54 protein-coding genes and 1 other RNA gene (2 of these 55 only partly in view) are annotated in these 57,671 nt (G+C 47.0%); 35 read left to right on the top strand and 20 right to left on the bottom strand.

All coding sequences use genetic code 11. The features are described from left to right. The 14 genes from murF to mutT all read left to right on the top strand — a co-directional run. Positions 1 to 673, top strand: the 3' end of a protein-coding gene (murF, locus tag QTP81_RS02760; RefSeq protein WP_289363563.1) for a UDP-N-acetylmuramoyl-tripeptide--D-alanyl-D-alanine ligase. It extends 731 nt beyond the left edge of the window; the window shows 673 of its 1,404 coding nt (coding positions 732-1,404); its start codon lies beyond the left edge, outside the window; it ends in the stop codon at positions 671 to 673. Beyond that, positions 667 to 1,749, top strand: coding sequence for a phospho-N-acetylmuramoyl-pentapeptide-transferase (mraY, locus tag QTP81_RS02765; RefSeq protein ID WP_289363564.1), 1,083 nt, complete (start codon positions 667 to 669; stop codon positions 1,747 to 1,749). Before murF ends, mraY begins: the two co-directional genes overlap by 7 nt. Before the next feature lie 12 nt (positions 1,750 to 1,761). Next, positions 1,762 to 3,072 (top strand): UDP-N-acetylmuramoyl-L-alanine--D-glutamate ligase, encoded by a 1,311-nt coding sequence (gene murD / locus QTP81_RS02770; protein WP_289363565.1) that lies wholly within the window; start codon positions 1,762 to 1,764, stop codon positions 3,070 to 3,072. Then, complete coding sequence (ftsW, locus tag QTP81_RS02775; protein ID WP_289363566.1) at positions 3,069 to 4,313, top strand: cell division protein FtsW; 1,245 nt, start codon at positions 3,069 to 3,071, stop codon at positions 4,311 to 4,313. Before murD ends, ftsW begins: the two co-directional genes overlap by 4 nt. Beyond that, the gene (murG, locus tag QTP81_RS02780) at positions 4,306 to 5,439 is read left to right on the top strand and encodes an undecaprenyldiphospho-muramoylpentapeptide beta-N-acetylglucosaminyltransferase (RefSeq protein ID WP_289363567.1); all 1,134 of its coding nucleotides are present in this window, start codon (positions 4,306 to 4,308) and stop codon (positions 5,437 to 5,439) included. Before ftsW ends, murG begins: the two co-directional genes overlap by 8 nt. After that, on the top strand, positions 5,436 to 6,881 hold the full coding sequence (gene murC / locus QTP81_RS02785; RefSeq protein ID WP_289363569.1) for a UDP-N-acetylmuramate--L-alanine ligase: 1,446 nt from the start codon (positions 5,436 to 5,438) through the stop codon (positions 6,879 to 6,881). Before murG ends, murC begins: the two co-directional genes overlap by 4 nt. A gap of 14 nt (positions 6,882 to 6,895) precedes the next feature. Then, positions 6,896 to 7,837, top strand: a complete 942-nt coding sequence (locus tag QTP81_RS02790; RefSeq protein WP_289363919.1) for a D-alanine--D-alanine ligase — start codon at positions 6,896 to 6,898, stop codon at positions 7,835 to 7,837. Further along, complete coding sequence (locus QTP81_RS02795; RefSeq protein ID WP_289363571.1) at positions 7,834 to 8,571, top strand: cell division protein FtsQ/DivIB; 738 nt, start codon at positions 7,834 to 7,836, stop codon at positions 8,569 to 8,571. Before QTP81_RS02790 ends, QTP81_RS02795 begins: the two co-directional genes overlap by 4 nt. Positions 8,572 to 8,573: 2 nt before the next feature. Continuing rightward, a complete protein-coding gene (gene ftsA / locus QTP81_RS02800; RefSeq protein ID WP_289363573.1) occupies positions 8,574 to 9,803 on the top strand; it encodes a cell division protein FtsA in 1,230 nt (409 codons plus the stop codon). Between the two features lie 89 nt (positions 9,804 to 9,892). Then, on the top strand, positions 9,893 to 11,053 hold the full coding sequence (gene ftsZ / locus QTP81_RS02805) for a cell division protein FtsZ (RefSeq protein WP_289363574.1): 1,161 nt from the start codon (positions 9,893 to 9,895) through the stop codon (positions 11,051 to 11,053). A gap of 136 nt (positions 11,054 to 11,189) precedes the next feature. Next, the gene (gene lpxC / locus QTP81_RS02810; RefSeq protein WP_289363575.1) at positions 11,190 to 12,101 is read left to right on the top strand and encodes a UDP-3-O-acyl-N-acetylglucosamine deacetylase; all 912 of its coding nucleotides are present in this window, start codon (positions 11,190 to 11,192) and stop codon (positions 12,099 to 12,101) included. A gap of 174 nt (positions 12,102 to 12,275) precedes the next feature. Then, positions 12,276 to 13,160, top strand: a complete 885-nt coding sequence (locus QTP81_RS02815; RefSeq protein ID WP_289363576.1) for a M23 family metallopeptidase — start codon at positions 12,276 to 12,278, stop codon at positions 13,158 to 13,160. Positions 13,161 to 13,277: 117 nt separating this feature from the next. Then, a complete protein-coding gene (gene secA / locus QTP81_RS02820; RefSeq protein ID WP_289363578.1) occupies positions 13,278 to 15,977 on the top strand; it encodes a preprotein translocase subunit SecA in 2,700 nt (899 codons plus the stop codon). A gap of 8 nt (positions 15,978 to 15,985) precedes the next feature. Beyond that, positions 15,986 to 16,381 (top strand): 8-oxo-dGTP diphosphatase MutT, encoded by a 396-nt coding sequence (gene mutT, locus QTP81_RS02825; RefSeq protein WP_289363581.1) that lies wholly within the window; start codon positions 15,986 to 15,988, stop codon positions 16,379 to 16,381. Here mutT and QTP81_RS02830 read toward each other — a convergent pair. The 10 genes from QTP81_RS02830 to QTP81_RS02875 form a co-directional block, all read right to left on the bottom strand. Beyond that, a complete protein-coding gene (locus QTP81_RS02830; RefSeq protein ID WP_289363583.1) occupies positions 16,378 to 16,887 on the bottom strand; it encodes a pilus assembly FimT family protein in 510 nt (169 codons plus the stop codon). The genes mutT and QTP81_RS02830 overlap by 4 nt on opposite strands. Positions 16,888 to 16,952: 65 nt before the next feature. Beyond that, the gene (locus QTP81_RS02835) at positions 16,953 to 17,828 is read right to left on the bottom strand and encodes an aspartoacylase (RefSeq protein ID WP_289363584.1); all 876 of its coding nucleotides are present in this window, start codon (positions 17,826 to 17,828) and stop codon (positions 16,953 to 16,955) included. Then, entirely contained in the window at positions 17,829 to 18,059 is a 231-nt protein-coding gene (gene yacG, locus QTP81_RS02840) for a DNA gyrase inhibitor YacG (protein WP_289363585.1), read from the bottom strand. It abuts the gene before it with no gap. Then, positions 18,059 to 18,811, bottom strand: coding sequence for a cell division protein ZapD (gene zapD, locus QTP81_RS02845; RefSeq protein WP_289363586.1), 753 nt, complete (start codon positions 18,809 to 18,811; stop codon positions 18,059 to 18,061). The genes yacG and zapD overlap by 1 nt, the downstream gene beginning before the upstream one ends. 52 nt (positions 18,812 to 18,863) lie before the next feature. Further along, positions 18,864 to 19,478: a dephospho-CoA kinase gene (gene coaE, locus QTP81_RS02850; protein WP_289363587.1), complete on the bottom strand. Its 615-nt coding sequence runs from the start codon at positions 19,476 to 19,478 to the stop codon at positions 18,864 to 18,866. After that, positions 19,475 to 20,359, bottom strand: coding sequence for a prepilin peptidase (locus QTP81_RS02855; RefSeq protein ID WP_289363588.1), 885 nt, complete (start codon positions 20,357 to 20,359; stop codon positions 19,475 to 19,477). Before QTP81_RS02855 ends, coaE begins: the two co-directional genes overlap by 4 nt. Positions 20,360 to 20,406: 47 nt before the next feature. Then, on the bottom strand, positions 20,407 to 21,615 hold the full coding sequence (locus QTP81_RS02860) for a type II secretion system F family protein (protein WP_289363589.1): 1,209 nt from the start codon (positions 21,613 to 21,615) through the stop codon (positions 20,407 to 20,409). 127 nt (positions 21,616 to 21,742) lie between these two features. Then, positions 21,743 to 22,111, bottom strand: a complete 369-nt coding sequence (locus QTP81_RS02865; protein WP_289363590.1) for a pilin — start codon at positions 22,109 to 22,111, stop codon at positions 21,743 to 21,745. Positions 22,112 to 22,298: 187 nt separating this feature from the next. Next, a complete protein-coding gene (gene nadC / locus QTP81_RS02870; protein ID WP_289363591.1) occupies positions 22,299 to 23,165 on the bottom strand; it encodes a carboxylating nicotinate-nucleotide diphosphorylase in 867 nt (288 codons plus the stop codon). A 33-nt stretch (positions 23,166 to 23,198) separates the two neighbouring features. Further along, entirely contained in the window at positions 23,199 to 23,711 is a 513-nt protein-coding gene (locus QTP81_RS02875; RefSeq protein ID WP_289363592.1) for a retropepsin-like aspartic protease family protein, read from the bottom strand. Between the two features lie 55 nt (positions 23,712 to 23,766). Between QTP81_RS02875 and ampD the strand changes: the two genes are divergently transcribed. The 11 genes from ampD to QTP81_RS02930 all read left to right on the top strand — a co-directional run bounded on the left by ampD (position 23,767) and on the right by QTP81_RS02930 (position 36,155). After that, positions 23,767 to 24,315: a 1,6-anhydro-N-acetylmuramyl-L-alanine amidase AmpD gene (gene ampD / locus QTP81_RS02880; protein WP_289363594.1), complete on the top strand. Its 549-nt coding sequence runs from the start codon at positions 23,767 to 23,769 to the stop codon at positions 24,313 to 24,315. Continuing rightward, positions 24,312 to 25,184 carry a beta-lactamase regulator AmpE gene (ampE, locus tag QTP81_RS02885; protein ID WP_289363595.1) on the top strand — a complete coding sequence of 291 codons (873 nt, stop codon included), beginning with the start codon at positions 24,312 to 24,314 and terminating at the stop codon, positions 25,182 to 25,184. Before ampD ends, ampE begins: the two co-directional genes overlap by 4 nt. Positions 25,185 to 25,430: 246 nt before the next feature. Further along, positions 25,431 to 26,177, top strand: a complete 747-nt coding sequence (locus QTP81_RS02890) for a GntR family transcriptional regulator (protein WP_289363596.1) — start codon at positions 25,431 to 25,433, stop codon at positions 26,175 to 26,177. An 87-nt stretch (positions 26,178 to 26,264) separates the two neighbouring features. Beyond that, the gene (aceE, locus tag QTP81_RS02895; RefSeq protein ID WP_289363598.1) at positions 26,265 to 28,937 is read left to right on the top strand and encodes a pyruvate dehydrogenase (acetyl-transferring), homodimeric type; all 2,673 of its coding nucleotides are present in this window, start codon (positions 26,265 to 26,267) and stop codon (positions 28,935 to 28,937) included. A gap of 19 nt (positions 28,938 to 28,956) precedes the next feature. Beyond that, positions 28,957 to 30,924, top strand: a complete 1,968-nt coding sequence (aceF, locus tag QTP81_RS02900) for a dihydrolipoyllysine-residue acetyltransferase (RefSeq protein WP_289363599.1) — start codon at positions 28,957 to 28,959, stop codon at positions 30,922 to 30,924. 136 nt (positions 30,925 to 31,060) lie between these two features. Continuing rightward, a complete protein-coding gene (lpdA, locus tag QTP81_RS02905) occupies positions 31,061 to 32,482 on the top strand; it encodes a dihydrolipoyl dehydrogenase (protein ID WP_289363600.1) in 1,422 nt (473 codons plus the stop codon). A 126-nt stretch (positions 32,483 to 32,608) separates the two neighbouring features. Then, complete coding sequence (locus QTP81_RS02910) at positions 32,609 to 33,325, top strand: PepSY domain-containing protein (protein WP_289363601.1); 717 nt, start codon at positions 32,609 to 32,611, stop codon at positions 33,323 to 33,325. Further along, positions 33,306 to 33,590 (top strand): DUF1289 domain-containing protein, encoded by a 285-nt coding sequence (locus QTP81_RS02915; protein WP_289363602.1) that lies wholly within the window; start codon positions 33,306 to 33,308, stop codon positions 33,588 to 33,590. Before QTP81_RS02910 ends, QTP81_RS02915 begins: the two co-directional genes overlap by 20 nt. A gap of 99 nt (positions 33,591 to 33,689) precedes the next feature. After that, positions 33,690 to 34,517, top strand: coding sequence for an HDOD domain-containing protein (locus QTP81_RS02920; RefSeq protein ID WP_289363603.1), 828 nt, complete (start codon positions 33,690 to 33,692; stop codon positions 34,515 to 34,517). A 16-nt stretch (positions 34,518 to 34,533) separates the two neighbouring features. Further along, a complete protein-coding gene (locus QTP81_RS02925; RefSeq protein WP_289363604.1) occupies positions 34,534 to 35,340 on the top strand; it encodes a DUF481 domain-containing protein in 807 nt (268 codons plus the stop codon). A gap of 80 nt (positions 35,341 to 35,420) precedes the next feature. Then, on the top strand, positions 35,421 to 36,155 hold the full coding sequence (locus QTP81_RS02930) for a DUF481 domain-containing protein (RefSeq protein ID WP_289363605.1): 735 nt from the start codon (positions 35,421 to 35,423) through the stop codon (positions 36,153 to 36,155). A gap of 69 nt (positions 36,156 to 36,224) precedes the next feature. On the opposite strand, the gene serA is transcribed toward QTP81_RS02930, so the two are convergent. The 6 genes from serA to ssrS form a co-directional block, all read right to left on the bottom strand. Continuing rightward, positions 36,225 to 37,454 carry a phosphoglycerate dehydrogenase gene (gene serA / locus QTP81_RS02935; protein WP_289363607.1) on the bottom strand — a complete coding sequence of 410 codons (1,230 nt, stop codon included), beginning with the start codon at positions 37,452 to 37,454 and terminating at the stop codon, positions 36,225 to 36,227. A gap of 100 nt (positions 37,455 to 37,554) precedes the next feature. Next, entirely contained in the window at positions 37,555 to 38,211 is a 657-nt protein-coding gene (rpiA, locus tag QTP81_RS02940; RefSeq protein WP_289363608.1) for a ribose-5-phosphate isomerase RpiA, read from the bottom strand. Between the two features lie 390 nt (positions 38,212 to 38,601). Next, complete coding sequence (locus tag QTP81_RS02945) at positions 38,602 to 39,186, bottom strand: 5-formyltetrahydrofolate cyclo-ligase (protein ID WP_289363609.1); 585 nt, start codon at positions 39,184 to 39,186, stop codon at positions 38,602 to 38,604. 49 nt (positions 39,187 to 39,235) lie between these two features. After that, positions 39,236 to 40,177, bottom strand: coding sequence for a nucleoside hydrolase (locus QTP81_RS02950; protein ID WP_289363610.1), 942 nt, complete (start codon positions 40,175 to 40,177; stop codon positions 39,236 to 39,238). Positions 40,178 to 40,200: 23 nt separating this feature from the next. Beyond that, on the bottom strand, positions 40,201 to 41,094 hold the full coding sequence (locus QTP81_RS02955) for a ribokinase (RefSeq protein WP_289363611.1): 894 nt from the start codon (positions 41,092 to 41,094) through the stop codon (positions 40,201 to 40,203). Between the two features lie 20 nt (positions 41,095 to 41,114). Beyond that, positions 41,115 to 41,296, bottom strand: a non-coding RNA gene (gene ssrS, locus QTP81_RS02960) — 6S RNA. Positions 41,297 to 41,394: 98 nt separating this feature from the next. On the opposite strand from ssrS, the gene QTP81_RS02965 reads away from it, so the two are divergent. From QTP81_RS02965 to QTP81_RS02980, 4 genes are read left to right on the top strand one after another with little or no spacing between them, the layout of a single operon-like run. After that, the gene (locus QTP81_RS02965; protein ID WP_434532965.1) at positions 41,395 to 41,994 is read left to right on the top strand and encodes a UPF0149 family protein; all 600 of its coding nucleotides are present in this window, start codon (positions 41,395 to 41,397) and stop codon (positions 41,992 to 41,994) included. Between the two features lie 5 nt (positions 41,995 to 41,999). After that, positions 42,000 to 43,334 carry a Xaa-Pro aminopeptidase gene (gene pepP / locus QTP81_RS02970; RefSeq protein WP_289363613.1) on the top strand — a complete coding sequence of 445 codons (1,335 nt, stop codon included), beginning with the start codon at positions 42,000 to 42,002 and terminating at the stop codon, positions 43,332 to 43,334. A 14-nt stretch (positions 43,335 to 43,348) separates the two neighbouring features. Continuing rightward, positions 43,349 to 44,599, top strand: coding sequence for an FAD-dependent monooxygenase (locus QTP81_RS02975; RefSeq protein WP_289363614.1), 1,251 nt, complete (start codon positions 43,349 to 43,351; stop codon positions 44,597 to 44,599). Then, on the top strand, positions 44,599 to 45,768 hold the full coding sequence (locus QTP81_RS02980; protein WP_289363615.1) for an FAD-dependent monooxygenase: 1,170 nt from the start codon (positions 44,599 to 44,601) through the stop codon (positions 45,766 to 45,768). Before QTP81_RS02975 ends, QTP81_RS02980 begins: the two co-directional genes overlap by 1 nt. A 15-nt stretch (positions 45,769 to 45,783) precedes the next feature. On the opposite strand, the gene QTP81_RS02985 is transcribed toward QTP81_RS02980, so the two are convergent. Further along, positions 45,784 to 47,343: an amidohydrolase family protein gene (locus QTP81_RS02985; RefSeq protein WP_289363617.1), complete on the bottom strand. Its 1,560-nt coding sequence runs from the start codon at positions 47,341 to 47,343 to the stop codon at positions 45,784 to 45,786. Between the two features lie 68 nt (positions 47,344 to 47,411). Continuing rightward, positions 47,412 to 47,936: a rhodanese-like domain-containing protein gene (locus QTP81_RS02990; protein ID WP_289363619.1), complete on the bottom strand. Its 525-nt coding sequence runs from the start codon at positions 47,934 to 47,936 to the stop codon at positions 47,412 to 47,414. Between the two features lie 70 nt (positions 47,937 to 48,006). On the opposite strand from QTP81_RS02990, the gene QTP81_RS02995 reads away from it, so the two are divergent. Next, a complete protein-coding gene (locus tag QTP81_RS02995; protein WP_289363621.1) occupies positions 48,007 to 48,348 on the top strand; it encodes a carboxymuconolactone decarboxylase family protein in 342 nt (113 codons plus the stop codon). 58 nt (positions 48,349 to 48,406) lie between these two features. Next, entirely contained in the window at positions 48,407 to 49,525 is a 1,119-nt protein-coding gene (locus QTP81_RS03000) for an alkaline phosphatase D family protein (protein ID WP_289363622.1), read from the top strand. Positions 49,526 to 49,589: 64 nt separating this feature from the next. Here the strand turns inward: QTP81_RS03000 and QTP81_RS03005 are convergent, their stop codons facing one another. Together QTP81_RS03005 and QTP81_RS03010 are read right to left on the bottom strand one after the other, a co-directional pair. Next, complete coding sequence (locus tag QTP81_RS03005; RefSeq protein WP_289363624.1) at positions 49,590 to 49,943, bottom strand: hypothetical protein; 354 nt, start codon at positions 49,941 to 49,943, stop codon at positions 49,590 to 49,592. An 87-nt stretch (positions 49,944 to 50,030) separates the two neighbouring features. Beyond that, complete coding sequence (locus QTP81_RS03010) at positions 50,031 to 50,897, bottom strand: LysR substrate-binding domain-containing protein (RefSeq protein WP_289363626.1); 867 nt, start codon at positions 50,895 to 50,897, stop codon at positions 50,031 to 50,033. Positions 50,898 to 51,030: 133 nt separating this feature from the next. Between QTP81_RS03010 and gcvT the strand changes: the two genes are divergently transcribed. The 4 genes from gcvT to QTP81_RS03030 all read left to right on the top strand — a co-directional run. After that, complete coding sequence (gcvT, locus tag QTP81_RS03015) at positions 51,031 to 52,110, top strand: glycine cleavage system aminomethyltransferase GcvT (RefSeq protein ID WP_289363628.1); 1,080 nt, start codon at positions 51,031 to 51,033, stop codon at positions 52,108 to 52,110. 28 nt (positions 52,111 to 52,138) lie between these two features. Then, on the top strand, positions 52,139 to 52,528 hold the full coding sequence (gcvH, locus tag QTP81_RS03020; protein ID WP_289363630.1) for a glycine cleavage system protein GcvH: 390 nt from the start codon (positions 52,139 to 52,141) through the stop codon (positions 52,526 to 52,528). A gap of 87 nt (positions 52,529 to 52,615) precedes the next feature. Beyond that, complete coding sequence (gene gcvP, locus QTP81_RS03025) at positions 52,616 to 55,519, top strand: aminomethyl-transferring glycine dehydrogenase (protein ID WP_289363632.1); 2,904 nt, start codon at positions 52,616 to 52,618, stop codon at positions 55,517 to 55,519. 206 nt (positions 55,520 to 55,725) lie between these two features. Continuing rightward, a protein-coding gene (locus QTP81_RS03030) for a ligand-binding sensor domain-containing diguanylate cyclase (RefSeq protein ID WP_289363633.1) crosses the window boundary here: on the top strand, positions 55,726 to 57,671 show its 5' portion. It continues 1,135 nt past the right edge of the window; the window shows 1,946 of its 3,081 coding nt (coding positions 1-1,946); its start codon is at positions 55,726 to 55,728; the stop codon falls past the right edge of the window.

Here is a 57,671-nt window from a genome sequence, read left to right on the forward strand (position 1 = left end):
TACCGATGCTGATTATTATGCCAATGACATTACCTTAGGTTTGGATGGTTGCGCTTCATTTCAGCTACATTCTCCGGTGGGAGCAACGGGGATTACTTTGAATATCCCAGGGGTACACAACGTTGGCAATGCATTGGTTGCCGCTGCACTTGCGATGAACGTTGGCGCGAGTATTGAGGATGTGCGTGAGGGCTTAGCCGCGATGCAACAAGTTAGTGGCCGCTTAAATGTAAAACAGCTTTCCAATCAGCTCCGTATTTTAGATGACACCTACAATGCCAATGTTGCTTCGGTAAAAGCTGGAATTGATTTATTAGCGAGTTTTTCAGGTCGTCGCATTTTGGTGTTAGGTGATATGGCTGAATTGGGTGAAAAAGCGCGCCATTACCACCAAGAGGTAGGCGAGTACGCGCAAGAACAAGGAATTGAACACGTCGTTAGTTTGGGTGTCTTAAGTCAACACGCAAGCGAAGTCTATGGGCCGAAGGGCGCTCATTTTGATGACATTGACGCTTTAGTGTCGCACTTGCATCAACTGTTATCGCCAGAGCAGCGCGATATTACCATTCTAGTAAAAGGGTCTCGAAGCTCCAAAATGGAGCGTGTGACCGCAGCGATTGAGGCATCCCCTGTGGGAAAGTTTGAACGGCGTAGGGAGAAAATTGCATGTTGATTTGGCTCTCTGAGTGGTTAACTCAATTTGATACGGGGTTTAATGTATTCTCGTACTTAACCATGCGCGCCATTCTCAGTACTCTCACAGCGCTACTCATCGCTATTTTTATTGGACCTGCGATGATTCGTTGGTTGCAACAATTACAAATTGGCCAAACTGTGCGTGATGATGGCCCACAAACCCACTTGTCTAAAGCAGGCACGCCAACAATGGGTGGCTTACTTATCCTGGCAGCCATATTAGTTAGCAGTTTGTTGTGGGCAGATCTGACTAACCACTATGTGTTAGCGACACTGGCGATAGTTGTAACCTACGGCATTATTGGCTTTGTGGATGACTACCGCAAAGTCATTCGCAAAGATCCTAAAGGTTTAATCGCCAGATGGAAGTATTTTTGGCAGTCAGTAGTAGCCATTTTGGTAGCCTTTTACCTCTATAGTACCGCAAGTATTGAGGCTGAAACTGCACTACTTGTCCCCTTTTTCAAAGAAATCATGCCTCAGTTAGGCTTGATGTATATGGTGATCGCTTACTTCGCTATCGTCGGCACCAGCAATGCGGTAAACCTCACTGACGGTCTCGATGGATTGGCTATTGTACCAACCATATTGGTCGCTGGGGCGTTGGCTATTTTTGCTTATGTAACAGGTAATGTGAACTTCTCAGCGTATCTCAATATTCCTTTTATCCCTTACACCAGTGAACTGATGATCGTATGCACGGCGATTGTTGGCGCAGGGCTTGGTTTTCTGTGGTTTAACACTTACCCAGCGCAAGTGTTTATGGGAGATGTCGGTTCTTTAGCCCTTGGCGGTACTCTGGGTATTTTGGCTGTCTTGGTGCGTCAGGAAATTGTATTGATCATCATGGGAGGCGTCTTCGTCATAGAAACGCTATCAGTTATTTTACAAGTGGGATCGTTTAAATTGCGCGGGCAGCGAATTTTTCGCATGGCACCCATTCATCACCATTACGAACTCAAAGGCTGGCCGGAACCGCGCGTGATTGTGCGCTTTTGGATTGTGTCTTTAATCCTAGTATTGATTGGCCTAGCCACGTTGAAATTAAGGTAAGGAATAAATAGTTTGGCATCATTAATCGCTCAAAAAATCGCTGTAATTGGCGCCGGTTTAACCGGTCAGTCGGTTGTGCGTTTTGCTGTGGCTCAAGGTGCCAAGGTTTGTGTATTCGATACACGCGACTCGGTCAGCCGTGAGCTCGATTTTGATGTGCAATGCGGTGCAATCGAGTCTGAGGCTTTACTGGGTTTTGACATTGTTGTTGTCAGTCCAGGTGTGGGGCTCGAAATGCCAGCACTTGCAGCCGCTCGGCAACACGGCATTGATGTTATTGGTGATGTTGAGCTTTTTGCGCGTTTCAATCCTGTGCGTGTCATTGCCGTAACCGGTTCCAACGGCAAGTCTACAGTCGTGTCACTATTGGGAGAGATGTTTGCCGCGGCCGGTGTAAACGCGCGTGTCCTTGGCAACATTGGAACCCCGGTACTAGATGCCTTGAGCGACATGCAGGACTTACCGGAATGGTTTATTTTGGAGTTGTCGAGCTTTCAATTGGAAACTGTTTACTCGTTAAAACCGCAGATAGCCGCAATCCTCAATATCAGCGAAGACCATCTGGATCGACACGGCAGTATGCCGGCCTACGTGAGAGCCAAAGCGAATATACTGAATAACGCACGAACGCGGGTGTTGAATCGCCAAGACAATTGGCTTGGCGACTTGTTTGACGAACAAACTAAAAGTTTTGGGCTAGATTCTGCTAATACCGGCATGGCTTGGGATAGCGGGTCGCAAACTATATTGCATGAAGGTAAACCATTTATCGATTTCAGTGCTTGTCAGTTGGAAGGTGAGCACAACGTTGCCAATATTCAAGCTGCGGCCTTGATGGCTATACTTGCTGGTCTTCCACAAGCCTATATTAACCAAGCGGCAATCCAATTCAGTGGCATTGCCCATCGTTACCAAAAGGTAGTCGCCAACAGCGCGACGTTGTGGATCAATGATTCGAAGGCAACTAACCCCGGAGCGGCGTTAGCGAGTATTACTGCGGCGCGGCGTCAAACCCGAGGAAAATTAATCGTAATACTCGGTGGAGATTCAAAAGGTGCGGACCTTAATATTCTGTGTCCTGTGTTACAGCAGCAGGTTGATTATGTAATTGCCATTGGCCGCGATGGTCGCCAGTTTCTCAATATGCAGTCTGACAGTGTTTACGTTGATAGTATGCAACAAGCGGTAACCGTAGCCGCGGTAATCGCAGGTGCTGATGATACGGTATTACTCGCACCAGCATGTGCCAGTTTAGACATGTTTAGCAACTATCAAGATCGCGGCGAAACTTTCGTGCGCGCAATACAGGCGGTGGCAGCATGATTAATATTACGCATCCATCAAATGCATTAGTACAACTCTTTGCTGCCAAACACGATGAAGTGAGTCAGCGCTACTATGATTTGACTATCGTATTGGTTTCGGTGGCGTTGCTGGCAATTGGTTTTATTATTGTCACATCAGCGTCAATGCCAATTGCCACACGGCTATTTGAAAACCCTTTCCACTTCGCAATTCGCCATGTGATTTATATGGGCTTGGCGATTGCGGCCGCAGTTATAGTGCTACAAATTCCAATGCAATTTTGGCGCGTTACCAATCCGTATTTGTTACTGGCGGCGATATTTTTACTTGTCGCAGTATTAATTGTCGGCCGAACCGTCAATGGCAGTACGCGTTGGTTAGCCCTTGGCCCCATTACGATTCAAGCTGCTGAGCCTGCGAAGTTGTTCTTTTTCTGTTATTTAGCGGGTTACCTTGTACGCCGTTATGAAGAGGTGACGGAAAACTTAAAAGGCTTTGTAAAACCTCTGATAGTGTTTTTCGTGTTAGCACTTTTGCTGTTGCTCCAGCCTGATTTAGGCACGGTGGTGGTTATGTTGGTTACGACTATTGGATTGTTATTTCTGGCAGGGGCTAGGTTGTGGCAGTTTTTCGCATTGGTATTTGTCGGCATGATGGCAGTGGTTGCATTGATCGTATTCGAAGAGTATCGGATGCGCCGTATCACAGCCTTTCTTGATCCTTGGGCAGACCCTTACGGCAGCGGTTATCAATTAACTCAATCCCTGATGGCTTATGGTCGTGGTGATTGGTTTGGTCAAGGACTTGGCAACAGCTTACAAAAACTAGAATTCTTACCTGAAGCCCATACAGATTTTATTGTAGCGATCTTAGCTGAGGAGCTTGGCTTTGTTGGCGTAGTGCTGGTACTAACACTGGTCCTTACCTTGGTGATTAAGGCCTTGAGGATTGGTAATTTAGCTTTAAGTCGGCAACGTCCATTTGACGGCTTCTTAGCCTACAGTATTGGTATTTGGTTTAGTTTTCAAACGGCAATAAACATCGGCGCAAGTGCAGGTATTTTGCCAACTAAAGGTTTAACACTTCCGTTGGTCAGTTATGGCGGCTCAAGCCTTATTGTGATGTTGGTAGCCACTGCCATACTACTGCGCATTGATTTTGAAATGCGGGTTGAAGGTGTGCAAGCGCTTAAGAGTGGTAAAACCCAGAGTAAACCGAAGTCTATTGCTGCTCCGCAACCGGAGGTCGACCATGACTAATCCGGCAACGACAAACTTGAAACCTTGTATTCTAATCATGGCAGGAGGCACCGGCGGTCATATTTTCCCTGGGATCGCCGTTGCTGAATGTCTGTCGGAGCAGGGCTGGCAAGTAGAGTGGCTGGGGACGCCAGATCGAATGGAAGCGCAAATTGTTCCCAAGCAAGGTTACCCCATCCACTTTGTGCAGGTTAAAGGTTTGCGTGGTAAAGGCCTAGTGGCCAAAGTGAAAGCGGTTTTCGCTCTACTTTACGCATTTTTTGCGGCAATCAAGATTTTAAGGCAAGTACGTCCATCTGTTGTTTTGGGGATGGGGGGATATGCCAGTGGGCCGGGTGGAGTTGCTGCTCGAGTGCTGCGGATCCCATTACTTATACATGAACAAAATGCGGTCATGGGTATGACTAATCGTTGGTTGGCTAAACTCGCCGATAAAGTCATGTTGGGTTTTGAGAGCGCCACCAATAGTTTAAGTGATACCCATAAAGTCGTTTTCACTGGCAACCCGGTGCGCAACGCAATTGCCACTAAAGCGACGCAAGAAACAGAGCTTGGGCAGCGCAGTTTACGGATTTTAGTGATTGGCGGTAGTCTTGGTGCGCGGCCATTGAATCAGCGTTTACCAGCCATTTTCGCCACGTTGAACAATATAGAGGTGTACCACCAATGTGGCAAAGGCAATAGCCAAACTGTCAGCGAGGCTTACCAGCAGGAGGCTTCGTCAATACAGGTAAAAGTTGCCGACTTTATTGATGACATGGCTGACGCATACACCTGGGCAGATTTGGTAGTATGTCGCGCAGGAGCGATTACGGTCACTGAAATTTCAATGGCAGGTGTTGCCGCAGCTTTTATTCCCTTGCCTCATGCGGTTGACGACCATCAAACCGCTAATGCGCGCTCTTTAGTAGACCGGCGCGCGGGGTATTTGATCAATCAAACTGATATGGAGAATGCGTTACCTGTGTTGTTAAACAACATTCTCAGCAATCCACAACAATTAGAGCAAATTCGACTCAATGCATTAGACTGCGCGCCACATGACGCGGCGCAGCAAGTGGCTAACTGGTGCAAATCCTTTGTCGCCAATGGCCAGTCTCACGTATCGAAAGGAGCAGTGTTATGACTGAAATGACACCGTTTAAAAATCCGCAGATGCGTCAGATTAACCACATATTTTTTGTTGGCATTGGCGGTGCCGGGATGGGCGGAATTGCTGAAGTTTTATTAAATGAAGGGTATCAGGTAAGTGGCTCGGACATCCAAGCCAATAATATGACTCGACGTCTCGAGAGCTTAGGGGCAACGGTGTATTTAGGTCACGCGGCAAAAAACATTAGCGATGCCAACGTGGTGGTTGTATCCAGCGCCATAGACGTAAAGAATCCGGAAATCATCGCTGCTAATGAATTGCGTATTCCGATCATTCGCCGCGCCGAGATGCTCGCTGAAATTATGCGTTTCCGCCATGGCGTTGCAGTTGCTGGGACGCATGGCAAAACGACTACGACAAGCTTGATTGCAACTATATTTGCCGAAGCTGGATTGGATCCAACCTACGTCATTGGCGGCCTACTTAACGGGGCTGGAACCAATGCGAAACTGGGCTCTAGCCGTTACTTGATCGCTGAGGCCGATGAGTCCGATGCCTCATTTTTGCATTTACAACCGATGATATCGGTAGTCACCAATATCGAGCCGGACCATATGGAAACTTACGCTGGTGATTTCCAAAAGATGCAGGACACCTTCATTCAGTTTCTACACAACTTGCCATTCTACGGCAGAGCTATCGTTTGTGGCGATGATGCGGTTATTCGTGGGTTGCTCAATAAGATTGGCCGTAATACATTGACGTACGGTCTAAAAGACAATAATGATCTGCAAGCAACTAATATTATCGCTAGCCACGGTAAAATGCGCTTTGACTTAGTCCGCAAAGGCCGCTCTGCACTGCCTATTGAGCTTAAACTATCGGGTGAACACAATGTGCTCAACGCGCTAGCGGCAATCGCGGTTGCTCAAGATGAAGGCATTGCAGATTCCCACATCCAGCGTGCATTGGCGAATTTTGCCGGTATCGGGCGTCGATTTGAAACCCTTGGTAAATTTACTACTGCGCAAGGCGAGGTTACTTTGGTTGACGACTACGGTCATCACCCAACTGAAGTTAAAGCAACGCTGAACGCGGCGCGCGCGAACTGGCCAGATAAGCGCATTGTGATGATTTTTCAGCCCCACCGTTATAGTCGAACGCGAGACCTCTATGAGGACTTCGTTGATGTGTTGAGTGATGTCGATGTGCTGTTAATGCTCGATGTTTATGCAGCAAGTGAGTCGCCAATAGACGGTGCTGATAGTCGAGCTTTGTGCCGCTCAATCCGAGCGCGCGGTCAAATCGAGCCGTTATACGTGGGAGAAGTCCAAAAATTACCAGACATAATAGCTAACGCCCTGGAGGACGGTGACATCCTCCTCACTCAAGGTGCGGGAAGTGTTGGCGCTCTTGCCAAGCACCTAGAAGCCGCTCGTCTAGATGTGACATTGCTAAAAGAGAGGCTTAGTTGATTGTGACTAGTGACATGCAAATCGCACCAGAAACCTTTGGCAAAGTGGCAGTAATGCTCGGTGGCAACTCCGCAGAGCGAGAAGTCTCACTCAGTTCAGGACACGCAGTGCTCAATGCCTTGTTGACGCAAAACATTGATGCGCACGCGTTTGATCCGGCGGAGCGGCCCTTGACCGATTTGCTGAGTGAAAAGTTTGATCGCGTACTTATTATGTTGCACGGCCGAGGCGGCGAGGATGGCTCTCTACAAGGCGCTCTGCAGCAACTCAATATTCCTTATACAGGTAGCGGAGTGTTGGGGTCGGCATTGGCGATGGATAAGGTTCACACCAAACAAATTTGGCAATGTTTGGGGTTACCTACCGCAAAATATAAAATTGCTGAAAAAAGGCACTTTGACGTTGGATCATGCGGCGCTATAATGCATGAGTTGGGGAACATCGTCATGGTCAAACCTGCTCGAGAAGGTTCGAGTATAGGAATGGCAAAAGTGACAAGCGCTAAACAATTAGAAACTGCCGTAGCAAAGGCGTTCGAATACGATCGACACGTACTAATAGAGCAGTTCATTGATGGAGCGGAATACACCGTAGCCGTACTAAACGGCCGGGTATTACCTTCCATTCGTATGTCTACCCCTCATGTGTTTTACGATTATTCTGCCAAGTATCAGGATAATACTACGGAGTATTTTTGCCCCAGTGGATTATCTGATGAACGAGAACAACGTATAGCAGCGTTGTCATTACAAGCGTTTGACGCTTTGTCTTGTTCTGGCTGGGGGCGGCTTGACTTTATGCAAGATAAACACGGTGAGTTTTATCTGCTTGAAGCGAATACCGTTCCAGGAATGACGGAAAAAAGTTTGGTTCCCAAAGCGGCGAAAGCTGCAGGGATAAGTTTTGCTGAGTTAGTGGTAAGTATTTTGGCTACCAGTTTGGAAAGCGGTGCATGAGCTCGCCGCCGGTGACAAAAACAACCCGTTTTTGGGCGGGAGTTATGTTTTTCGTGCTGGTGCTAATCACGGTAGCACTTGCAACGGCAGGTGTTTATCGTTGGCTGAATGATGCCCAGCGTCTGCCAGTGCAAACCGTGGTGTTTCAAGGTGAACTTGAGCACATAGATACGGCGCGTTTGGAAGATTTGATCCGCGCCGCTCAACCCGGCAGCTTTTTCGCCTTAGATGTGAATGAAGTTTATGCATTGTTGGAGCAGCAGCCCTGGGTTTACCGAGCGTCGGTACGCAAGCAATGGCCAAACAAGCTGACCATTTATGTGGTTGAGCAACAACCGGTAGCGCATTGGAATGACGACTTATTGCTCAATCCATATGGTGAGACGTTTGCCGGCAACAACGAATTAGACTCCTTACCCAAGCTTTATGGGCCAGGGGGGAGCGAGAAAACAGCATTGCAGGGTTTTAATGCAATGCAAACGATATTGAGTGGGGCCGCATTGCCAATTGATGAATTGTTTCTTAGCGAACGTTTTGCATGGCAAATAACCCTCGCAAACGAGATTAAACTGAATCTTGGTAGACAAGAGTTTATCGATCGATTACAGCGTTTTGTGGATATTTATCCACTACTTAAAGCGCAGCCTAGAGCGGTAGAGTACATCGATTTGAGATATGACACGGGCCTAGCCGTTGGCTGGGTTGATGACAGTAAGACGAGTGAGAAAGTATAGGTATGTCCAAACCATTGGATAGAAATCTAATCGTAGGATTAGACATAGGCACAAGTCACATCAAAGCAGTGGTAGGCGAGCTCTTGGATGACAATTCATTGAGTATCGTCGGTGTGGGTACTCATTCGTCAAAAGGTATGGATAAAGCTGGCGTTAATGATTTGAACTTGGTGGTACAATCAGTTCAACGTGCGATCAATGAAATGGAACTAATGGCCGATTGCCGCGTTTCGTCGGTATTTCTGGCTATTTCTGGTCGTCATGTCCAGTGCCAAAACGAGAATGGCATGGTGCCAATCAACAACCAAGAAGTGACGCAAGAGGACGTAGATAACGTTATTCATGCTGCGCGTTCAGTGCCGATTGCGGCTGAACGTCGTTTGCTGCACGTGTTGCCACAAGAATTTACTATCGATGTCCAAGAGGGCATTAAAAACCCAATTGGAATGTCAGGCGTCCGCATGGAAGCCAATGCGCATATCATCACTTGTGCCGATGATATGGCGAAAAACATTGTTAAATCGGTTGAGCGCTGTGATTTACACGCCGATCAGCTAATTTTCTCTGCATTGGCTTCAAGTTATGCCGTGCTGACAGATGACGAGCGAGAGCTAGGTGTGTGTGTTGTCGACATCGGTGGGGGCACAATTGATATCGTGATTTATACCGATGGTGCAATACGTCACACCGCGGTGATCCCAGTTGCAGGTAACCAAATTACCAGTGATATCGCTAAAATTTTCCGCACGCCGATAAGCAATGCCGAAGAGATAAAGGTCAATTACGCTTGTGCCTTAAAAGATATGGTTAGTATGGAAGAAACCATAGAAGTGCCAAGTGTTGGAGGACGTCCGGCGCGAGCGATGTCGCGGCATACATTAGCTGAGGTGATTGAACCGCGCTATCAAGAGCTATTCGAGCTCATATATGAAGAAATTCAAGCCTGCGGCCTAGCTGAACAAATAGCCGCTGGTTTAGTCCTAACAGGTGGTACTGCGAAGATGGAAGGCGCCGTTGAGTTCGCTGAAGAAATTTTCCAAATGCCTGTTAGGGTCGGCAAACCCCTCGATGTAAAAGGGTTAGCTGAGTATGTAGATGATGCTAGCTTTGCCACTGTTGTAGGTCTTCTGCAATATGGCAAACAGCATGTTGATAATAAGAAAAACAATAAAAATAAGTCCAGTGAAGGCATTTTTAGTCGTGTCCAAAGCTGGTTTAAGGGTGAATTTTAAGCGTTAAACACTTTGTTTGTTCCACTATAACGTTGGATGGTTATATCGGTAAGCAAAGTATCATAAACGTACAAAACCGGAGAGTAAGTATGTTTGAATTAATGAATAGTCACGGCGAAGACGCTGTCATCAAAGTGATTGGAGTAGGCGGCGGTGGCGGCAACGCTATCGAGCACATGGTAACCCAAAGCATTGAAGGCGTTGAGTTTATTGCCGTTAACACTGATGCACAGGTGTTGCGTAGCTCATCAGCCGACGTAACGCTCCAAATTGGTACCAATGTCACTAAAGGTCTTGGCGCAGGCGCCGATCCCAATGTGGGCCGCGAGGCCGCGCATGAAGACCGTGAAACGATTCGTCAAAGTCTCGATGGTGCGGATATGGTTTTCATCACTGCCGGTATGGGCGGTGGTACAGGTACTGGTGCAGCGCCAGAAGTAGCCAAGATCGCTCGAGAAATGGGCATTCTGACTGTTGCTGTAGTGACTAAACCGTTCCCATTTGAGGGGCGCAAGCGCGGTGATTTTGCGAACCAAGGCATTGAAGAGTTGTCGAAGCACGTGGATTCGTTGATCACTATTCCCAATGAAAAGCTACTCAAAGTAATGGGGCCACGTACACCGCTATTACAAGCCTTTAGCGCTGCCAACGATGTATTGCGCGGTGCAGTTCAGGGTATTGCTGAGCTAATCACTCGTCCGGGTTTAATCAACGTTGACTTTGCCGACGTTAAGACGGTGATGTCTGAAATGGGCACAGCAATGATGGGCAGCGGTGTAGCAAGCGGCGAAGATCGAGCTGAAGAAGCGGCTGAAGGCGCAATTGCATGCCCTTTGTTAGAGGATATCGATTTGTCAGGCGCGCGTGGCATTTTGGTCAATATTACCGCAGGACCGGACTTTGCCATTGATGAGTTTGAAACCGTAGGTAATGCGGTTAAAGCATTCGCATCAGAAAACGCGACTGTGGTTGTAGGTACCGTTATCGACATGGAAATGACTGATGAGTTACGCGTTACAGTAGTGGCAACCGGTATCGGCGCTGAGCGCAAGCCAGATATTTCATTGGTTAGTAATGAAGGTTCGCGTTTGACCAGCGGTTCACGAAATTTTACGCAGGGTCGTGAAGCAGCTACGCCACAGCAGTCAACAGACGGTAACCAAGCGCTGAAAACGGATGAATTAGTGCAACCAAATAGTGACTTGGAATATCTTGATATTCCAGCATTTTTGCGAAAACAAGCCGACTAATCGATTAGTCGGCTTGAATGGCTTTGGTCATTGCTAATGTGTAAAACGCGTAGCTTTGCAAGCTGGTTCGACCTGTTTTTGACAGAACGATTGCAGCTCTGTATAATATGCGGCCGTTTTTTGGGTACATGAAATTATGATAAATCAACGTACAATCAAGCAATCAGTGCAAGAAACCGGCATCGGTTTGCACAAAGGAGAAAAGGTCACAATGACTCTCCGGCCAGCGCCTGCGAATACGGGAATCGTATTTAGGCGTGTTGACCTGTCTCCACATGTTGATATCCCAGCGCGTGCGAACGCCGTCGGGGATACGATGTTGTGTACGTGTTTAAGTAACACCGACGGTGTCAGTATCCATACCGTAGAGCATTTGGCCTCAGCTTTAGCTGGGTTAGGTATCGACAACATTATTGTCGAAGTCGACAGCCACGAATTACCTATAATGGATGGTTCGGCGAGTCCGTTTGTGTTTTTATTACAATCTGCGGGTATTGAAGAGTTACCAGCAGCGAAGCAGTTTATCAAAGTTAAGCAGCCGATCCGGGTTGAAGATGGTGACAAGTGGGCAGAGTTACGCCCGTTTGATGGTTTTAAAGTCGATTTTAAAATTGATTTTGACCATCCGGTGATAAGCCAAACGCGTCAGCATATGGTGATGGATTTTGATTCATCTTCTTATGTTAATGAAGTGAGTCGAGCACGGACATTTGGTTTTATGCGCGATCTCGAGTATATGAATGCACACAACTTGGCGTTGGGTGGTAGCATGGAAAACGCGGTTGCGTTGGATGAATACCGCGTTCTTAACCCGGAAGGTTTGCGTTATGACGACGAGTTCTTAAAGCACAAAATTCTCGACGCAGTAGGCGACTTGTATTTGTGTGGTCACAGTATCATTGGCGAATTACAGGCCTACAAGACTGGGCACGGTCTGAATAATAAACTGTTGAACGCGATGTTGGCTAATCGTGACTGTTGGGAATTTGTAACCTACAATTCTGCCGAAGAGGCGCCCATCAGTTTTACCGAGCCAGCATTGGTTTAGAGTAGTTGAAAAGTCGCTAAATGCGGCTTTTTTCATTTATTGCCGCGGTTATTTGTAATCTTTATTTACGATTTATTCTCCAATTATTCAATAACGCACCCTTGCTAAAAAAAGGGGATTGTTAGATTCTTGTAACAGGGTAGAATAGTTACGCTTTTAACCAATTATTCGATTATGAAATTTACGCTTTTAATTCGCAGTAAACGCATCAGATTTGTGCGCCACGTAGGCGCGCGAAGTATGGTTAGTTGTGCTGTATTACTGAGCTTGATTGCGTTGGTTTCGAGTCGGTCGACAGAGAGTGTCGATGAAAATCTAGCGCGTATCCAAATGGTAAAATCCGGCTTGCTAATTGAGCAGGAGCGCGTAGGTAATCTATATCAGCAGACACTTGATGAGTTATTGGTCGTAAAACGTCAGTTGGCGTCCATGGAAGCGCGTTTACGTGAAGTCGATCTGAAGAGTCAGCACGTGGCAGAGCAATCCGGTATAGATTATCCAGAGCTCCAGTCTCCAGTAGCCGAAAGCGACCTATCCATCGATGCGAGTGATCTTGAGCAGCACCCAATTTTTAGTACTATCACCACCATGCAAGCGCAACTAGCTGACAAACTACAGCAGTTGGATGCGCTTGAGTCGGTGTTAATGGGGCATCACATCCAAGACGTTAGTGATGTGGCTGGCCGGCCAATTCAAAGTGGCTGGTTATCTTCCTACTATGGTATGCGGGACGACCCCTTCACGGGCAAACCTGCAATGCACAAAGGGTTAGATTTCGCTGGCAAGACCGGTGATCCAGTCATTGCAACTGCTGCGGGTTTGGTAACATGGTCAGGAGAACGCTACGGATACGGCAATATGGTTGAGATCGACCACGGCAATGGACTGGTCTCTCGATACGCCCATAATGCAGAACTCACTGTTGTTATGGGTGAAGTCGTCACCAAAGGACAGGTTATTGCCAAAATGGGGAGTACTGGTCGTTCTACGGGTGCTCACGTTCACTACGAAGTCTTAAAAAAAGGTCAACAAATAGACCCTCTGCCGTTTGTCTATTAAAAAGCATCGCAATTTGATTGTAAGTTCGTAAACAAACCCATATATCAATAAAAATCGCAGTGCCACCTATTGGAGTGGTACGGAAAAAAATTAGTTAACGTTGGAATTTAGAAAAACATGTTCGCCAGTATTGCAAGAAAACTGTTTGGTAGTCGTAACGACCGCTTATTAAAAAAATTAGGCAAAGCCGTCGACGCAATTAACGCATTAGAAACAGACTATGAAGGTCTTTCTGACGAACAACTCAAACAAAAGACTGAAGAGTTTAAACAGCGCTTAGATCAAGGTGAAACACTCGACAACTTGTTGGTAGAAGCCTTTGCTACGGTGCGTGAGGCCAGCAAACGCGTATTTGGGATGCGTCACTTCGACGTGCAGTTGATTGGTGGCCAAGTATTGCACCAAGGTAAAATTGCTGAAATGCGCACCGGTGAAGGTAAAACGCTTACGGCAACACTACCGACTTACCTCAATGCGTTAACGGGTCATGGCGTTTATGTAATTACAGTGAACGATTATTTGGCGCGTCGTGATGCAGATTGGAGCCGCCCATTATACGAATTTTTGGGTATGACGGTGGGCTGCAATGTGCCAGGTATGATGCAGCCTCAGAAGAAAGAAGCCTATAGCTGCGATGTGATTTACGGCACCAATAATGAGTTTGGGTTTGACTATCTGCGCGACAACATGGCGTTTAGCCCACAAGATCGCGTACAGGGTAAGCTTTCATATGCAGTGATTGATGAAGTTGACTCGATCCTTATTGATGAAGCTCGAACGCCACTGATTATTTCAGGTGCAGCTGAAGATAGTTCAGAGCTTTATAAAAGCATTAACAAGATCATTCCAGAGTTAGTTAAACAAGATCGCGAAGACGAAGAAGGTAAAGAAAGTGAAGGTGACTTTACCATCGACGAGAAAGGAAAACAGGTACACCTGACTGAACGCGGCCAAATTCACGTAGAAGAAATCTTACAGCGCGAGGGGATCCTCGGTGAAGAAGATTCGCTGTTTGCCGCTCAGAATATCTCGTTGTTGCACCATGTAAATGCTGGATTACGCGCTCACAAACTCTACGCAAAAGATGTCGACTATATTGTCAAAGACGGCGAAATCGTTATTGTTGATGAGCACACAGGGCGCACAATGGAGGGGCGTCGCTGGTCAGAAGGTTTGCACCAGGCGGTTGAAGCCAAAGAAGGAGTGAAAATCCAGAATGAAAACCAAACACTGGCATCAATAACATTCCAGAACTACTTCCGTCTGTTTGATAAGTTGGCCGGTATGACGGGTACCGCGGATACCGAGGCGTTTGAATTCCAGCATATCTATGGTCTTGAAACGGTAGTCATCCCGACCAATAGACCCATGATTCGTGACGATAAAGCGGACTTGATTTATTTAACGGCGCAAGAGAAATACGAAGCAATCGTTGAAGACATTAAAGATTGTGTGAAACGCGGTCAGCCTTCCTTGGTTGGTACGGTTTCTATCGAAAACTCAGAATTACTTTCTCGCATTCTGAAGAAAGAAAAAATTGCCCACAAAGTCTTGAATGCAAAGTTCCACGAACAGGAAGCGGATATTGTTGCACAGGCAGGTCGACCGGGCGCCGTAACTATTGCAACGAATATGGCTGGTCGTGGTACTGACATCGTATTGGGCGGAAATTTACAAGCTGAGCTCGAAGCCATCAAGGACCCAAAACCCGCCACTGTAGAGAAACTGACAGCCGAATGGAAAGTGCGTCATCAACAAGTGCTTGATGCTGGTGGTTTGCATATTATCGGTACTGAGCGCCACGAATCACGGCGCATAGACAATCAGTTACGCGGTCGTTCTGGTCGTCAGGGCGACCCAGGTTCATCGCGCTTCTATCTATCGCTAGACGATGCGCTAATGCGTATTTTTGCCTCAGAGAAAATGGGCAATATGATGAAGCGCTTGGGTATGGAACGCGGCGAAGCGATTGAACACCCTTGGGTCACTCGTGCAATTGAAAATGCTCAACGCAAGGTTGAAGGTCGAAACTTCGATATTCGTAAGGCACTGCTTGAATACGATGACGTTGCCAACGATCAGCGTAAAGTTATTTACGAACAACGCAACGAATTGCTCGACGAAGGTGATATCAGTGAAACGATTGAAGCCGTTCGTGAAGATGTTGTTAACGGCGTTATTGATGAATATATCCCACCACAGTCATTGGAAGAAATGTGGAATGTTCCCGATCTTGAGGTGCGCCTCAAAGGCGATTTCGCCGTCGACTTACCTTTGCAAAAGTGGTTAGAAGAAGACGACAAGCTTTATGAAGAAAAATTACGCGAGCGTATTTTGGATGCGATTGTTAATGCATATAAGATGAAAGAAGAAGTCGTGGGAGCTAAAGTATTAAGACAGTTTGAAAAGGCTGTGATGTTGCAAAATCTCGACTCCCATTGGAAAGAGCATTTAGCGGCAATGGATCATTTGCGTCAGGGAATTGGATTGCGCGGCTATGCTCAGAAGAATCCCAAACAAGAGTACAAACGCGAATCTTTTGAACTGTTTTCTGGCATGCTTGAAGCACTTAAGATCGAAGTTATCTCGATTCTCAGCAAGGTACAAGTTAAAGCTGAGTCTGACGTCGAAGCGGTTGAGGAACAACGACGCCAGCAAGCGCAGGCTATGGCTAAAAAGTTTGAACATGAGTCGCCAAATGAGCCGCAAAATAAGGCGCCTTCTCAAGTTCGACAAGGTCCTAAGGTCGGCCGAAACGACCCATGTCCGTGTGGCTCAGGTAAAAAGTACAAGCAATGTCACGGTAAGCTAAGTTAAGTTTAGCCATGCAGCATATCCAAGTGGCCGTAGGCGTGATCGTCAAGGACGGTCATGTGCTACTGGCAAAACGTCCAGAGCACTTGCATCAAGGCAATAAGTGGGAGTTTCCCGGTGGTAAAATTGAAGCCGGTGAATCATTAGAACAAGCCATTGTGCGCGAACTCAGTGAGGAGCTCGCCATTGAGGTTAGCCAGCAGCATGCCTGGTTTAGTTTAGATTATGACTATCCTGAGAAACGCGTCAGCCTGCACATGAGTATTGTTTCTGCGTTTACCGGCGAGCCGCGTGGGAATGAAGGGCAACCTGTTGAATGGGTTGCCATTAGCGAACTCGGCCAATTCACATTTCCTGATGCCAATCAACCAATCATCGACAAGTTACAAGCAAGTGATTGGGATTAGCAATCGTCTGTAACCACTTGTAAGGTACACTCGGGATTGCCAAATGAGTCATACAAGATATAGCAGCCCTGATTGGTTGGCGTACCAGAAGAGGGGACGTCATAGCCAATCAAGGCGTATTGGTTTGTAATACGACTGGTAATATCGTCAGATGACACATTGATGAAATCCAACATCCCTAATTGGTCACCAGACTCAGCGCGGGCTTCTGGACACAGATTGCGCCAATCAACTTCAGTGCTTCCAAAGCCGAAATCGATAACATATGCCGTTTGTTGACTGCCGCCAGGATTGGCAGCTGCAGGGCGAAGACCTTCTATTCGAGCTTTAGCGCGAACTAAATCAATTGTTGTGACAAACTGTGCTTCTATGCCTTGCAGCGCCGCAATTTTTGCATCGCGCGATACGTCGATAAAACGCGGTGCGGCAATTGTGGCGAGTATGCCAAGCAAAACGATGACGATAATCAGTTCGATGAGGGTGAAACCTTTATTATTGTTTTTCATAGGCTTATTTCAATCTAATAATGTTTAAATGGTATCCCAGTCTGTATATAAAGTTAATCCTTACATTACCATTCGAACGTGGTAGCAGTCGCAAAGGCAACATGTGAACGCTGATAGGCTGCCTCATTAATGAAATGAGGGTACACAGTGTTTGTATTGTCTAACGGTATTGCGTTGCCTGCAAAATCAATAAAGGCCGGTGCGCCAGGCGCCAATGGTGCAAAGTCGTTATCTTGTATGGATGGGTGAACCATGGCATCGACTAAGCCCTGATGATTCAGCGGGAATTTTATGTTCTCGACAAAACGGTAAGCTTTACACGGCGGTAAGTCACCAACGTTTCCAGTATTCCACAACGCGCAAAAATCCATGATGTGATTGAGCAGTTGGATACTTTGTTTGAATAAAGCGGCACGACAGACCCCTTGTGGCTGAGCACCCATTTCAATCATCACGCCACGTTTGCCTAACGTACACAGGTATACATGCTCTTCGAAGGGCTTTTCGTCTTCTAGTAAAATATTGCACTGTGGCATTCGGTTAAAGACAAAACGCGCAAGTTGCTGGTTAAAGCGATCATTGGCCAATAAGATCAGCGTCGCTCCCATGTGACTGGTGGTATTGTGAATATCGACAATCAAATCCGGTTGTGCTGCTGATTGCGGTCCGATTTGTGCGGTCAAATGCGTTGCAATTAAACCTTCATGAAAATCGCGAGCCCCAGATTTTTGCTGTTCTAATGCAAATTGTCGGTTGAGGTCCTCATCTACAAATCGCACTCGTTGCAAAACCGCTTTGGGGTTTGTCATCAAGCCTTTAACACTAATGCCAGGCCGGGTAAATTGGGCGCCCAATGATACCCAATGTTCAATTAGCCTGACACCCGTTAGTTCATTGCCGTGCGTGCCGCCGGTAAATAGTACCGTGTTTGTTTTGGTCATTTACGATTCGTCAAAAAAAGGCTTGGATTGTTGTTCAAATTGAGCTGCTATTGCCTCTTCATCGAGTTCAATATGCGCTCCAGAGTGATTGGTCGGTGCTGAGATTACATGGCTTTCTGTCGCCCATTCGCCAAGATCGATGAGTTGGCATTTCTTGCTACAAAATGGACGATATTCATTCGTTGTCGACCATTCGACCGATTTTTGACATGTAGGGCAATTAACGTTCATCAACAGCTCGCAATCTCAAAGCTCAAGGTCTGCTCAACCGGTTTGCTGGCATCTTCACCATGCCCAAAATGCATAAAGCGCAAGGCATAGCGGTATTTGTTACCGCTAAGTGTTGGGTAACATCCGGACCCAACGGCTAACTTGATCCGCACCAATTCACCGCGATCGTCGGACAAGCCGGGGAAGAATCCGTTGGTCGCTTCAACCGTCGTGAAGTTGCCGCGCTGACGCAAAAATGACAATGTCAACGCGATTGCATTATCGATAACGTGAAGCGTTTGCAACCAAGTTTGCTTATCTTTAGCCTGCTGTTCCGCTGGTAGGTGGGTCCAATGGTGTAGGTTGGGTAAATCAAAACTACACGAACCACCGGGAATGGCAAAACGCTGTCGGATCGACGATATAAACGGGTGCTCTTTTAAGTCACTGCCAATGCGTTTGTTTTGTTTGAGGGCTTCGCGCAAGCGTAAAATAGTTTCTAGCGTCTGTTGAAGTGCCTCATTATTAATGTTGGGATGTTGTGACCAGTGCACCAGATTGCGCTCTTGTGCGTCTATGTCTTTAAGGATGTCGTTGCGAATATCAAGACGCTCCAACAAATCAAGCAACGTAAATAGATCTTCAAAAAAGTGAATATTTGCCGATGCGCTAAATGCGTCGGCATTGCTTTTTATTTGACTGAGCAGCTGCTCAATACGAAGGTAATTACGTACTTTTTCATTGAGCGGAAACTCATATACCGCTGTTGACATTCGTGACTCCCAATATAGTTACTTGGCACTACACAGCAAAAAGCGAAAAATTTCAAGTTTTTGATAGGTTTGCTGCCAATCTAAGGTATTGATTGTGCAATTGTTGTACCTTTATTTTTAGTGCATTGAGAGACGCGTCGTTAACAATGACGTCGTCGGCTTTTGCAAGACGCTCCTCGCGATCCAGTTGTGCACGCATGATAGCTTTTATGGTTGCTTCATCACTGTTGTCTCTTGCCACTACGCGCGCTAACTGTTGCTCAGGAGCAACATCTACGACTAAAACGCGGTTGACCATTGATTGCATGTTGTTTTCGAGAAGCAATGGTGCGACTAATATACAATAGGGCGATGTAGCCGCTGCAATTTGCGTTATCATTTGAGCGCGGATTAAAGGGTGCAGTAAGGCATTCAACCACTCTTTGTCTGCGGTGTTTTGAAACACACGTTGACGTAACGCTGCCCGATTGAGGTGTCCATCAGCTAAAAGTATTTCCTCGCCAAATCGCGATGCGATTTGAGCTAAAGCGTCATTGCCGGGCTCTACCACTTGTCGTGCGCAAACATCGGCGTCGACCACATCGATACCGAGTGCCGTAAAGCTATCGCTAACCGCGGTTTTACCAGAGCCAATACCACCGGTTAAGCCAACCACGTATTGGCTCATTGTAAAACCCAAGCGAGATAGGCTTGTTGAATAGTTTCACCATACAATAACGTCAACCAACCGGCGACTGCTAAGTAGGGGCCAAATGGTATTGCCTGACTGGATTCGTTTCTTCTTAGAGTTATAAGGGCTATACCAACAATAGCACCGACCAACGATGACAAAATAATAATCACGGGTAATCCCTGCCAGCCGACAAACGCGCCCAGAGCAGCTAACAGCTTAAAGTCGCCGTAGCCCATGCCCTCTTTGCCGGTCACTAGCTTAAACAGCCAATATACGCTCCACAGCGAGAGATATCCCGCAGTTGCACCAATAATGGCAGTACTGGACGGCACGAAAATAGTGAACACACTCGCGCCTAAGCCCAGCCATAACAGCGGTAGCGTGAGTTCGTCAGGCAATAACATTTTATCTGCATCGATAAAGGTCAGGGCCACTAATACCCAAGTAACAATGATTCCAAGGAGAGCCTCACTACCGTAACCATAATGAGCTGCCACCCATACTGATAACAGTGCGGTTAGTAATTCAACCAACGGGTACCGGCTACCGATTGATGTTTTACAGTTGGAGCATTTACCACGTAACAATAGCCAACTTACAACGGGAATGTTTTCCCATGCGCGAATTTTATGCCCACATTTAGGACAAGTGGAATCGGGTTTGACAAGATTAAATGTTTCCGGTGTTTGCTGTGATTCGTCTGTAGAATCGTTACCAAAGTAGTCTTGGTATTCGCGCTGCCAACTGCGCTCCATCATGATTGGTACGCGGTAAATAACCACGTTTAAGAAACTGCCAACCATAAGGCTGACAATAAAAACTAACGTTAAGAAAAACACGGGTGATTGCGCCAACAAATCAAACACAGCGGTCATAGTTTATTCACATTATTGTATTTTGTGCGTAAGCCTATCAGAGAAAGCTAAACAACGTTACCCATCTGGAAGATTGGCAAGTACATTGCAACGATTAGACCTCCGATTACCACACCTAAAACAGCCATAATAATCGGCTCTAGCAAGCTGGTCAGGCCGTCGACCATATCATCAACTTCAGCCTCATAGATCGATGCAATTTTACTGAGCATATCGTCAACTGCGCCAGATTCCTCACCAATAGCAATCATCTGGGTGACCATGTCTGGGAATACTGCAGTAGCACGCATAGCAGTATGCATTTGCATACCGCCGGAAACTTCCTTGCGGATAAATAATATGGCATCGCGATAAACCGCATTACCAGCCGCGCCAGCTGCAGACTCTAATGCACCAATCAGTGGTACACCGGCGGCAAAAGTAGTCGATAGCGTTCGAGTAAAGCGGGCGATAGCCGCTTTTTTCAAAATCTCTCCGATCACAGGGAGTTTTAAGATGTTGGCGTCCACTTTATCTCTTAATGCAGGTGACTTTTTATGGGCTCGCATAAAAAAGTAGCCAAAGCCGATCATGGCTATGGCGATGTAAACACCAAAATCTTGCACAAACCTTGAGATGGCAAGCACCAATTGAGTGAAGGCTGGAAGCTCTGCACCAAAACTGCTGAAGATCTCTTCAAACTGAGGTACTACAAAAACCAGTAGAATGGTGGTCACAATAAAAGCTACGACCACTACGGCAATCGGATAAAACATCGCCTTTTTGATTTTTGATTTAAGTGCTTCCGCTTTTTCCTTATAAACAGCAATGCGATCGTAAATCGTCTCTAGTGCACCTGACTGCTCACCGGTTTCCACTAAGTCGCAATACAGGTCATCAAAATAATCGGGATGCTTACGCAAAGCTGACGACAGTGGCATACCAGCTTGAACTTCGCTGGTAATTTCCCCGAGCATCTTGCGCATGGATTGCTTGGCATGGCCTTGCGCAATCATTTCTAAACTTTGGATTAAGGTTACACCGGCCCCTAGCATGGTCGCAATTTGACGCGAGAGCATGGCAATATCGGCTGGTACAATCTTGTTATTCCCTCCAAACAGAGGTTTGGCGAGTTTTTTAACTTTGGTGGCAGAAATACCTTGCCGACGTAATAAATTTTTTGCTTCGGAGATTGAGGCTGCGTTGATTTCACCTTTACGGACGTTACCTTTGCGGTCTGCGCCCAAGTATGTATAAGTTACCAGTGCTTTTGCCATGTCAATTCTCGTCGCAATTTAATTTTAATTCGAAGGGTAAATATTTTGCCTAGTGAGAAGGCAAAAAAGCCCAGTAAAACCGGGCTTTTCTGTATCGTCTTGGACGTTAATCAGTAGCGTTAGTCGATTAGCAAAGCTGACCGTCTGAACATGCACCAGTCCAAGTAACCACACCACCCGCTAGCGCTGGAGTCAATGTATAAGTACCTAGACCGTTTTGGTTAGTCGCTACAATTTCGCCGTCAGTGGTTACTAGAACACCTACAACGTTTGCTGGAATACCGTTAGTACCGCCGTCGCAGTCTGCTAGGTTGCCTTCAACTTGAGCACACACTTCGACCGCTGACTTGGCTGCTGCAGTTGAGTTGATTGTTTCAGTGAATTCAGCTTTACGAGTGTAGTTTTGGTATGCAGGAAGTGCGATTGCTGCCAAAATACCGATGATTGCTACAACAATCATCAATTCGATTAGGGTAAAGCCTTTTTTGTTAGTCATTGAGTTCTTCATGGTAAATCTCCGCGCGCCGTCTAACGCTATTTGTTTAAAATTTCAAAAAGGTACCTAAGTCGTTTTCGGTTGTGCGCCTCGGTACTTGATTCAAAGTATAGATCCAGATGCGCAACTGACAAGTATGCAAACACATACCTGTGTGTCGGTTTCCAACTTTTACCTTTATATTCATTTACAGCTGCATGAATAACCGCAGTGACAAATCAATCGCTTGCACGCTTTTTGTCAGGGCTCCGCTAGAGATAAAATCCACTCCAGTTGTGGCTAACAACTGCAAATCTGCATCGGTAATATTCCCCGAAACTTCTAGCTTACAGTGTCCTTGAGCCAACTCAACTGCCTCGTGGATCAGATGTAACGGGAAATTATCCAACATAACGATATCGGCACCCGCTGCTATGGCTTGAGTTAATTCTTCAATTGATTCTACTTCTACTTCTACTCGTTTATCAGTAACTTGACTGCGTGCTGTAGCGACTGCTGCAGCGATAGAGCCGCATGCAGCAATATGATTTTCTTTGATTAAAAATGCGTCAAACAGGCCGATGCGATGGTTGCTTCCACCCCCACATAGCACCGCGTACTTTTGTGCGAGACGCATGCCTGGTAGCGTTTTTCGCGTATCTAGCAATTGCGTTTTTGAATGACCAATCAACTGTGTATAGTGATGCGTTTGCGTAGCCGTTGCACTTAACGTTTGCAGAAAGTTAAGTGCGGTCCGCTCGGCAGTCAAAATTGCTCGTGCATTACCACTGATTTCCAGCAATTGACTGTTGGCGCTTACAAAATCACCATCACCCACCTGCCATTCAAGCTGTAAATCAGGATTGACGGTGTGGAATGCACAATTCACCCAGTCCACACCACACACTACCATATCTTCACGGGTAATCAGCGTCGCTTTTGCAGCGGTTTCACTTGGGATGAGGTTGGCGGTAATGTCATTTGCGGCGTAATCGTCGCCGCCCAAGTCTTCATTCAGCGCATTAACAACTGCTCGTTTAATGACATCGTCGGTAAGGTAGGCAGGTTTTTTCATTGTAATGTAGCGAAAGGTGAAAAATTGCCGGCATTATAAAGTACGCAGAATTAAAGTTTTATCTTTTTGCGAAAATTCAACCTGCCGTAAAAAACTCATACCCAGCAAGATTTTCTGCTCGCGCATACCCGGGTTCAAATTAGCCGCAACGTTTTTCATCGTTATTCCGCCAAGACTTATTTCATCAATCATCGTCTCCGCTACCGTTACAATGCCATTGGCTGTCTGGGCATAGGCTTGACGACCTGGGGTCAAGCCCAATATTTCACCCATATGTGCAGGGATTGCGACATCAGTTGCGCCGGTATCAATCAGGAATACTACGGGGACATTATTAATAGTGCCACTGGCAACATAGTGACCTTGTCGGTTCTGTTCGAGTACGACCTCAACGCGATTTCCAATCATTGAAGAAGAAGGTGAGCGGTTGGGATTGAATTGTGATTCGAGTAGTTCAGCGAATACGAATGTCACTAAACCAAAACCCGCGATCCAAGCCAAAATAACTACCCATTTTGTCACTGCAGTATCGGGTTGTTGTTGCATATCATCTCTTAGCGATTAACAATATTGGTATTCTACGTAGCATACTCAAAAATTAATGAAAATTGTTGCTGGCTGGCTACAAAATATTCGCCATGTGCCGTCACCGCATTTTGACCAACGCGACAGCACAGATATCTCGTTGTTGGTGATCCACAATATATCCCTGCCACCCAATAAATATGGTGGAGACGATGTACTGAGATTCTTTCAAGGCCAATTGGATCACTCCGAGCATCCGTTTTACGCCGAAATCGCTAACTTGCGCGTATCTTCGCACCTATTTATCCGCCGTACAGGAGAAGTAATCCAACTGGTTGATTTAAATAATCGCGCATGGCATGCCGGTGTTTCTAGCTTTCAAGGACGCACGAAGTGCAATGATTACAGCATTGGAATCGAATTAGAGGGTAGTGACTATGACGTGTTTACAAGTGATCAATATGCGGCGTTACGCTCCGTTACTCAGCTTATAATGCAAGCTTATCCGAATATATCTTTGGGTCGTATTGTCGGGCATAATGATATCGCACCGGGACGCAAGACAGACCCCGGCCCATACTTCAATTGGCCCTTTTATCGGCAACTAATCAGAGGACAACAATGACGCTTTTGAGTCTGTTATTCGCTTTAATACTAGAACGTGTAACGGTTAAAACTGAACAGTGGCGGGCACAGTATTACAGTCAAATCTACCTCCGCTGGTTGGTAGATAAAGATTGGTTGGCAATTACAAGTGATCGCGTTGTACTAATACTCGTGATGCTTGTTCCCGCGTTACTGGTGTATTTCATTGGCGATTGGCTGGGCTCGGGCTTATTGGGGTTGGTTTTCAATACAGCGATACTTTACATTTGTTTGGGTTGCCCAAATTTGCGAGCCACTTATAAGTGCTTTTTACAGGCAGCCAACCGCGGCGATGTCGCGGCCTGTGGCTTATACGCAGAAACGTTGGGTCACGATAATGATGATGACAGCGAGTGTGGTTCTTTTGGTCAACACCTAGTCTGGCTAAACTATACCCATTACGCTGCTATTATTGTTTTCTTTATCGCTTTTGGTGCTGCGGGGGCGGTTTTGTATGTCGTAGCATCGGCATTGCTCAGCTTTGTTCGAACTGGTTTTGTCAGTGCGTCTGTCGAAGAGACCGACAAGGCGTTACAGGCGATGGGCAGTATTGTGCATTGGCTGGATTTTATACCGGTAAGACTCACTGCGTTAGGCTTTCTGCTCGTTGGTCACTTTGGACGTGCAGGTGGAATATGGTTTGAGAAACTATTTGATTTAAGGGTGCCTGCGAAAAGCCTGTTGTGCCAAGTATCAACAGCAGCTGAAGATATTGAACCCAGCAATTTGCCCGCTAACAGTCCTGAAGCTGTTGTGTTGGAGCCTAAAACCTTAGTTAAATTAGCTAAGCGCAACATTACCTTTTTAGTTACTGTGGTATCTATCCTCACAGTTGTAGGGGCTCTGTAGTCAACTAATCCATTGTTTTACCGGCCTCGGCACTGAGGTCGGATCTCTCAACTAGAGCCCTGTTTACGGGCATTTGCCTGATTCATATAGCGAAATCTAATTATTGCAACAACAAAAAACGTTGTCCAAATGAGGGGATTCACCTACACTTACGGGTTAATAGGTTAAATGGTATTACCAATTGTGATTGGATAGGATGATTTGTTTACATTTTGTCCACATCTAAAAAGGTCGATGTACTCAAACATGCTTAACGTGCGCCAAAAAATTTCAGATGTGATCACCGAAAAGCTCGAATCAATGATTCTTGACGGCTCATGGCTGGCGGGAGAACAGCTACCATCTGAGCGTGAATTAGCTCAGCAGTTTGCAGTATCTCGACCTTCTCTACGTGAAGCGATACAAAACTTACACAGCAAAGGTTTGGTCACTCGTAAGCAAGGTGGGGGGACGTTTGTCAGTCGTGAATTGAACTCAGCAATGACCGATCCCTTGTTGGCTTTAGTTGCAGAGCGCCCAGAGACGCAATTTGATTTGCTCGAGTTTCGCCATGCTTTAGAAGGTATGGCGGCTTATTACGCCGCTTTGCGAGGGCAACAAGAAGATGTATTTGCCTTACAGTCAGCGTTAGACAAAGTAAACCAAACTGATGAGCAAGATCGCCAAGCTCAGGCTGAAGCGCTTGCAGAATTCTATTTAACTATGGCTAGAGCGTCACACAATATGGTTTTGTTACACGTCATGCGGACGATGCAAGCCATGATGGTTGACAATATTCGACGCAACTTAGATATGTTGGCACAACAGCCAGAAGTAGAGCGTGAAATAGGTGAACAGCGAAAACGCATTGTCACTGCAATCGCAGCGCACGACCCGGGGCTTGCGAGAACCGCTAGCAATGAACATTTGGCCTTTATTGAATCGACATTGTTGAAAATTAATCAGCGCGATCTGCGGATGCAGCGCGCATTACGCCGAATTGAATCGGAATAGCACAAGTTTAACTACATTTATCAGTAGTTTGGACTAGGCTTATTCGGACAGTTTATAACTTGTAAAATGTGAAAATAGGACAGCACCATGGCAGATATGATGCAGCATGACCAAGACCCACTCGAAACTCAAGAGTGGATAGATTCTCTTGAGTCAGTCTTAGAAAACGAAGGGGTAGAGCGTGCTCACTTCTTACTCGAATCTTTGATCGAGAAAGCACGTCGCAACGGGGCTCACTTGCCCTACGATGCTACCACTGCGTACATCAATAGTATTCCGGCTGGGCAAGAACCCACGATGCCAGGTGATCAAACTATTGAAACTAAGATCCGCAACGCGATCCGTTGGAATGCGTTGATGATGGTTTTACGCGGGTCAAAGAAAGATCTTGAACTCGGTGGCCATATCTCCAGTTTTGCATCATCAGCGATGTTATACGATGTGGGCTTTAACCACTTCTTCCGTGCGCCAACCGATGACAATGGCGGTGATTTCTTGTTTGTACAGGGGCATGTATCACCTGGCATTTATTCTCGTGCATTCATTGAAGGTCGTTTGAGCGCCGGACAGCTCGATATGTTTCGTCAAGAAGTAGACGGCAAGGGGGTTTCCTCTTACCCTCATCCTAAGTTGATGCCTGACTTTTGGCAGTTCCCAACCGTATCTATGGGCTTGGGACCAATGCAGGCAATTTATCTTGCGCGTTTCTTAAAGTATTTGACTAATCGCGGCTTGAAAGACTGTTCTAATCAACGCGTATGGTGCTTCATGGGTGATGGTGAAGTTGACGAGCCAGAAAGCTTGGGGGCGATCGGTTTGGCATCGCGTGAAAACCTCGACAACTTAACCTTTGTGATTAACTGTAACTTGCAGCGCCTAGATGGTCCGGTGCGTGGTAATGGTAAAATCATTCAAGAGCTAGAAGGGACTTTCCGCGGTGCAGGTTGGGAAGTAATTAAAGTTATCTGGGGACGTTATTGGGATTCTTTATTGGCCCGCGACACGTCAGGCAAGTTACTCGATCTCATGAACGAGACTGTAGACGGTGAATACCAAAACTACAAAGCAAAGGGCGGCGCATACACGCGTGAAAACTTCTTTGGCAAGTATCCCGAGTTGAAAGATATGGTTGCCAATATGTCAGACGAAGATATCTGGCGTCTCAACCGCGGTGGTCACGACCCCGTTAAAGTTTACGCGGCTTATAAGCGTGCTACTGAAACCGAAGGTCGCCCACAGGTTATCCTTGCCAAGACTGTTAAAGGATACGGTTTAGGCGAAGCTGGTGAGGGTAAAAATATTGCCCACAACGTTAAAAAGATGGATACAGAATCGGTTAAGAAATATCGAGACCGCTTTAATATTCCATTGTCTGATGAAGAGTGTGCCGATTTAAGTTACTACCGTTTTGATGAAGATAGCCCTGAAATGCGCTATCTACGTGAGAAGCGTGAAGCTCTGAACGGCTACATGCCCGTGCGTCGCGAGAACAGTACTGAAGAGTTACCAGCGCCACCGCTGAAAGCATTTGAAGCTATTACCAAAGGTTCAGGTGATCGCGAGATTTCCACAACTATGGCTTTTGTTCGTGTGCTAACCGTCATGCTAAAAGACAAGCAAATAGGTTCACGTGTGGTCCCAATCATCCCTGATGAGGCCCGTACCTTTGGAATGGAAGGTTTATTCCGCCAAGTCGGGATCTACAGTAATTCTGGACAAAAATATATCCCACAAGACAAAGACCAGGTGGCTTACTACCGCGAAGACAAGAAAGGTCAAGTGTTACAAGAAGGCATCAACGAATTAGGTGCAATGTCGTCTTTTGTGGCAGCTGGCACGTCGTACTCGCTAAACAACTTGCCGATGTTACCTGTGTATATCTACTACTCAATGTTTGGTTTCCAACGCGTGGGTGATATGGCATGGGCTGCTGGTGATTCGCAGACGAGAGGCTTTTTGGTCGGCGGTACAGCGGGTCGTACAACGCTAAACGGTGAAGGTTTGCAGCACCAAGACGGACACAGTCATATTCAAGCGGGCTTGATCCCGAACTGTGTATCTTATGATCCAACCTTTGGTTACGAAGTTGCTGTGATTGTCCAAGACGGTATTCGCCGAATGTTAGAGAATCAAGAGAACGTGTTCTATTACCTCACAGTGATGAATGAAAACTACGTTCAACCCGAAATGCCCAAAGGTTGTGAAGAGGGTATTATCAAAGGTATTTATCCGCTTGAAAAAGTGGGCAATGCCAATGCCAAGAAGAAAGTGAAACTGCTGGGCTCTGGTACCATTTTGCTACAAGTCCAAAAAGCCGCTCAAATTCTTCACGATGAGTTTGGCGTTGCCTGTCAGGTATACAGTGTAACTTCATTCAATGAGCTGGCGCGCAACGGCCAAGACGTAGAACGAGAAAATATGCTCAACCCAGACGGCAAGCAAGCCAAACCCTATATCACGGAAGTGTTAGAAGAAGGGTTTGAAGGACCAACGATTGCCGCCACTGACTATATCAAAAACTACAGCGACCAAGTTCGCGCCTTTGTGCCGGGAAGTTATCGCGTGCTAGGGACTGACGGCTTTGGTCGTTCTGACAGTCGTGCGAACTTACGTCGTCACTTTGAGGTAGACGCTGCTCACATTGCTTATGCGTCGTTGTATGAGCTGTACAAAGCGGGTTCGATAGACGCGAAGACCCTGGCGAAAGCGGCTAAATCGCTGGATATTGACCCAGCTAAACCCAACCCGTTTTACGCTTAAGCTGACAGGGAGAAGATAAATGAGCACTAAAGAAGTATTAGTACCTGATGTCGGTGATGATGAAGTTGAAGTTATCGAACTCTGTGTCGCAGAAGGCGATGAAGTCGCCGAGGATGACTCACTGGTCACTGTCGAAAGTGATAAAGCCAGTATGGATATACCGGCGCCATTTGCAGGTAAGGTGGCGAGCCTCAAGGTTAAGGTCGGCGACAAAATCAAACAGGGCGATTTGCTGGCTGAACTCAGTGCCGCAGACGCAGCCGAGTCTGCATCAGAAGCGCCTGCTGCAGAAGAAAAAGACGCTGCGGACGAAGTGCCAGCAACTGCTGAGCCTGAATCTTCAGCAGCAGATAATGCTAGCGCTGGCGGCTCGGTGGTAACCGTAAAAGTACCTGACATTGGGGATGCCGCTGATGTAGATATCATCGACGTTTTAGTCAGTGTTGGTGATAGCGTCGCAGAAGAAGACGGTTTGATCACATTGGAAACGGATAAAGCCACAATGGATGTGCCAGCTCCGCAAGCGGGGGTGGTTAAGTCTATTGCGGTTAAAGTTGGCGATAAGGTATCAGAAGGTTCAGTGGTATTAGAGTTAGAGAGTGCTTCGGGTTCGTCAAATAAGGCACTTGAAAGTACCCCTGCACCAGCCGCCACAAAAGCGGAAGCGCCAGCAAGCGGAGCAAGCGAAGTCATTGAGGTAACGGTGCCCGATATCGGTGATGCCACAGATGTTGATGTTATTGAAGTGTTGGTTGCCGAAGGTGATTCCGTTGCAGAAGAAGACGGTTTGATCACATTGGAAACTGATAAAGCCACAATGGATGTGCCCGCGCCACAAGACGGTGTTGTTAAGGCACTTAAAATTAAAGTAGGCGACAAAGTGTCCGCTGGCAGTTTAGTGTTAACCCTTGAAGTTCAAGGTGCAGCGCCAGCGCCTGCTGCTGAGTCAGCAGCGCCTAAAGCCGCACCAGCAGAAGCGGCGCCAACCGCGCAAGCTGCTGCACCTAAGCCGCCGCCCGTACCGCATCATCCATCAGCAGGCGAGAAGAAGCCGTCAGGTAAAGTACACGCTTCGCCTTCTGTACGCCGTTTAGCGCGCGAGTTTGGCGTTGACTTAACCCAGGTCAGCGGGACAGGCTCAAAAGGCCGTATTTTAAAAGAAGATGTTCAGTCTTATGTGAAGTACGAGTTGTCACGACCGAAGATGACACCAGGCGCCAATGTATCTGCCGGCGGTGGCGGTTTACAAGTACTTGCTCCACCCAAGGTAGATTTCAGTAAATTTGGTGAGGTTGAAGAAGTACCGCTAACGCGTATTCAGAAGATTTCTGGCCCTAATTTACATCGAAACTGGGTGACGATCCCCCATGTTACGCAGTTTGAAGAAGCCGACATTACTGACTTAGAAGCATTCCGCAAAGAGCAAAATGCGGTTGCTGAAAAGCGTAAGCTTGGCGTTAAAATCACGCCTTTGGTATTTATGATGAAGGCTGTAGCTGATGCACTTAAGGCTTATCCGGTGTTCAATACATCGCTGTCTGAATCGGGTGAATCGTTAATTCAGAAAAAATATTATCACATCGGTATTGCAGTGGACACGCCGGGAGGTTTGGTCGTTCCAGTGGTTCGAGACGTCGACAAGAAGGGCGTGTTGGAGCTATCCCGCGAATTGATGGATATCAGTGTGAAAGCGCGCGATGGAAAATTAAAAGCGGCTGATATGCAGGGCAGTTGTTTCACAATTTCTAGTCTTGGTGGTATCGGAGGTACGGCCTTTACCCCGATCGTCAATGCACCGGATGTCGCCATATTGGGCGTATCGAAAAGCGAAATGAAGCCGAAATGGAATGGCAAGGAATTCGAGCCGCGTTTAATGCTGCCGTTATCGCTGTCCTACGACCATCGTGTTATTGACGGTGCGGTTGCGGCAAGGTTTGCTGTACACCTTAGTAATGTCTTGGGCGATTTACGTCAGATTTTACTGTAAACATAGGATTTCAGTGTGATAAGCGTTTATTTCACTGAATATTTTTGCACATCCGAGCGCAGGCGATTAGAATCTGCGCAAGCGTATGCCTTGGCAGTTACAAGGCAGTGTGTTTTGGAATTTAATTGAGGTCGTAATGAGCGAAATAAAAACTCAGGTAGTAGTGTTAGGTGCTGGTCCTGGTGGTTACTCAGCTGCATTTAGAGCAGCGGATTTAGGTTTGGATGCAGTGGTCGTTGATGCGCGTGAAACGCTAGGTGGCGTCTGTCTTAATGTAGGGTGTATTCCTTCTAAAGCATTGCTGCACGTAGCTAAAGTCATTCAGGAAGCAAAACATCTATCAAGCCACGGCGTTACTTTTGGCGAGCCGACATTTGACCTCGATAAAATTCGCGCTTGGAAAGACAGTGTTGTAAACCAGTTAACCAAAGGTCTAGCTGGCATGTCGAAAATGCGCAAAGTTAAGCATGTCCAAGGCTACGGTAAATTTACCGGCGCCAACACACTTGAAGTAGAAGGCAAAGATGGCAAAACCACAATCACCTTTGAACACGCTATCATTGCTGCGGGTTCTGAGCCAGTTTCGTTGCCGTTTATTCCCGCTGATGATCCTCGCGTAATTGATTCAACTGGCGCACTCGAAATGGCCGACATTCCAGAGAAGATGTTGGTACTAGGTGGCGGTATCATTGGTTTGGAAATGGGGACAGTGTACAACGCGTTAGGCTCAAGCATCGACGTAGTGGAGTTCCTAGACCAGCTTATTCCAGCTGCTGACAAAGATATCGTTAAGGTCTATACCAAAACGTTGAAAGGCAAGTTTAATCTTATGCTTGAAACTAAGGTAACTGCGGTTGAAGCGAAAGACGACGGCTTGTACGTGTCATTCGAAGGTAAGAAAGCCCCGGCAGAGCCAGTGCGCTATGACAAAGTACTTGTTGCGGTTGGTCGTAAACCAAACGGTAAGTTAATCGACGCTGAAAAAGCCGGAGTTAACGTCGATGAGCGTGGTTTCATCAATGTTGATAAGCAATTGCGCACTAACGTTAGCCACATTCACGCCATTGGTGATGTGATAGGGCAGCCGATGCTGGCGCACAAAGCAGTACACGAAGGTCATGTTGCGGCAGAAGTTATTGCGGGTAAGAAGCACTACTTTGACCCGCGCTGCATTCCTTCAGTAGCTTACACTGAGCCAGAAGTAGCTTGGGTAGGTTTAACCGAGAAAGAAGCCAAAGAGCAGGGTGTTAACTACGAATCTGCAACTTTCCCATGGGCAGCATCAGGACGAGCGATTGCGTCGGCAGCGACCGATGGTATGACGAAGATGATCTTCGACAAAGACACTGGCCGCGTTATCGGTGGTGCGATTGTGGGTACTAATGCCGGTGAAATGCTGGGTGAAATTGGTCTTGCTATCGAGATGGGGGCGGATGCTGAAGATGTTGCATTGACTATCCATGCTCACCCAACCTTGAACGAATCGATCGGTTTGGCTGCTGAAATTTTTGAAGGTAGCATTACAGACATGCCGAATCCAAAAGCGAAAAAACGCTGAGTTCGGAATCACTAATAAATAGCAAAACAGCGCCCTTGGGCGCTGTTTTTTTATGTGTCTCGACGACAAAATATGCTTTACTAGCCAAAAGGTTGGTCGCACGTATGACGTATGTAGAGGTGAACAATGCGGATTTGGATGAAACTGCACAAATGGATTGGTGTGCTGATTGGTATTCAGGTCTTGTTGTGGATCGCTGGTGGCTTATATATGAGCGCGGTGCCGCTTAACTGGGTGCATGGAAAGCCCCTTGTAGCACCACACCCTGCTGTTGAGTTAGCAGATTCATCAAATACTATACCATATACCATTAATCCGGCTGATTGGCACCGTGTAGAGTGGACTATGAGAATTGAACAGCCAGTCCTGAAGCTAACAGATTTCGATGGTCATACCGTATTTATGGATGCCACAAGTAATACCCAACAAATGCTCGAGCCTTTGTCGGTGGAGCAGTTATTGGCATTTATTAAGCGCCAATACCTTGGCAACGGAAATCTACAAAGTATGTATTGGGTAGAGCAGCCGCCGGCAGAAGCGTCTGGGATACAATTCCCCGTTTATACCGCGCAGTTTGATGATTGGATAAATACCACGTTTTATATTCACCCATATACTGGACAGGTGCTCAAGGTACGCAGCGATATTTGGCGATTGTTTGATATTTTCTGGATGTTGCATATCATGGATTATGAAACGCGCGACAACTTTAATAATCCACTACTTATCATCGCTGCAATAATCGCTTTGTTTTTCACTGTTACAGGAATGGTACTTACCGTATCTTGGATAAGACGAAGCCTGCGATACAACCGAACTTGGTATGGCAAAAAAAGCACCTAATCCTCAACTTGCCCAACTGGAATTTTTCGATATTCCCAGCCCTTGTGTTGGTGTGTGTGAAGCTAACGAGCGAGGTTTCTGTAAAGGTTGTTTTCGCAGTCGTGAAGAACGCATTTATTGGCCACAGATCAATGATGCAGCTAAGCGTATTATTATCCAACAATGTCAGCGCCGCGCTCGCGCCGCTCGGGCCAAAAAAGCAGGGCAATCAGTGAGCAATCAAGGGCAGGGGGATCTGTTTGGCGATGACATGAGCGGAGAATAATTATTCATGTCAGAAATATGCGTTTAGGCTGGAAAAAAGCCTTAAGCCAAGCATTTATTGAGGGTATAATATAGCGGATTTGAAGTGTTGAGGTATTTCATGGCTATCGAGAAGTTCGCTGATCAAGCATCTGAGTCGTTTACTATGCCCGAAGTTTGCGTAAAACTGCGAGCGATGTTAGACGACGGCAAGCATGATCTCGATGATATCGCTCAATTGATAGTTGTTGATCCCAACCTCAGTGCCAAGGTCTTGCGATTAGCTAATAGCGCATTATTCAGGTTTCCAAGCCAAATCAGCTCGGTGACTAAAGCGATCAGTGTAATTGGTGGTGAAGCCCTCTACAACATCGTTATGGCTGAAACAGCATCGCTGGCGTTTAAACACTTTGACTCCCAATTAGTTGATATTGAGCGGCATTGGCATAATTCAGTGTATTGCGGTATGGCTGCGAAGCACACAGCGTTGATATTAAAGAAGCGCGCCAGTGACCGATTTTTTGCTATGGGGATCCTCCAAGGATTGGCAGATTTAGTGATCGCTAAAAATGCCGCAGACACTTTTCGCAAAATTAACCACCCCGACGCCAAAGGCTTACCATGGCAACGTCAACAGCACGAGTTGGGGTTTGCTTTCGCGCAATGTAGTGGTGCGATATTAGAGCGCTGGAAACTGCCATTACCGCTGTATTATCCCATTGCGCAAATGCACAACACCGCTCGCGTCAAGCAAGATGCCGATGTCGCGATTATGACGTTCGCTGCCCAGTTAACAGAATACCAAGCGAATGCGGAACGTTACCGCGCGTTAAAGCTTTGGGAAGACGATACTCAACCTGCGCTAGCGCTAACTGATGAGCAGATAGAATCAATTATCGATTCGACTGAGAAAGATACCGCTCGCGTAGCGAGTATGATCCTGCAATAACAACTAAAACAGTACTATGAAAAAGCAGCTAATACTTTTGGCCGGTAGCGTTTTGTTTTGTAACCAAGCATCAGCTGCCACGAATATCATGAAATCTCTGTATGTTGCAGATTTTGACGTGGGCTCAGATACAGCAGTTGAAGAAGGTTTCACCTTGGAAGGGGAGTTTGGTTTTCTCACCGCTTCAGGTAATACCAATGCTGCAAGCATTAAAGGTGCGCTAAGCGCTGACCAAGAGACGCAGAATTGGAGTAATCAGTATCGTTTAGAGATGCTTTACAAAGAAAGTGAAGTAGAGCGCGAGGGCGAAAATATTCGCGATGTGACCGCTCAACGGTTCTACAGCACCGTGCAAATGGATTACAAACTAGGAAATCCTGATCATCGTTTGTTTGTATTTGGTGAGTACGACAACAACCGTTTTAGCGCCTATCAGTATCAAGCGGCAATAGCTGCTGGCTGGGCACAAAAGGCCATCGATGAAGATGACTATCAATTTCGCTACAGCATTGGACCGGGTTACGGCATTGCCATTGATCATGATGGTGACACCGATAATGAAAATCATGGTTTTATCGTTCGCGCGTCAGTTGAGTATAAACAACAGTTAGCCACTGGCGCAAAATTGCGTCAGTTTTTGAGTACTGAAGCGAATAGTGATGCAACCCGTTCACGCTCTGAGACCTCAATTTCAGCGCAAATCATGGATTCATTGGCTATGAAGCTGTCGTTTATTATGAACTATAACAGCGGCATGAATGACGCGGGTCAAGACAACTTGGATACCGAAACGTCAATTGCGTTGGTGTATCAATTCTTTTGATTGCACCACAGACTAAAAAACATACAATAGCGGTGTTAACACACTGATGGGCCAAAACAGATTAACTACAAGGAAATGAGATGAAAAAATTACTAATTGCAACGGCTGTTCTGGCCTCGTTTGCCGCCACCGCAGAAGACGATAAGACGTTTACAATGGACGGTGAGTTCGGCCTGATTTTTACCACTGGTAACACTGAGACAACATCGGTGAACGCAGGTTTGAAAGCGACTCAAGAGTTACAAGGTTGGAGCAACGAATATTTAGTTCAAGGCTTGTACAAGCAGGACCAAGTGACTAACGCAGACGGCGAAGAAGTCGATGAAACAACCGCACAAAAACTTTTTGCTTCTGCGCAAGGTAACTACAAGTTAGAAAACCCTGATCACCGTATCTTTGTGTTCGGTTCATACGAAGATGATCGGTTCAGCAACTTTAAGTCGCAAACTACAATCGCTGCTGGTTGGAACCAGAAAGTATGGGAAGACGATACCAGTAGTTTCGACTACAGTATTGGTCCAGGTTATTCTTTCGCTGAAACGCAAGCCGGTGAAGATTTTGACAGTGTGATTGTACGTGGCGCATTTAACTATGCGTGGTTTATTTCTGATACCTCAAAATTCACCCAGACATTCAGTACTGAAATTGGTTCAGACAATACTAAATCTCGTGCGGTTACAGCACTAACAGCGAAAATTAGCGGCAATCTTTCGATGAAGTTATCGCTTAAACTCGACCATAACTCTGATGTTGCTGACGACGTTGATAACCTAGACACTGAAACTGCAGTGACGTTGGTATATAGCTTCTTTTAAGTGACGCTAAGAGCAAACAAAAAAGGAGAGCAGATGCTCTCCTTTTTTATGTCTGGCGATTCGTTTTGCTTAGTGCAGAATACGCGACTTGATTGTGCCTTCAATTTTTTCTAACTCAGCAAATGCTTCATCCGCACGATTAGCCTCAACGTCAATCACCACATAACCAATATTTTCGTTGGTTTGCAGATACTGTGCAAGAATGTTGATTTGTTTATCGGCAAACGCTTGGTTGATTTGCGTAAGTACTCCTGGCTGGTTAGTGTGAATATGCAGCAGGCGCGATGTGTCGGTGTGCGCTGGCAGCGATACTTCAGGGAAATTAACAGCCGATAATGTCGAGCCATTATCGCTGTATTTAGCCAGTTTACCGGCAACTTCGATGCCGATATTTTCTTGCGCCTCTTGAGTACTACCGCCAACATGCGGTGTCAGAATACAGTTATCAAATTGGCGTAATGGTGATTCGAACTCTTCGTTATTGGACTTTGGTTCAACCGGAAAAACGTCGATTGCAGCGCCGTTGAGCTTTTTGCTTGCTAAGGCTTCGACTAGCGCCGGGATATCAATAATGGTGCCGCGGGCGGCATTGATCAAAATTGCGCCATCTTTCATTTGGGCAATTTCTTTAGCGCCAATCATGTCTTTAGTTTGTGCCGTTTCCGGCACGTGTAACGTCACTACATCAGAAGTGTTGAGTAATTTTTTCAGACTTTTAACTTGGCTAGAGTTACCCAATACTAGCTTGTCTTCGATATCGTAAAACTGTACGCGCATACCTAAATGCTCAGCTAAAATGCTCAGCTGCGTGCCAATATGACCATAACCGATAATACCCAGTGTTTTACCGCGAGCCTCATAAGATCCGATAGCACTTTTAAGCCATTCGCCGCGGTGCGCTTTGGCGTTTTTCTCAGGGATTCCGCGCAACAAAAGAATGATTTGGCCTAGCACTAATTCAGCGACTGAGCGCGTATTTGAGAAGGGAGCGTTAAATACCGGTATTCCACGCGCTTGGGTCGCGTTGAGATCAACCTGGTTGGTACCAATACAAAAGCAACCTATGGCAACCAGTTTTGATGCCGCAGCGATGACATTAGCGCTTAACTGTGTTCTAGAGCGAATACCAATAAAGTGCACATCTTTGATCTTCTCAATCAGCTCATCTTCAGGTAGTGATGTCTTGAGACTCTCAATATTGTGATAGCCGTTATTATTCAGGGTTTCTACTGCACTGGGGTGTAAACCCTCAAGTAGTAGTATTTTGATTTTGTCCTTTGGCAGTGACACTTTGCTCATAACGATTGATTCTCTAACAGAATTGAAAAGCAGACATCTGGACGTCTAAACGAATCGGCAAAATACCAGATGTCAGCAGATCTTAAAAGCCTTATTTGCGTTATTTTACGGTTTCTACGCCATTGTCAGTACCAACTAGCACAACATCTGCGCCACGCATGGCAAATAGGCCATTGGTTACTACACCAACGATATTGTTGAGCTTGCGTTCTAAATCGCTCGGTTCGAGAATGGTGAGGTTGTGTACGTCTAAAATCACGTTACCATTGTCAGTCACCACGTTTTGACGATAAACCGGATCGCCGCCGAGTTTTACGATTTCGCGAGCCACGTACGAACGCGCCATGGGAATAACTTCCACGGGCAGTGGAAATTTACCCAAAACTGGTACTTGCTTGGTGTCGTCAATAATACAAATAAACTGTTTCGCCACGGCCGCGACAATTTTCTCGCGCGTAAGCGCAGCTCCGCCACCTTTGATCATTTGCTTGTGCTCGGTGATTTCATCTGCACCATCAACATAGATATCTAATTCACTGACGCTGTTCAAATCGAACACCTCAATACCCAGGGCGCGTAGGCGAGCTGTTGAAGCATCAGAGCTTGAAACTGCGCCTTGAATATCGTTTTTCATTGATGCCAATGCGTCGATAAAATGATTGACCGTAGAACCTGTGCCAACACCAATAATACTGTCTGGTGTGACATAGGATACAGCGGCCATTGCGACGGCTTTTTTCTTCTCATCTTGGGTCATGGTAGGGCCTTCTCTTTAAGTTTGCGCTAGTGTACTCCAAGGGCTGAGATTGTTGTATTGATTTTCCTTATATCGTGATTTAGTCGAAGATGCTCGTCATCCCGGCGGAGGCCGGGACCTCCTTGGAATTACGGTAATTATCTAGGAACCATCAACCAGCGAGGTTGAAACCCGCCTTTAGCAGCAATTGTGCACTCTAAAACTGCAACACGCTGTGAATACATCCATGTAAGCTTGGCGCCGTCATCCATGACGGCGACAGTTACATTTTTAGAGTACACAATTACTGCAACGGCTGAGCCAAGGTAAGAATCTAGATTTTGAGTTAACGGCGAAGCAGGGATTACTAGGGTGCTTGAGGCTGGGTTTCCGCATTAGCGGGAATAAAGATTAAAAGGAACTAAACCCACTTGGAGTGAAGATCCCCGCTAACGGCACATCCCAAGGCTCGATAGGAATGTCCTCACACAGCTGAATATCGTGGGCAACACCGATGAGTTTGGCTGTGTGTGGATTGCTCGATAGGGTTGTATCGTAATAGCCACCGCCCATACCCAAACGATGGCCATGGAGATTAAACGCCACCAACGGTAGTAAAATGTGACTAATATCGGCAAGTGGAACAAGACCATTCTGGTTAAAAACTGGCTCTGGTATACCGTATGTGTTGTCACGCAACTGGGTTGAACTGTCGTATCTGGCAAATACCAACTGACGCGTATTATTGGGATCGACAATGGGTAATACGGTCGTGATATCTCGTTGCCAACAAAGCGCTAAGATAGGTGCAATATCAATCTCGCCATCGTTGGCCAGATAACCGGAAACAACGCTAGGATTTACTTTATCAAGGTAGGTGGCAACATGTGTTAGTAAGGCATCACTGGCACTTTGCTGTTGCTGCGCAGTTAAGCCGCGTCGCAATGCGCGATAATGATGCCGTAAGGCTTTCTTTTCAGAGGTTGGAGTCGACATGTAAGTGACGTACCTGACTCGACGTAATCATCGAGTCAGGTATTGCTATTTACAGTGCGTAAGTATCAATAAACAGCTGGGTTAATCGCGCGTGATCAACGCCAGTTGCGACTTTGATCTTTTTCGCGTCTAACCATAGTGGGCTGGCGGTAGTACCTTCTGGTGCGACACTTGTTTGCCCCCGATTTAGCGGATCAGTCGAGACGCGTGCATAACCTTCGGTAATTTCAAACAAGCTTTCATCAATCATATAAGCAAGTGGGAAGGCATCGTGGAAGAAACATACGCGGTCTTCTCGATTCTGTGAGTAAAAATCGGTGTAGAATTGCGCTGACTTTTGTACAAAGCCGCCGAGTTTTTCGTTCTTGTCGGCCAGCGTATCCATAAAGCTCGGATCAAACGGGACGTTGTTTGTGACGTCTAGACCGAACATGGTTAGGTCCCAATCGGCTGAAAAAACGATATCCGCAGCATATGCGTCATTCCAGATGTTAGCTTCGGCTACTGGCGTAACGTTGCCGCGCACAAAAGCCGCACCGCCCATAATTTTGACGCCTTTTACTAACTTCGGCAATTCCGGATCGAGGCGCAGAGCTAACGCAAGATTGCCTAGCGGTCCGATAGCGACAATTGTCACTTCACCGGGGTTAGCGCGCACCGTGTCAACAATAAATTGCGCGGAGCTGCGCGGATCAAGCGGCTTATCAGACGCCGGAAAGTCGATTTCACCAAAACCATCGGCACCGTGCACAAAGTGCGCATAGGTAGATTCTGGACCAACCCAGGGCATGCCAACGCCCTTGGTTACAGGTATATCTTGGCCAGCTAAATCACACAGCGTTACTGCGTTACGCGCTGACATTTCTACCGGCACGTTACCAAATACGGTTGTTAGACCAAGTACTTCAATATCAGGCGATTGAAAGGCAAAGAAGATTGCCATTGCATCATCGATACCGGGATCGGTGTCTAAAATAATTTTATGAGCCATACATTGTGTCCATGTAAGATTTATTAGGTGTGTTTTGCCACAAACTTATTAACTTTATCGAGGTCTGGGATAGACTGTGCAGCCCCATCTACCATAACCGCAAGTGCTGATGCAGCACAGGCCCGAACCAGTGCTTGCTTGGCATCAGTGTGTTTAGTGTATGCCGCTAAGAAGTAACCAATGAAGGTATCACCGGCCGCAGTCGTATCAACCGCATCAACAACAAACGCAGGTACTTCAATACGTTGTCCTTTGCGCAGCATCACCACGCCGCGTTTCCCCAGTGTGATAATGACTTCGCCGTGTTGCCAATTGTTATGAAAGTATTCTTCCATTGCGGCTAAATCATCAGTACCCGCGAACTCTGCCGCCTCAACTTCGTTAACGATCAACAAATCAATGCACTCCAGTGGCAGAGATTTTACTGACTCAGTCATAGGTGCAGGGTTAAACGCAACTTTCAAACCGCTTTCTTTGGCTTGAGTTAAGACGTCTTCAATTGCTGAGGTCTCGTTTTGAGTTAGTACCCAATCTTCTGATTTGGATGAATCTAACGCGGCCAAAACGGTTTTGGCATCCAGTTCTTGATTAGCACCACCAAATAACACAATGGCATTTTCACCGCTGGGTGTTACTTGGATGATGGCATGCCCTGAAGGCGTCTCAGAACATTGCACATGCTTACAATCAATACCGTGTTTGATAAGCGTTTGTTTAATATGCGCATCGTTGGTGTGAATGCGTCCAACATGACGCACATCGGCACCGGCCTTAGCTAGGGCAATCGACTGGTTGGCACCTTTGCCGCCCAACAATTGCTGATACTGGGCGGACGCTAGTGTCTCACCGGGTTGAACAAAGTGTTCTACGTGATATACGTGATCAATATTGATCGAACCGAAATTGATAACCGCCATTCTGTTCCTGTCAAAATAGGGTGTCTCCCAAAATACCGCTGTCCACTGTTCGCCCGTGAACCGAAAGTTCAGGGCGGAAATATCATCACGACCGCAGGCTTCTCGATACGAGCCGAGCTTGCACAAAAGCCGTCGAATCAACTTCCTAGTTTAATAGCATCGGCCAGGGACATGAATGGACTGGCAAATATCCCAGGAGACATAATTTATTGTCATTAATCCGCAAAGGGTATCTCAAACGCATGCAAGGTGAAAGCAGATCATATTTTTGCGTGGGCAGGAAACGGCAAATTTGCTAGCATGTTGCGGAATAACTTAAGTTTATGTGAGTCTTTTTTGAGCGATTTAAATTACGAAACGTTCTCTGCCCTACTTGCGCAGAATAAAGTGTTAGCAGATGCGGCTGAAATCCAAGGCCTGATGTGCGGTATGATGGCGGGTGGCATGTCCCTTACCGATCGCAATTGGTTGCCAGCCATTGCAGATATGTTTAACGCAGGTGAGTCGTTTGGCGCTGAGCTAAGCCAAGCTTTGCAATCGGTATTTGATGAAGTCGTCCAACAAATGCTCGATAGTGATTTTGCCCTTGTGTTGATGTTACCGGATGATGCTGCGCCGATTAATGAACGCGGTGCTGCGTTGATTGCCTTTGTGCAAGGCTTTATGACCGGTTTTGGTTTACATCAAAACGATCTAACAGCTTGTTCAGACGACGTCAAAGAGGCACTCGAGGACTTTTCGGAAATTGTTAAAATGGAAGACCAAATGACTGAGGATGAAGAGTCGGAGCAGGCCCTTTTTGAAGTGCAAGAGTACGTGCGAGTCTCTGCAATGCTGTGTTTTAATGAGTTGGGTCAATCGCCACTGGATGACTCCGAAGCGCCACCAACCGTACACTGATCATTATGCACACTGCCAATTTCTTAGAGCCGCAATTTCACTTGGCGCAACGGCTTACATTATTGCGTCAGTTTAAACCCAACAGCGTGTGTGTTGTGCCGGCTGCACGACTGCAAACACGCAGTAATGACACCGAGTATTTATTTCGCCAAGACAGTGATTTCTGGTATCTGACCGGTTTTCACGAACCTGATGCCTGGTTGATCTTGTCGAATAGCAAAGACTACGACTATGAGTTCAGTGTACTGGCTTGTTTACCCAAAGATGAGCATGCGGAGATTTGGCAAGGCCGTCGCGTTGGCCCTGAAGCCGCGGTGGACAAATTTTTAGTCGATGATAGTTGCTCAACAGATGAGATTGAGTGGGCACTGCACGACATCATCAATGGTCACGATAATCTCTATTTTGCCCTTGGCCAAGATGCGCAAGCGGATGAGTTGGTGCAGTCAGTATTGGAGAAATTGCGCAGTGCACCCAAACAGTCAAAACAAGCGCCAGCGACGATTATCGATGTTCGTCCAATGTTGCATGAGATGCGCTTGATTAAACAACCCGACGAAATAGCGGTGATGCGTCAAGTCGCACAGATATCCTCGGCCGCTCATTGCCGTGCGATGCGCGAAGTATCTCAAGCGCAATACGAGTATCAGCTGGAAGCGGCTATATTGCATGAGTTCGCCTGTAACGGCGCACGCCATGCGGCATACAACTCAATTGTGGGTAGTGGCGAAAATGCCTGCATATTACACTACAACGAGAATGATGCGGCCCTGCAAAGCGGTGACTTGGTGTTGATTGACGCGGGCGCTGAACTTTATGGTTATGCCGCTGATATCACCCGAACGTTCCCCGTGTCTGGTCGGTTCAGCGAATCACAAAAAGCCCTGTATCAGCTGGTCTTAGACGCGCAATTGGCGGCACTTAATGAACTCAAACCGGGCAGTACCATCTCGCAAGCAATGATGGCCTGTTTACAGGTATTGGTTGCAGGTTTAGTCAAGCTTGGCATTCTCAGCGGCGACGTCGATACCTTGATTGAAGAAAAAGCCTACCAGCCTTATTTTATGCATGGATTAGGACATTGGTTGGGCCTGGATGTGCATGATGTTGGCATCTACAAAATAGACGGTAGTGATAGACCACTGCAACCGGGCATGGCGTTGACCGTTGAGCCAGGACTTTACATCAGTGCGAATGCTGAAGTGCCAGTGGAGTATCGCGGTATTGGGATCCGAATCGAAGATGATATCGTTATAACTGCACAAGGTCATGAAGTCCTCACCGCCGGCGTTCCCAAAACGGTTGAAACGATTGAGGCCTTGATCAACGCACCAGCCTAATACGGAGTCGTTAAGTGACCATTGGAACAGCTCATCAATTTGACATTGCCATCGTTGGTGGCGGTACCGTGGGGATTTCTCTGGCATTGGGCTTACTGCGCGATACTGAGCTTTGCATCGCCGTCATCGAACCCAATAAGTTTCAGAAAACCACTGACCATCCGGGGTTTGACAGTCGCTGTTTAGCCTTGGGTAATAGTAGTTTCGAGTATTTAACCGGGTTGTTAAGTAACGTGAGTACAGACGCGAAACCATCGTTTTCGCATTGTCCAATCACACATATTCAGGTCTCTGATCGCGGTTTTGTCGGCAAGTGTAATCTGAGTGCCAAAGAGCTGAATGTCGCGCAGATGGGTATGGTGGTGCCGATCAATGAATTGGGGCAAGTGTTATATGCAGATTTTCACGCGGCATTGGCACGCTACCCTGAGCGCTTAAGCCTGGTTTGTCCTGCGACCATTGAAGCGGCGACGCAGCAGCGGGATGCTGTTGCGCTTACCCTATCTACACAAGAGCAATTGGCAGTAAGTATGCTCGTACTGGCCGATGGCGGTCGCTCACCACTGCGACAACAGTTGGGTTTTACAGAACATAGCGAGGATTACAACCAAACCGCAATTATTGCCAACGTGCAGATGCAGCAGCCACATGCCAATCGCGCTTTTGAGCGATTCACCGAGAACGGTCCCATCGCGCTATTGCCGCTAGAGGATTTTGTCGGTAGTGACACCCAATATGCCGGTTGTACCTACTCATTGGTATGGACAGTAGCGTCTGCAGAGAGTGAGTTATTGCAGCGTTTACTCAGTGACGATGCGTTTTTTGTGCAGCAACTACAACACTATATTGGTCAACACCACGGGCGTTGTGTAAAAGTCAGTGAACGGGCCAGCTACCCATTGGCATTACGCTACACCGAGCAGGTACAGCAACACCGGTGCGTAGTGGTTGGTAACGCAGCGCAAACACTGCACCCAATTGCGGGACAAGGGTTTAACCTAGGTCTGCGCGATGTCATAGATTTAGTCGCACTGACGGCGAAAACTGATAAAGATGAGCTCGGTAGTTGGCAACACTTACACCGTTACGCAACGCTACGAAAGCCCGATCGAGATTTGTTGATGTCTGCAACTGATACGCTTGTACGCAGTTTTTCCAATCACTATTGGCCATTAGTATTGGGCCGTAATTTAGGCTTGCAAACTATGAACAGCATGGCAATGCTACGAAACAATTTTGCGCGTCGCGCTATGGGATACCGTTAATGGTTAAAGTGGATATTACTATTGTTGGTGGCGGTATGGTGGGGTTGGCACTCGCTGCTCAACTCAAATCTAGTGGTTTATCTATTGCGGTGATAAATAATCGTCCGATAGCTCGAGCTCTGCCCAACATCACAGAGTCGCGAGTTTCGGCTATTAATGTGGCTTCACAGGCGATGTTAGAAAAAGTGGGGGCATGGGCACTACTGCAATCAGAGCGATTTTGCCCATACACCGGCATGCAGGTATGGGAGCAAGACAGCTTTGCCAAGATTAGCTTCGCTACTGAGCAAACGGGACAGCAATGCTTAGGTACCATTGTTGAAAACCAAAATATCGTCAATGCGCTGTATCAAGTGGTTAGTCAGCAAGCGAATGTAAAGCTGCTAGAGAACTGCCAAATCGAGCGCATTCACTACAGCGACGATGAAGCAATACTGACATACAACAATGGAGAGTTGCTCACCACTCGATTGCTTATTGGCGCTGACGGTGCTGAATCTCAAGTGCGCAAGTCGAAACAAATACCCTTGACCTTCTGGTCGTATGATCAACAGGCAATAGTCGCAACAATAAACACCGAAAAAACGCATGACAATATTGCGCGGCAAGCGTTTACGCCCTTTGGACCGCTAGCCTTTTTACCGCTTAACGAGCCTCATCAATGCTCGATTGTATGGTCGCAAGATACCGAGCGCGCGAGTGAGCTAATGGCGCTCGATGAGCAGCAGTTTACTCAACAGTTAGCGGTTGCCAGTGATATGCAATTAGGGCCTTGTCAGTTAGCTAATCAGCGCGTTTCTATTCCATTGACCATGCGCTATGCACGCGAGTGGCTCAATGGACCGGTGGTATTAGTGGGCGATGCCGCTCACACCATTCATCCACTCGCAGGGCAGGGCGTTAATTTAGGCTTTCAAGATACAGTAATGCTGGCTGAGAGCCTAAATAATCTTGGTGCAGGGCAGTTGAGTGATCGCCGAGTATTACGCGCTTATGAACGCAGCCGCAAGGCCGAGGCTGCGAAGATGATTGCGACTATGGAAGGCTTCAAGCAGCTATTCTCTGGTCGCGATCCGGTCAAAAAGCTGATTCGCGGTATTGGGATGCGCGCTGTTAACGATATGCCTATGGTTAAACAGCGCTTAATTGAACAAGCGATGGGACTTTGATACGCCGGTCGTGTCTCACTCTGCTGGTTGTTTGGCTTCCGCCACAATGGCGCGTACATCACTCAGTAGCTGTTGTGCATCGTAAATGATGCCGTCTTTGATGGTGTACACCACACCTTTGGTTTGCACCGGCTGATTATTGTCATCAAGGCGATAATGGCCCGTGCCGTATAGCACTTTGAAGTTGTGTAATGGGTTTTCACCTACAACCACTAAGTCAGCTTTTTTGCCGATAGTGATAGAGCCAATCTCGTTTTCTAAGCCCAAGGCTTCGGCGCCGTTAAGTGTTGCAGCTTGCAAGACTTCTAGCGGATGAAAACCGGCTTCTTGGAGCAGCTCCAATTCACGGACATAACCAAAGCCATAAATCTTGTAGATATAACCTGAATCGGAGCCAGTTGTTACGCGCCCGCCGTGATTTTTATAGTCGTTGAGAAACGCCATCCAGCGCTGAAAGTTTTGTTTCCACGCAATCTCATCTGCCGTTGTCCAATCAAACCAGTAGGACCCGTGCGCATAACGGCTCGGGGTAAAGAAATCCCACAGCGTTGGTAATGTGTAATCTTCATGCCACTCAGCGAAACGCTCGCGCATCAAGTCACGACTCGCTTCATAAATCGTCATGGTCGGGTTGATGGTGAAATCCAGTGCAATAAGCTCATCGCGCACAGAATTCCACTGCTCAGAGCCGGGCTCTGCCGCTTGTAACCATAATCGACCCGCTTCCGCGAAGCGATGTTGTTCGTTGTTATAATTGTAAGCGGCTGGATAGTCTTGTATCACACGATCCGCAAAAAGTGCCTCAGGTAGCCCGTACCAGTGCTCCATGGTGGTTAACCCCAAACGCGCAGAGTCTAACGCATTCATACTCATTACGTTGAGCTGAGCATGGTGCATCATGGTGCCCAGCCCCTGCTTTTTGGCCTCATCCAGTGCCGCCTGCATAACTGGCAACGACGCACCAAAAAACTTAACCCCTAAGGCGCCGTCGCGTTTTGCTTGGCGCATCCACTCACGAGCAAGCTTGGGTGTGGCGACCGGTTTGCGCGCTCCCATGCCAAACCCTAAGTAAGGAATGATCCGCGGTGCGACAATTTGATTCTCAGCGCTGCGCTCAACGTGGTCGAGTACCCAGTCTAAGCCATTAAAGCTGCCAGGCTCACGCACCGTCGTAATGCCATGCGCCATCCATAGCTTAAACACGTATTCGGCAGGGATATTGTCTGCTGAGCCACCAATATGACCATGCATGTCAATAAAGCCGGGTAAAACGAATTGGCCGGTTAAATCGATCTCTATACCGTCTTCATTTAATTCAGGTCGATTGGCAATAATTGGCACGCCGGGGTTACCAACACTGACGATGTTTACAATGCGGTCATTTTCAATCACGATGTCGACCGGGCCACGCGCCGGAGCACCTTCGCCAGTGACCACCGTCACACCTCTAAGGATTAATTGCGAGTAAGGGCCAGCACCCTCATCGGCACGCTTATTTGGCGCGCTAGCACCAGGTGCACCAAGGGTGTTTAAACTGATAAAAAGGACAGCAGCGAAAGCGAGGGTACGGCACATAATAATAACTCTTAATTATTCTGCATTTACCTTAGCACATTCGTTACTAAAACCTAACGTGCGGTTGGTTAGTTTTGGTCTTTTTGATTCCATGGCATTTTTGCTATTAGCACTGTCAGAGGCGATGAACCTGTAACACCGCTTAATAACAAACTAGCGCCAAAAACGACGGGTATCCATGTAAATGCTGGAGCCAAAAAAAGGCTGGCAAGACTGCCACCTAGCACCAATGTTCCGATTGTGATCTGCACTTGCCGGTCTAATGGCATTCCCGACATTTGACCTTGCTCAACCGGTAAACCAGCTGCTTGCCATGCCGCTATTCCACCGTCTAAATTGTAAATGTTAACGGCGCCAGCTGCGGTGACTTTGCTACATGCCGTATTCCCACGAGCGCCTTTCTGACAGTAAATTACAATCGCTTTGTCGGTCTTGGGGAGATGTTCAACCGCAATACTGCCTAAAGGTAATATGGTTGCTCCGTGTAAACGTTGATCGGCAAACTCAGCTGGTTCACGCACGTCTATCAGTTCGGCTTCGCCATTGGCCAGCCATTGCTGTAATTCCATTGGAGAGATGTTTTTGTACTTCATTAGTCACCTGTGTGTTTAGCGGCTAATATTAGCGGTTCAATGCCTTAAATCAAACAACGAGGAACAACCGATGAGTAAATCATATCTTGAAATCACCCAGCGTATTTCAGACAACATGAAAGGCTTGCGCACCAACATCAGCGGCACAATGCAAGGCTTTTCAGCGATGGCAAAAGCAGCCACCGAAGACGGTGTGCTGGACAAAAAAACTAAAGAGCTAATTGCTTTAGCGATAGGCGTGTCAACCCGTTGTGATGGCTGCATTGGTTTTCACGTCAAGGCATTAGTGGGATTGGGCGCAACCAAGGAAGAAATTGAAGAGACCTTGGCGATGGCTATTTACATGGGCGGTGGTCCTTCGCTAATGTATGCCGCGGACGCGATGTTGGCGTTTGAACAGTTTAGCGAATAATCCAAATGATGGGCTCTGCGCGTATTGTTAAGTCAGGTGTTTTAAGGTCAGCTAATAAATGAGTGATAAACAGTTTTTACGTAGGTACTTGCTAGCTTTTATTCTAGTGTTTTGGAGCGGCGTTAGTTTAGCCTCACAATACGATAAATGGCCGGAAACACTAAGTAAGTTGGCGTTGGGGTCTTGCGCAAAAGATCGCATGCCCCAGCCGATTTGGGACGAAATTGGCAAGGCCAGCCCCGAACTGTTCCTGTTTATTGGTGACAATCAATACGCTGATGTTTGGATCCAAGACGGTGATTGGTGGCACTCTGCACCGGTAACGGATCCGGCGCGTTTTGTCGAAGCTTACAACACCGTCGCTGCGAAACCAGAATTTTCACGTTTTCGCGCCAGCGTACCCTTTATGGGCACCTGGGATGACCATGACTATGGCGCCAACGATGCGGGTAAGGAGTTCCCTCTCAAGCGAGAAAGTCAGCAGGCGTTTCTAGATTTTTTTGAATTCGCCAAAGACGACCCAATCCGTCAGCAAGAGGGCATCTATCACGCTCGAACCTTTGGTGAAGCTGGGCAACGCGTACAAATTATCATGCTCGACACCCGTTACCATCGCGACCCGCTCGACCGAAACCCCAAGGGGCGACCTAAAAATAAAGGTCCATACCTACCTACCGATGATACCAGCCGAACACTGCTGGGTGAGGCACAGTGGCAGTGGCTAGAGGAGCAACTTAAGGAACCCGCTGATATTCGTTTTGTGGTATCGAGCATTCAGGTAGTGGCTTATGAACATGCATGGGAGACCTGGGGCAATATGCCTCATGAACGAGAGCGTTTGTATCAATTGATCGCCGATACTAGGGCCAACGGCGTGATATTTTTAACCGGTGACCGCCACCTGGCGGAGATTTCTGTTGAGCGTGGGCAATTGGGTCATCAGCCACCCTATCCACTGTGGGACTTTACAATCAGCGGTATGACGCAACCAAAAAGTGAAGTGAATGAAGCCAACACGTATCGCTTAGGCGGCGTTTTCCGTCAAACTCATTTCGGTACCGTTGAGATCGACTGGACGTCAAAAAAATCACCCATCGTCACATTGACTGTGCTGGATGAGAGCAGCCAAATTCTGAATCAGCAGCAAGTCAATGTCGCAGAGTTGGTCGTTCAGTAAAAAGCGCACCATGAAGCATTAAAAAGGGCGTATCAATACGCCCCTTTTTTTGTGTTAAATCTTGTTAGCCGTCGTTTTTAGAGGCTTTGATTTTTTCAATTTGTTCTTTGGTTAAACGAATAATGCTACCAGGGTAGGGGCGCCCTTGCGGATAGTCCCATTCTTTTGGTGTAACAGACTCGGCAAAGTCTAGGAACGAACGGCACACTTTACGCGTCGGCGCTTGACCTAACTTTTCGGCATAGGCTTCTAAGTAGCGTGGGTCTACATTGCCTTTTTGCAGTAAGCAGTACGCTTCAGTTGAATAGACTTCTTCACCTTCCGCGTGATCATCAGCAACCGCGATTTGACTAAACATCGCTGTGCTTGTGAAAAGCGCTGCAACTAAGGCTTTATATCCAAACATTTTTGCTTTCATAGTGATTCCTGTTGAGTGAATGATTGTTTTACACAACCTTATGGTTCGTTAAAAACTATAGGACAGATATCAGTAATCACAAATTTTTTATGAGCGTGGTAAGCGACTTGCGATAAATTCTGTAAGGGTTTTGCTGATGGTTGCTTGGCTGGATGATTGACGCTGACGAGCAAAATCAAACAAACAAATATGTATGCTGCCTAAATTGGGCAAATAGCGGCGGGATACAACATTGAGATTATCCGGTACACTCCGCCTCGCCAGTGCCGTTATACCGATACCTTGTTTAATAGCCGCGCTGAGACCACTTAAATCGGCATTGGTATAAGCAATGCGCCACGGAATGGTTTGCTGCTTTAAGCGCTCAATCACGCGTGAACGGTAAACACAACCTTCAGGCGCGAGCACGAGTGAAATCATGTCAGATTTAGTTGGTAAGCTGCGATCGCCAATCCATACCATGTCATCTTGCACACTATAATCAGCGTCCTGAGCACGTTCGGGGCCTGTTAACGCCAATACCACGTCAAACTGATTACGCTTATCTTCATTGAGCAAGTCGTAACTCAAGCTTGAGGTCACCTCTAACGCAACATCGGGATACTGCGCAGAGAACTCACCGATGATTGATGGTAATAAGATTGAGGCAAACTCACTGGGGATCCCCAAACGCATACGGCCGCGCAGTGGATCTTGGGTGGTATAGCGAAATACTTCATCATTGATAGCGAGAATTTGCTGGGCTTTGTCTAACAACCAGCGGCCGGTATTGGTCGGCTCGTATCTTTGGCCAACCTTGTGAAATAGCTTTTGCTCTAACTGCTCTTCAAGCTTTTTAATTTGCAAACTAATCGCGGGTTGCGAGCGACCCAGCACATCACCGGCTTTGGCAAACCCACCTTGATTGATGATCGTCACGAAGGTGCGAAGCGTATCCATTGAGAGCTGTTTCAAGATTTACTTACCTAATGTTGGTTGCATTAATACATTAACAATATAAATGTATTGATTTGAATTTCAAATTTGTTTGCTGCGCACTAGCTTTCTATACTTTTTAACAATTTATTGAACAATAGTGGTCACTCGAATGAACCAGAAAACCGCCCTATACACAGCGCACGTCGATCTTGGAGCAAAGATGGTCGATTTCTTTGGCTGGGATATGCCAATCAACTACGGCTCACAAATCGAAGAGCACCATGCCGTTCGTCAAGATGCCGGTATGTTCGATGTATCTCACATGACCATTGTCGATGTGCAAGGCCCGCAAGCACAGGATTATTTGCGCCATTTGTTGGCTAATGATGTAGCTAAGTTAACGGTTAAAGGTAAAGCCCTTTATTCAGGGATGTTGAATGAAGCGGGTGGCGTAATTGACGACCTTATCGTATATCACTTCGATGCGACTAATTACCGCGTAGTTGTAAACTCAGCAACACGTGAGAAAGACTTGAACTGGCTCAATCAACAAGCCGAAGGTTTTGATGTCAACGTAATGCCGCGCGACGAATTCGCGATGATCGCCGTGCAAGGCCCTAAGGCCAAAGAAAAAGCTCATCAGGTTTTCAGCCCGGGCCAGCAAGAAGCGGTTGCAGGCATGAAACCATTCTTTGGCGTACAAGCGGAAGATTTGTTTATCGCTACCACTGGTTATACCGGCGAAGCGGGTTACGAAATTATTGTCAACAAAACTGACGCTATTGCTTTGTGGCAGCGCTTGCTAGAAGCGGGTGTTAAGCCTTGTGGTTTAGGTGCTCGTGATACGTTGCGCTTAGAAGCCGGCATGAACCTTTACGGTCAAGATATGGATGAGACCGTTTCGCCATTGGCGGCGAACATGGGCTGGACTATTACATGGGAGCCCGCAGAGCGCAACTTTGTTGGTCGTAAAGCCTTAGAACAACAAAAGGCCGAAGGTACCGATAAGTTGGTTGGTTTAGTTATGACTGATAAAGGTGTACTTCGCGCAGGCCAAGCAGTGCGCTGCGAAGCCGGTAATGGTGTGGTTACATCTGGCACTTTCTCACCAACATTAGGCCATTCTATCGCTATGGCTCGTGTACCTGCAGCCGTTGGTGACACAGTTGAAGTGGAAATGCGCAAAAAGTGGGTTACAGTATCTGTAGTGAAACCCAGTTTTGTTCGCAATGGCAAAAGCGTTTTATAAATTACCCTCAAATTAACTAGGAATCGTTATGAGCAACATCCCTAAAGAACTACGTTATACCGCTACTCACGAGTGGGTTCGTCCAGAAGGCGACGGTGTATTTACTGTTGGAATCACCGAGCATGCCCAAGACTTACTGGGTGATATGGTTTTTGTTGAGCTACCTGATGTGGGTGATGAAGTCAGCACGGGTGATGACATTGTAGTCGCTGAATCGGTAAAAGCGGCGTCTGACGTTTACGCGCCAATCAGCGGTGAAATTCTTGCGGTAAATGAAGAATTAGAAGATTCACCAGAGCTGGTTAACTCTGACCCATTTGGTGACGGCTGGATGTTTAAAATCAAGGCTGAAGACGCAAGCGAAGTTGAATCTTTACTTGATGCTGAAGGCTACGAAGAAAGCATCGACGAAGATTAATCAGCGTCACTTTACCCATTAGTTAATCGATAAGCATCACATTTGTGGTGCTTATCCACCCATTGCGAACACAACTAGTACTGAATTATGTCAAATACTATCCAAACTTTGGCTCAATTAGAGCAACCTCAGGATTTTGTCCGTCGTCACATCGGCCCGGGCCAACAAGAAATTGCCAATATGCTGGAAGCCGTTGGTGCGACGTCACTGGATGATTTGATTGAACAGACAGTACCCGCCGGTATTCGTTTACCTGAGCCACTTAACTGCGGGGTAGCAGAAAACGAGGTTGACGCATTAAGCCAGCTAAAAGCGGTTGCAGAAAAGAACACTATCATGCGGTCGTTTATCGGAATGGGTTACACCGGTACGCATACACCAAACGTTATTTTGCGGAACGTGCTTGAGAATCCAGGCTGGTATACCGCTTACACGCCGTATCAGCCAGAAATTGCCCAAGGTCGTTTGGAAGCTATTTTGAACTTCCAGCAGGTAACCATTGATTTGACTGGCTTACCGTTGGCATCGGCATCACTACTTGATGAAGCCACAGCTGCTGCCGAGGCTATGGGCCTTGCTAAGCGCGTCAGCAAGAACAAGAAGTGCAACACCTTCTTCGTTGCTGACAACGTGCATCCTCAAACCATCGACGTGGTTAAAACGCGCGCGGAAATGTTCGGTTTTGAGATCGCAACAGGTGCACCCGAAGCGGTTACAGAATTAGATGTGTTCGGAGCTATTTTGCAATACCCGAGCACCACCGGTGAAGTGACTGATTTATCTGACATCATCGCTGCCGTACAAGCCAAGAAAGGTATTGTTGCGGTTGCTGCCGATATCATGAGCTTAGTGATGCTTAAGTCGCCGGCGGAAATGGGTGCTGATGTTGCTTTCGGTAGCGCCCAGCGCTTTGGTGTACCCATGGGATATGGCGGTCCTCACGCGGCATTTTTCGCCACCCGTGATGAGTACAAACGTTCACTGCCAGGTCGTATTATCGGTGTGAGTAAAGACACCCGTGGCAACCCAGCACTGCGCATGGCATTGCAAACGCGCGAGCAACACATTCGCCGTGAAAAAGCCAACTCCAACATTTGTACCGCCCAGGTATTGCTTGCCAATATGGCGTCTTTCTATGCGGTGTATCACGGCCCTCAAGGCTTGCAAACAATCGCTAACCGTATTCACCGCATGGCTGATATTTTAGCGCTTGGCTTGACCACCAAAGGCCTTGGTCTTTTGCACAGCACCTGGTTTGATACCATCAGTGTAGTAGTCGAAGATAAAGCCGCAGTACTAGCCGCAGCGCTTGAAAAAGGCATGAATTTACGTGCTGACCTAGACGGTGCGGTCGGTATCACCGTAGATGAAACTACCACTCGTCACGATATCAGCGATTTGTTCGATGTATTATTAGGCGCTGATCACAGTCTTGATATTGACCAGTTAGATGCAGAAGTGACGACACAAGGTTCCACCAGTATACCTGCTGAGCTTGTGCGCACCTCTGAGATTTTGACTCACGACGTATTTAATCAGTATCACTCTGAAACTGAGATGCTGCGTTATATCAAGTCACTTGAAGACAAAGACTTAGCCTTGAATCACTCAATGATTTCCTTGGGCTCTTGTACCATGAAGCTTAACGCGACGGCGGAGATGATCCCTGTAACCTGGCCAGAATTTGGTGCCTTGCACCCGTTTGCACCTGTTGATCAAGCGGCTGGTTACGCCGAAATGATTGCTGAGCTTAGCGACTGGCTCATTAACATCACCGGTTACGATGCTTTATCTATGCAACCAAACTCTGGTGCACAGGGTGAATATGCAGGCTTGTTGGCGATCCAGCGTTATCACGCGAGTCGCGGCGAAGGCCACCGCAATGTGTGCTTGATCCCAAGCTCTGCGCACGGTACCAACCCAGCGTCAGCGCAAATGGTTAGTCTGAAAGTGGTAGTAGTTAATTGTGACAAAGACGGTAACGTTGACCTTAACGACCTGCGTCAAAAGGCCGCAGATGTGGCTGATAATCTGTCTTGTGCAATGATTACTTACCCTTCTACGCACGGCGTGTACGAAGAGACGGTTCGTGAGATTTGTGACATCGTGCATGAGCACGGTGGTCAGGTGTACCTAGATGGTGCCAATATGAACGCGCAAGTTGGTATCACGTCACCCGGTTATATCGGGGCTGACGTTTCGCACTTAAATTTGCACAAAACTTTCTGTATTCCGCACGGTGGTGGCGGCCCTGGTATGGGACCAATCGGAGTTAAGAAACACCTAGAACCCTTCTTGCCAAATCACCAAGTGGTCAATGTAGAAACCACTACAGCCGGTAACGGTGCGGTTTCAGCGGCGCCTTGGGGCAGCGCTTCAATCTTGCCGATCAGCTACATGTATATCAAAATGATGGGTGGCGAAGGGCTTAAAAAGGCGACGGAAGTGGCAATTTTGAATGCTAACTACGTGGCGAAAAAGCTCGAAGGCCATTACCCGATTTTGTACAAAGGTCGCAATGGTCGTGTTGCGCACGAATGTATTATCGATTTGCGTCCGCTTAAAGAAGCGTCTGGCGTAACCGAAATGGATATCGCTAAGCGCTTGAACGACTACGGCTTCCACGCACCAACGATGAGCTTCCCAGTTGCTGGAACGTTGATGATTGAGCCAACGGAATCAGAAGCTCAAGTCGAGCTAGACCGCTTTATCGAAGCTATGATCCACATTCGCGAAGAGATTGCGAAAGTGGAAAGCGGTGAGTGGGATGCAACGGATAACCCATTGCACAATGCGCCACATACACTGGCGGATATTTGTGATAACGAATGGACTCGAAGCTACGATCGTATACTCGCCGCATACCCAGTACCTGCTGTTGCACGTAACAAGTTCTGGCCAAGCGTAAATCGTATCGATGACGTATACGGCGATCGTAACCTGATTTGTTCATGTCCGGATTTGGATAGTTATCGGGAGATAGCGGAGTAGTTTATCGCGTAAAATTAACTCTCTACGCAAAAAGGCGAGCCATAGGTTCGCCTTTTTCTTGTGCTTTGTTTGTATGGCGTTGCAACTGAACTAGCTAAACTATAACCTACCACCATGCCGTTAATTGCGTTATTGCAAAAAAATATAAGTCACAAAAACGCGTGAAAATCATATCGTCATCACTACAATGTTTATGTCTTTTTCTGGTGCTAGTATTTGGATGCAATGCACAATCAGATAGCTTATTTGAGCACTCTATCTTTCATTCTCCGCTCGACAACGTTTCAGGGATAGATGGTGATATAGTCGCTATTACTGAAGATGAACAAGGCTTCATTTGGTTTGTAGCCTCTAACGGTTTGTGGCGCTGGGATGGCCACTATGCTGAGCGCGCTGTATTTGTTGAGCAATCGGCAGAGGCGCAGAGCCCATTTATTCAAGCCGCACATGCCGATAAAACAGGGCAAATTTGGGTGGGAACCAATCGCGGTTTGTTTCGTCTGGATACACAACAGCGTCAATTGTATACGGTGCAACACGATCAACTATCAACCTTGTCATTACAAAACATTACATCGGCAGCTGAGCCAGCACATTTATTTATCGCTGCTGACCGTGCTGTTTATCAGTATGATGTTGAAAGCAACCAATTAACCTTGCTGCCATTGCCCTACGATGCGCGCATTCACGCCTTAATAGTCCATAAACAACATCTCTGGGTGGGCAGCGGCAACGGTCTGCTTAACATGCCGTTGGCTGAGTCTGAGAAGATGCTCAATCCGGTTGAAAATTTTGAGTCTGAGATCCGCATCAGCGTATTTGCCACTACTCAAAGGCAAGAGTTACTAGTGGGGACCGCCAACCGAGGCTTATTTGTAGAAACGCAAAACGAACATTTTGAGCAGGTACGTTTTGATGACAAAGTTCAGCCGTGGATTTATTCTATTACGGTAACCGATGCAAATAAGGTGCTACTCGGTACTTTTGGCAAAGGTTTACTCACATTAGATGTAGAGCAGTTATCTGTTCGTCGTGCATTCTTTGACCCTTTGCACCCCGCGGGCTTAGCCAATGACAATGTTTGGGCGTTGTATACCGACTCTCGCGGACTGGTATGGATTGGTGCAAATACGGCCTTACAAATTTATCAACCGGCAGCTAATGGAATCAGTCATATTCTCGGTGGGATAGGCTCGTTTGGGGGCTTAAATCAACGCCATGTTCATTCAGTTCAGTCGCGAAATAATGATTTGATAGTTGGCACCGGTAACAGTGGTCTAGAACGTTTAAATCCAATTACCGGACATGCCGAAGCTCTATATGACGATGGCAATGATCCGATCGAGACCCTGATAGTCGCTGAAGATCAACGCCTGTTCGCATCGAGTAATTTTAAATCGATGCTGATAGATGCTAAATCTGCAGTGCAGGAGCCGATTGTTATCCCTGGGCGACCAGTGAATAAGTACTCCAGCGCATTTGCGCAGCGCAATGGTGTAATGTGGGTCGCGGGAACCGATGGTCTTTGGGCATACCATCAAGCGACCAACACGGCGCGTAATTTATTGGCACAAGCGACTCACGAACGCCGAGTCGCATCGCTCTTAATGACTGAAGACAGGCTATGGATTGGCTCTTGGCGTGGACTTTACGTGCTAGACCAACCTAACCTTGATAGCACAGAGATAAAAGTCGCCCCACATGCGCCGGTGTCGTTACAGGAACAATTTATTCCGGCTCTTTTTGCAGATAGTCGAGAGCAAATTTGGGCAGGGACTAGTAATGCCGGACTGTTTGTCTATCGCAAAGATGGACAATGGCAACAGTTACACATCGCCCCAGGTGAGCTAGGTGGGACGGTTGAAGCCATTGCTGGCGAAAGTGATGGGCGCGTGTACATCAGTACGTCAAAAAGTATCATCGCGGTCGATATCACCACCTACGAAGTGACTACTGTACTCAATGGACCTAGCGCTATCAATGCACCATTTCGACGAGGAGCAGCAACTAAAACAGCCAATGAAATTATGGTGTTTGGCGGTTTAAATGGTCTAACGCTCATAGAGCCAAACGAATTAGTATGGACACCTAAGCCCAGACAAGTGGTATTAACCGGCGGTACGGTTATCACAGCAGATGACGTGCAGTTAAC

The organism is Neoalteromonas arenosi, from assembly GCF_030362855.1.
In the GTDB taxonomy this organism is placed as follows: Bacteria; Pseudomonadota; Gammaproteobacteria; order Enterobacterales; family Alteromonadaceae; genus Alteromonas_E; species Alteromonas_E arenosi.

Bases quoted from the DNA above. Each gene is read 5' to 3' on its own strand.
- serA (WP_289363607.1), bottom strand. From the start codon at position 37,454: ATGAGCAAAGTGTCACTGCCAAAGGACAAAATCAAAATACTACTACTT.
- QTP81_RS02875 (WP_289363592.1), bottom strand. From the start codon at position 23,711: ATGCAACAACAACCCGATACTGCAGTGACAAAATGGGTAGTTATTTTG.
- QTP81_RS02995 (WP_289363621.1), top strand. From the start codon at position 48,007: ATGAGTAAATCATATCTTGAAATCACCCAGCGTATTTCAGACAACATG.
- murC (WP_289363569.1), top strand. From the start codon at position 5,436: ATGACTGAAATGACACCGTTTAAAAATCCGCAGATGCGTCAGATTAAC.
- QTP81_RS02965 (WP_434532965.1), top strand. From the start codon at position 41,395: ATGTTGCGGAATAACTTAAGTTTATGTGAGTCTTTTTTGAGCGATTTA.
- QTP81_RS02830 (WP_289363583.1), bottom strand. From the start codon at position 16,887: ATGAAAAACAATAATAAAGGTTTCACCCTCATCGAACTGATTATCGTC.
- QTP81_RS02835 (WP_289363584.1), bottom strand. From the start codon at position 17,828: ATGACCAAAACAAACACGGTACTATTTACCGGCGGCACGCACGGCAAT.
- ftsZ (WP_289363574.1), top strand. From the start codon at position 9,893: ATGTTTGAATTAATGAATAGTCACGGCGAAGACGCTGTCATCAAAGTG.
- gcvP (WP_289363632.1), top strand. From the start codon at position 52,616: ATGTCAAATACTATCCAAACTTTGGCTCAATTAGAGCAACCTCAGGAT.
- ftsA (WP_289363573.1), top strand. From the start codon at position 8,574: ATGTCCAAACCATTGGATAGAAATCTAATCGTAGGATTAGACATAGGC.
- QTP81_RS02890 (WP_289363596.1), top strand. From the start codon at position 25,431: ATGCTTAACGTGCGCCAAAAAATTTCAGATGTGATCACCGAAAAGCTC.
- coaE (WP_289363587.1), bottom strand. From the start codon at position 19,478: ATGAGCCAATACGTGGTTGGCTTAACCGGTGGTATTGGCTCTGGTAAA.
- mraY (WP_289363564.1), top strand. From the start codon at position 667: ATGTTGATTTGGCTCTCTGAGTGGTTAACTCAATTTGATACGGGGTTT.
- gcvT (WP_289363628.1), top strand. From the start codon at position 51,031: ATGAACCAGAAAACCGCCCTATACACAGCGCACGTCGATCTTGGAGCA.
- yacG (WP_289363585.1), bottom strand. From the start codon at position 18,059: ATGAACGTTAATTGCCCTACATGTCAAAAATCGGTCGAATGGTCGACA.
- QTP81_RS02980 (WP_289363615.1), top strand. From the start codon at position 44,599: ATGGTTAAAGTGGATATTACTATTGTTGGTGGCGGTATGGTGGGGTTG.
- nadC (WP_289363591.1), bottom strand. From the start codon at position 23,165: ATGAAAAAACCTGCCTACCTTACCGACGATGTCATTAAACGAGCAGTT.
- QTP81_RS02860 (WP_289363589.1), bottom strand. From the start codon at position 21,615: ATGGCAAAAGCACTGGTAACTTATACATACTTGGGCGCAGACCGCAAA.
- QTP81_RS02790 (WP_289363919.1), top strand. From the start codon at position 6,896: ATGCAAATCGCACCAGAAACCTTTGGCAAAGTGGCAGTAATGCTCGGT.
- aceF (WP_289363599.1), top strand. From the start codon at position 28,957: ATGAGCACTAAAGAAGTATTAGTACCTGATGTCGGTGATGATGAAGTT.
- secA (WP_289363578.1), top strand. From the start codon at position 13,278: ATGTTCGCCAGTATTGCAAGAAAACTGTTTGGTAGTCGTAACGACCGC.
- mutT (WP_289363581.1), top strand. From the start codon at position 15,986: ATGCAGCATATCCAAGTGGCCGTAGGCGTGATCGTCAAGGACGGTCAT.
- QTP81_RS02950 (WP_289363610.1), bottom strand. From the start codon at position 40,177: ATGGCTCATAAAATTATTTTAGACACCGATCCCGGTATCGATGATGCA.
- QTP81_RS03000 (WP_289363622.1), top strand. From the start codon at position 48,407: ATGAGTGATAAACAGTTTTTACGTAGGTACTTGCTAGCTTTTATTCTA.
- rpiA (WP_289363608.1), bottom strand. From the start codon at position 38,211: ATGACCCAAGATGAGAAGAAAAAAGCCGTCGCAATGGCCGCTGTATCC.
- ftsW (WP_289363566.1), top strand. From the start codon at position 3,069: ATGATTAATATTACGCATCCATCAAATGCATTAGTACAACTCTTTGCT.
- ampE (WP_289363595.1), top strand. From the start codon at position 24,312: ATGACGCTTTTGAGTCTGTTATTCGCTTTAATACTAGAACGTGTAACG.
- QTP81_RS02925 (WP_289363604.1), top strand. From the start codon at position 34,534: ATGAAAAAGCAGCTAATACTTTTGGCCGGTAGCGTTTTGTTTTGTAAC.
- QTP81_RS02985 (WP_289363617.1), bottom strand. From the start codon at position 47,343: ATGTGCCGTACCCTCGCTTTCGCTGCTGTCCTTTTTATCAGTTTAAAC.
- QTP81_RS02910 (WP_289363601.1), top strand. From the start codon at position 32,609: ATGCGGATTTGGATGAAACTGCACAAATGGATTGGTGTGCTGATTGGT.
- aceE (WP_289363598.1), top strand. From the start codon at position 26,265: ATGGCAGATATGATGCAGCATGACCAAGACCCACTCGAAACTCAAGAG.
- ampD (WP_289363594.1), top strand. From the start codon at position 23,767: ATGAAAATTGTTGCTGGCTGGCTACAAAATATTCGCCATGTGCCGTCA.
- gcvH (WP_289363630.1), top strand. From the start codon at position 52,139: ATGAGCAACATCCCTAAAGAACTACGTTATACCGCTACTCACGAGTGG.
- lpdA (WP_289363600.1), top strand. From the start codon at position 31,061: ATGAGCGAAATAAAAACTCAGGTAGTAGTGTTAGGTGCTGGTCCTGGT.
- zapD (WP_289363586.1), bottom strand. From the start codon at position 18,811: ATGTCAACAGCGGTATATGAGTTTCCGCTCAATGAAAAAGTACGTAAT.
- QTP81_RS02945 (WP_289363609.1), bottom strand. From the start codon at position 39,186: ATGTCGACTCCAACCTCTGAAAAGAAAGCCTTACGGCATCATTATCGC.
- QTP81_RS02955 (WP_289363611.1), bottom strand. From the start codon at position 41,094: ATGGCGGTTATCAATTTCGGTTCGATCAATATTGATCACGTATATCAC.
- pepP (WP_289363613.1), top strand. From the start codon at position 42,000: ATGCACACTGCCAATTTCTTAGAGCCGCAATTTCACTTGGCGCAACGG.
- QTP81_RS02795 (WP_289363571.1), top strand. From the start codon at position 7,834: ATGAGCTCGCCGCCGGTGACAAAAACAACCCGTTTTTGGGCGGGAGTT.
- QTP81_RS02930 (WP_289363605.1), top strand. From the start codon at position 35,421: ATGAAAAAATTACTAATTGCAACGGCTGTTCTGGCCTCGTTTGCCGCC.
- QTP81_RS02815 (WP_289363576.1), top strand. From the start codon at position 12,276: ATGAAATTTACGCTTTTAATTCGCAGTAAACGCATCAGATTTGTGCGC.
- QTP81_RS02920 (WP_289363603.1), top strand. From the start codon at position 33,690: ATGGCTATCGAGAAGTTCGCTGATCAAGCATCTGAGTCGTTTACTATG.
- murG (WP_289363567.1), top strand. From the start codon at position 4,306: ATGACTAATCCGGCAACGACAAACTTGAAACCTTGTATTCTAATCATG.
- QTP81_RS02990 (WP_289363619.1), bottom strand. From the start codon at position 47,936: ATGAAGTACAAAAACATCTCTCCAATGGAATTACAGCAATGGCTGGCC.
- lpxC (WP_289363575.1), top strand. From the start codon at position 11,190: ATGATAAATCAACGTACAATCAAGCAATCAGTGCAAGAAACCGGCATC.
- QTP81_RS02855 (WP_289363588.1), bottom strand. From the start codon at position 20,359: ATGACCGCTGTGTTTGATTTGTTGGCGCAATCACCCGTGTTTTTCTTA.
- QTP81_RS02915 (WP_289363602.1), top strand. From the start codon at position 33,306: ATGGCAAAAAAAGCACCTAATCCTCAACTTGCCCAACTGGAATTTTTC.
- QTP81_RS02865 (WP_289363590.1), bottom strand. From the start codon at position 22,111: ATGACTAACAAAAAAGGCTTTACCCTAATCGAATTGATGATTGTTGTA.
- QTP81_RS03005 (WP_289363624.1), bottom strand. From the start codon at position 49,943: ATGAAAGCAAAAATGTTTGGATATAAAGCCTTAGTTGCAGCGCTTTTC.